The organism is Pseudomonas sp. IPO3778 (genome assembly GCF_013386825.1).
GTDB lineage: Bacteria > Pseudomonadota > Gammaproteobacteria > Pseudomonadales > Pseudomonadaceae > Aquipseudomonas.
Map to the genome: position 1 here is coordinate 66533 of NZ_JACARC010000051.1, position 45804 is coordinate 112336.

Consider the following 45804-nt stretch of genomic DNA (forward strand, 5'->3'; position numbering starts at 1 on the left):
GGCGAGCCCGCTCACCACAGGCGTTTGCCTGTCGGCTTCGTGTACATCGTTTTATCCCAACCGAATATTCAAGCTCTGCGCATCGCCCGTACGTGCGGCGCTGACCAGTTGCTGCCTGGCGGCTGTGGTCAGTGGATTCAACCAACTGACCACCGTATGGCTACGGCCCAGGCGCAAGGCTTCGCAGGTCAGTTGCTGGGCACTTTGAGCGCCACGGGGTTGCAGCAACAGGATGCGCTCGCGATTCAGGCCGGCGTCCCGCAGCCAGGCCTGGGTCAGGCTGGACGGCGGGGCGATCAGCGTCAGCCAGCGTGCGTCCTGATCCTCGCTCAATTCGCGAAGGATCGGTGCCAGCAGGCTCAGGCAGCTCCCGGCAGCACCGCGCAACGACAGTTCACTGAACGCCTCGGGTTCGGCGCTCCAGGGCGCTTCGACCGTTTCCTTGAGGATGGGCGCAAGGGGCTGGGCCATAAAGGCCTCAAACAGCGACAGCTGAGTGTGTTGTGGGGTCTGTAGGAACTGCATGATGCCTCCGTTAGCGGCGAATTACGCCGACGCTCAAGCCTTCAATCACCAGGTCCTGATCCTTCAGGTTCACTTCAATCGGCGCGAACTCAGGGTTCTCGGCCAGGAGCCAGACCTTGCTGCCTTCGCGCTTGAAGCGTTTGACCGTCACTTCATCGCCAATGCGGGCGACAACGATCTGGCCATTGCGGGCTTCACGTGTGGTGTGGACAGCCAGCAGGTCGCCGTCGAAAATGCCCACATCCTTCATGCTCATGCCATGGACCCGCAGCAGATAGTCGGCGCGGGGATGGAAGAAGGTCGGGTTGATGTTGCAGGATTCCTCGACGTGCTGTTGCGCCAGGATCGGCGCACCGGCTGCGACCCGGCCGATGATTGGCAGTGTCGACTCGTCGGCCTTGGCTTCGAAGCCAGGGATGCGAATGCCGCGTGAAGCACCCGGGGTCATCTCGATCGCGCCTTTGCGGGCGAGGGCCTTGAGGTGTTCTTCAGCGGCGTTGGGCGACTTGAATCCCAGCTCCAGCGCAATTTCCGCCCGGGTCGGCGGGTAGCCGTTGTCGTCGAGGCAGCGCTTGATAAAAGCCAGAATCTCAGCTTGGCGTGGCGTCAGTTTTAGCATGTTGATCGCTCTGTCTTTTTATACAGTGACTGGGATTATATACAGTGGACTGCGCTTGGCAATCACCGTTTTCAGTCACTCCGCTGGACGGTCATTTGTCACCTGTCCTACACGCTGAAGACAGCGCTGCCTACAGACCTTGGCGAATGTGATTAAATGGCCATGAAATCGGTGACCGGCCGGCCGCAAACGGACCTGCAGGCTTGACAAGACATAGCTTGAAACGTATGTTTCAAACAAGTGTTTGTCAGGCGGAGTAGCCATGGCCCAGTCGGAAACCGTTGAACGCATTCTCGATGCTGCCGAGCAGTTGTTCGCGGAAAAAGGATTTGCTGAAACTTCATTGCGGCTGATTACCAGCAAGGCCGGGGTCAACCTGGCAGCGGTGAACTACCATTTCGGCTCCAAGAAAGCGTTGATCCAGGCCGTGTTCTCACGTTTCCTGGGGCCTTTCTGCATCAGCCTCGACCGTGAGCTGGAGCGTCGCCAGGCCAAGCCTGAAAACAAGCCCAGCCTGGAAGACCTGCTGGAGATCCTCGTCGAGCAAGCCCTTGTGGTTCAGCCCCGCAGCGGCAACGACCTGTCGATCTTCATGCGCCTGTTGGGCCTGGCCTTCAGTCAGAGCCAGGGCCACCTGCGTCGTTACCTGGAAGACATGTACGGCAAAGTGTTCCGCCGCTATATGTTGCTGGTCAACGAAGCCGCGCCGCGTATCCCGCCGATCGAACTGTTCTGGCGCGTGCACTTCATGCTCGGCGCCGCTGCGTTCAGCATGTCCGGGATCAAGGCCTTGCGTGCGATTGCCGAGACCGATTTTGGCGTCAACACCTCCATCGAGCAGGTGATGCGCCTGATGGTGCCGTTCCTCGCCGCCGGTATGCGTGCCGAAACCGGCGTCACCGACCAGAGCATGGCTGCTGCCCAGTTGCGTCCCCGCAACAAGTCGGCGCAGGCCCCGGCCAAGGTTTAACCCCTTGCGGGTGGGCGCGGCCGCTTGCATCCGCTAAGCTAGCCGCCCATGCCCATTTCAGCTATTTATCCACAGCCCGTTGCTCCCGCTGAGCGTCCGTCGCCAGAATCAATCCTGGCGATGCGATCTCGCGAGGGCTGCGGGCTGCGCGCGTTATTTAAGGAAAGCTTATGACCCACGCCCTGCAAGGCTCTTTGATGGTGGACGTCGCCGGTACCTGGCTGACGGCTGAAGATCGCCACCTGTTGCGTCAGCCCGAGGTGGGCGGCCTGATTATTTTTGCGCGCAACATTGAGCACCCGCGCCAGGTGCGCGAGCTGAGCGCGGCCATTCGCGCCGTACGCCCGGACCTGCTGCTGGCGGTCGATCAGGAAGGCGGCCGGGTGCAACGTTTGCGCCAGGGGTTTGTGCGTCTGCCGGCAATGCGTGCCTTGGCCGACAATCCCAATGCTGAACAACTGGCCGAGCAGTGTGGCTGGATCATGGCCACCGAAGTGCTGGCGGTAGGCCTGGACCTGAGCTTCGCCCCGGTGCTGGACCTCGATTACCAACGCAGCGCCGTCGTGGGCACCCGCGCATTCGAAGGCGACCCCGAGCGCGCCGCCGTGCTCGCCGGAGCCTTTATCCGCGGCATGAATAGCGCAGGCATGGCGGCCACCGGCAAGCACTTCCCCGGCCATGGCTGGGCCGAAGCCGATTCCCACGTCGCGATTCCCAATGATGAACGCAGCCTGGAACAGATTCGCGCCAATGACCTGGTGCCTTTCGCACGGCTGAGCAAGCAGTTGGCGGCCGTTATGCCGGCCCACGTGATTTATCCACAAGTGGACGCGCAACCTGCCGGTTTCTCCCGGCGCTGGCTGCAAGACATCCTGCGCGGTGAGTTGCAGTTCGACGGGGTGATTTTCAGTGACGACCTGTCCATGGCCGGTGCGCATGTGGTCGGTGATGCCGCCAGCCGGATCGAAGCCGCGTTGACTGCGGGCTGCGACATGGGCCTGGTGTGCAACGACCGCGCCGCAGCGGAGTTGGCCCTGAGCGCTGCCCAGCGCATGAAGGTCACCCCGTCGGCGCGTATTGCGCGGATGCGCGGGCAGGCGGTGGCGTCGACCGAGTACAAGCAGGATCCGCGTTGGTTGGCGGCATTGAGTGCGCTGCGGGATGCTCAATTGATTGATTAAGACCGTGTCGCGTCCATCGCAGGCAAGCCAGCTCCCACAGGGAAATGTATTCCAAATGTGGGAGCGGGCTTGCCCGCGATAGCGGTCTTAAAGTCAGCGCTTCTCTTGCTTGTGAGGCAACGGCGCAAACAACGCCTCGATGTCCTCATTCCCCAGCTTCCAATCCCCCGTCGTCCGCCCATCCAGAACGCCCGCCGCCAGATCAGACTTTTCCTTCTGCAAATGCTGGATTTTCTCTTCCACGGTACCCCGGGCAATCATCTTGTAGACGAACACCGGCTTCTCCTGGCCAATGCGATACGCACGGTCGGTCGCCTGGTTTTCCGTCGCCGGGTTCCACCACGGGTCGTAGTGAATCACCGTGTCCGCTTCCGTCAGGTTCAGCCCGACGCCGCCTGCCTTCAGGCTGATCAGAAAGATCTGCAGCTTGCCGCTCTGGAAGTCCTTCACCGGTGTGCGCCGGTCCCGGGTTTGCCCGGTCAGCAGTGCGTAGGCCACGCCACGCTTCTTCAGTTCGGCCTCGATCAGGCTCAGCATCGAGGTGAACTGGGAAAACAGCAGGATCCTGCGCCCTTCGGCAAACAACTCTTCGAGCATCTCCATCAAGCTGTCGAGCTTGCCCGAGCTGCTGCCCTTTGCAGGAAGGGTTGCATCATTGACCAGGCGTAGATCACAGCACACCTGCCGCAACTTGAGCAGCGCTTCCAGGATGATGATCTGGCTGCGGGCCACGCCTTTGCGGGTGATCTCGTCGCGGACTTTCTTGTCCATCGCCAAACGCATGGTTTCGTACACGTCGCGCTGGGCTTCGTTGAGGTCGACCCAATGGATGATCTCGGTCTTGGGCGGCAATTCCGTTGCCACCTGCTCCTTGGTGCGGCGCAGCAGGAACGGTTTGATCCGACCATTGAGGTGCTGCAATCGCACGTCGCTGCCGCGCTTTTCGATCGGTACGCGGTAATCGCGGTTGAAGCTTTTCACATCCCCCAGCCAACCGGGCAGCAGGAAGTGGAACAGCGACCACAGCTCGCCCAGGTGGTTTTCCAGTGGCGTACCGCTGAGGCACAGGCGCTGGCGGGCATTCAGCTCGCGGGCCGCCTGGGCAGCCTTGCTGTTAGGGTTCTTGATGTACTGCGCTTCGTCGAGGATCAGCACATGCAAGGGCAGGGCGGCCAGTGGCTCGATGTCCTTGGGCAGCAGGGCGTAGGTGGTCAGCAGCAGATCGTAGTCCTGCAACTGAGCGAAATGTTTCTTACGCCCCGCGCCATATAACGCCAGCACTTTAAGCTGCGGCGTGAAGTGCGCGGCTTCGTCGAGCCAGTTCGGGATCAGGCTGGTGGGCATCACCACCATGCACGGCCGGTCCAGGCGCCCGGCGATTTTCTCGCTGAGAATATGCGCCAGGGTTTGCAGGGTTTTGCCCAGGCCCATGTCATCCGCAAGAATCCCGCCGACGTCGAGCTGGCGCAGGGACTGCATCCAGCTCAGGCCTTCCAGTTGATAAGGGCGTAACGTCGCGTTCAAGCCTTCGGGCGCTTCGCAGCTGAAATCCTTGATGTCCCGCAGGCGCTGGGCGAAGTTGCGGATCTTTTCGCCGCCCTCCCATTGCAGTGGCAGGTCTTCCAGCGGGTTGAGGCGAATGGCGTCGGCCTTGGCCAGGCGCAACGCGGTGGTGCCGGGCTCTTGCAGGTAGAACTCGCCCAGGGTTGCCAGCACCGGTTTCAGTCGCCCGTAAGGCAGTGCCACTTGCAACGGGCCGTGGCCATTGGGCAGGCCGGGGATGTTCACCAGGATCAGTTCGTCATCACGGCGCCGGGCGAGTTTTTCCGGGTTGAGGATCTCGGTGTGGGAGCGCATCAGGTTCAGCAGGATCGGCAGCAAACTCAGGCGTTCGCCGTTGACGATGATCCCCAGCTCCAGGTCGAACCAGTCGCGCTCCGGCATCTCGTCGACGCTGGCGTACCAGTCGTCGACGGCGCTCAGGTCGAAACCGAAATCCTCATCAATCTGCAATTCCCAGCCCTGGGCACGCAGGGTCGGTGACGCGTTCAGGGTGAAGTTCAGCCAAGCGCTGTCATTGACCATTTCGAACAGTTCGCCGGCACTTTCCGGCAGGGCCTTGCTCTGGCGCGTGGCGATCTTGAAGCCCAGCAGGCGCAGTTGTTCGCGAAACTGTTGCTCCACCTCGGGGTGGCGCTTGATCCGCAGGCTCTGCTGTTCCTGGCGCACGATGATGTCGGCGTTTTTCTGGCCGCTGACGTAGTTGCCCAGATAGTTGAAGGACAACGCCGCGCGATGCTGGATGTAACGCTGCATCTTGCCGTTGCGCGGTTCGAAGGCGCTGAACTCGATACTGGCCAGCCACAAGCGTGGCACCGGCTGTACGTCCTCCATCACCACTTGCGGCAGCACCACGCGGTTATCCAGCACCGCCTGGAGCTTCTCCAGCAACTCGGCATCCTGGGCCGCCGCCGGGTAGGCCAGGGTTTCCTGGACCTTGAGCAGCACCGCGGCGATGTGTTTGCAGTTGGTGTGCACGGGGCAGGTGCAGCGGCTGTCTACCAGGATCAGCGTGCCCTTGGCGGATTCGCGCAGGGAGATGGTCTGGCGATAGACATTGCCGCCCGAGCCTTCACAGCTGGCAATGATGGTGCTGTCGCCGGACTCGACGATGCGCACACGGTTTTCCAGGGCGTAGCGCCGGCCGCGCTCAAGGCTTTGCTCTTTAAAGCGATTGGCCCACGAAGGGGCCAGGGGTTTGGTCAACGACGACGTCAGGGGCATGGTGCTGGATCAGTCCTGGACGTCGGGCGGTGGAGCGCTGGGCGGCTTGGCGGTCAGCGAAGTGATCTTGATCAGCAGGGCGAGGTGGCCGCCGTCCAGGTAGTTGAGCTGGTTATTCTTGGTGCGCACGTCTTGTTGGCTGAGGTGCTCGCTGGCGATGACGCTGCCGTTAGCGTCGAACTGGTTGATCCAGAAGTCTGCGTCGATATCGGTAAAGCGCCCCAATTGCAGGCTCAGTGTGCCCTCGATGGGAAACTGGCCGAACTGTTCCTGACCGTCGCTGATGGCCAGTTTCACGGGTTGGTCACCGAGGTTCTGGTCCCAGGCGCGGTGTAGCAACACGGTGTAATTATTGTCAGCGCTGAGTTTGTCGACGATGTTGCCCAGCCGCGGCGGGCTCATTTTGTCGGCCGGCAGGCGTGGCGCGCCGGCGTCCCAGTTTTCCGGCGCCGCGCGGCTATTGATCACCGGCTCGGCGTTCTGGCGCACCAGGATCATCTCCACCAGGTACGGGCTGTCGGCAAACGCCGAAGGAGCAACGACCACCAACAACAAGCTCAAAATGCGGAACAGGCGCATTGGGGCGTCCTTCAAGCAGATTTCGGGATGAGGCGCTCAAACAGCGCCTCCAGTGTATTAAAGCGTTCTTCGGCGCGTTCCATCGGCACCATGAATTTGAACAGCGTAGCCCCTTCGAACTTGTAGCGATTGGGCTGGCCCTGAATCAGCTTGATCAGCACCAGCGGGTCCACCGGCGTTTGCGCTTCGAACTCGATACGCCCGCCTTGCGGCCCGGCGTCGACTTTCTTGATGCCAAGCTGCTCGGCCTGCAATTTGAGCAGGGTCAGGCGCACCAGGTTCTTGGTCGGTTCCGGCAACAGGCCGAAGCGGTCGATCATCTCTACTTGCAGGTCCTTGAGGCCATCTTCGTCGGTGGCCGAGGCGATGCGTTTGTACAGGATCAGCCGAGCGTGCACGTCCGGTAGGTAATCTTCGGGAATCAACGCCGGCAAGCGCAGGTTGATTTCCGGGCCGCCACCCAGCGGTTGGTCGAGGTTCGGCTGCTCGCCCTTGCGGATGGCTTTCACCGCGCGCTCGAGCATTTCCATATAGAGGGTGAAACCCACCGCCTGGATCTGCCCGCTCTGCCCGTCGCCCAGCAGTTCGCCGGCGCCACGGATCTCCAGGTCGTTGGTGGCCAGCACAAAGCCGGCCCCGAGGTCCTGGGTATTGGCGATGGCTTCCAGGCGCTTCTCGGCGTCGGACGTAATCTGCTGGCGCGGCGGGGTGAGCAAATAGGCATAGGCCTGGTGGTGGCTACGACCGACCCGGCCACGCAGTTGGTGCAGCTGCGCCAGCCCGAACTTGTCGGCCCGCTCGATGATGATGGTGTTGGCGCTCGGCACGTCGATGCCGGTCTCGATGATGGTCGAGGCGATCAGTACGTTGAAGCGCTTGTGGTAGAAGTCGCTCATCACCTGTTCGAGTTCGCGCTCGCGCATCTGCCCGTGGCCGATGGCGATCCGGGCTTCCGGCACCAGTTCGGCGAGGTCGGCGGCGCATTTCTCGATGGTTTTTACATCGTTGTGCAGGTAGTAAACCTGGCCGCCGCGCAGCAACTCGCGGAGCAGCGCTTCCTTGACCGTGCTTTTGTTCTGCTCCATCACGAAGGTGCGCACCGACAAGCGGCGCGCCGGTGGCGTGGCGATGATCGACAGGTCGCGCATGCCCGACACCGCCATGTTCAACGTGCGCGGAATCGGTGTGGCGGTGAGGGTCAGGATATCGACTTCACTGCGCAGCGCCTTGAGCTGTTCCTTCTGACGGACACCGAAGCGGTGTTCTTCGTCGATGATCACCAGGCCAAGGTTTTTGATCTTCACATCGTCCGACAGCAGCTTGTGGGTGCCGATCACGATGTCGATCTTGCCTTCTGCCAGGTCGGCAATCGCCGCGTTCACTTCCTTGGCCGACTTGAAGCGGCTCATCACTTCCACGGTCACCGGCCAGTCGGCAAAGCGGTCGCGGAAGCTGTTGTAGTGCTGTTGGGCGAGCAGGGTGGTGGGTACGAGGATTGCCACCTGGCGGCCGCCGTGCACCGCAATAAAGGCTGCGCGCATGGCGACTTCGGTCTTGCCGAATCCCACGTCGCCGCACACCAGGCGGTCCATTGGCTTGGGCGCCAGCATGTCGGCGCGCACGGCGTCGATGGTGGTTTGCTGGTCCGGGGTTTCTTCGAAGGCAAAGCCGGCGCTGAAGGTCGCGTAGTCGGCCTTTGGGTCGGCGAACGCATAACCTTCCCGGGCGGCGCGGCGGGCATAAATGTCGAGCAATTCGGCGGCCACGTCGCGCACCTGCTCGGCGGCCTTGCGCTTGGCTTTCTGCCAGGTTTCGGAACCCAGGCGGTGCAACGGCGCGAGGGCGTCGTCGCTGCCGGTGTAGCGGGCGATCAGGTGCAGGTTGGCCACGGGCACGTAGAGCTTGGCGCCCTCGGCGTATTCCATGGTGAGGAATTCAGCCACCTGGTTTTCGATCTCCAGGGTCTGCAGGCCCAGGTAGCGGCCCACGCCGTGGTCGATATGCACCACCGGCGCGCCTTCGCGCAGCTCGGTGAGGTTTTTGATCACCGCGTCGTTGTTGGCGTCGGCGCGTTTTTCGCGGCGACGACGCTGCATCACCCGTTGACCGAACAGCGGGCTTTCGGCAATCAGCGCCAGAGCCGGGTCGTCCAGCAGCAGGCCTTCGTCCAGCGGCGCGATGGTGATCGCCAGGCGGTCCTTGCTCGCGACAAAGTCCGGCCAGCTGTCGACGGTTTTCGGTCGCAGCTTCAGGCGTTCCAGCAATTCCAGCAGCACTTCGCGACGCCCGGCGGACTCGGCGGTAAACAGCACGCGACCAGGGAAGCCACCGAGGAAATTCGACAGTGCTTCCAGCGGCTGGTTGGCCTTGGCTTCAATCGCCAGGTTGGGCAGTGCTTGCGCCGGGAAGCGCTCGCGGCCGGCGCCGGCGTCCACGTCCTGTTGGCTGGCGACTACCCGCGGCCAGTTTTTCAGGCGGGCGAAGCAGTCTTCCACCGGCAGGAACAGTTCGGCCGGTGGCAATAAAGGCCGGGATGGGTCGACGCGGCGTTCTTCATAACGGTTGCGCACGTCATTCCAGAAGTTCTCCGCCGCCTGCTCGATGCCTGGCAGGGAGAACACTTGGGTGTCCTGGGGCAGGTAATCGAAGAGGGTGGAGGTTTCGTCGAAGAACAGCGGCAGGTAGTACTCGATACCGGCGGGGGTAATCCCGCTGCTCAAGTCCTGGAAGATCGGGCAGCGACGGAAGTCCACGTCAAAGCGTTCGCGGAAACGTGCCTTGAAGCGCGTGACCGCATCTTTTTGCAGTGGGAATTCCCGGGCCGGCAGCAGTTTGACCGATTCCACCTTGTCGATGGAGCGTTGGTTCTCCGGGTCGAAGGTGCGCAGGGTTTCGATTTCGTCGTCGAACAGGTCGATCCGGTACGGCAGTTTGCTGCCCATCGGGAACAGGTCGATCAAGGCGCCGCGGACTGCAAACTCACCGTGTTCGTACACCGTGTCGACGCAGCGATAGCCACTGGCCTCAAGCCGGGTGCGCATTTGCTCCACGTCGAGCTTCTGGCCGATATCCAGCACCAGGCTGCTGCCCAGCAGGAACTTGGTCGGCGCCAGGCGATGCAAGGCCGTGGTGATCGGCACCACCAGCACACCATGGGCCAGTTCCGGCAAGCGGTACAGGCTGGCGATGCGCTGGGAAATGATGTCCTGGTGCGGCGAGAACAGATCGTAGGGCAGGGTTTCCCAGTCCGGGAAATGCAGCACCGGCAAATCGGGGGCGAAGAAACTCAGCTCCTGTTCCAGCCGCTCGGCACTTTGGCTGTCGGCGGTGAGCAGCAGGGTAAAGCGCTTGGCTGCGCTGGCAGCCTCGGCAATGGCCAGGCTCAGGGCGGCACCGGGCAGATTGCCCCAGTGCTGTTTACCTGCCGCGGCAGGGAGAAGCGGTAGACGCAGAACGGGCACGGAAGGTTGAGCTCCAAGCGTTGCGACAAAGTCGGTAATTGTAACGGCCCAGGGTGCCGCCTGTCAGTTGCTGACTGAGCCTATTACGGTTTGTAGGAAATGTAGTGGCTAAGACAAACAAAGGCGTCTTTTGACTCATTATGTAGTGCCGAAATCGGTGTATGTTTCGGAGGGTTACGGACACTTTGTCACATTGGTCCAACAGGGGGTGCCCTGAAAGCCACGTGTTTACTGGGCTCCAGCGGGGCGATATTTTTTTGCAAGGGGTTTTGTTGCGGAGCGCGCATTGCTCCGAGGGCGGTCGGACGGCATAATGTAGCCCCTTTTTTCTGCCCCTACATGTGGAAGGTTCCCGTGACTCAGAAGCCCGACCAGTGTCTTGGTGAATGGATCGACCGTGAAGCACTCGCTGAAGCGATGATTCCGCTTATCGGTCAGCTCTACCGCAATAACAACGTGGTGAGCTCGATCTATGGCCGCAGCCTGATCAACCAATCAGTCATCGCGATTCTCAAGGCTCATCGCTTTGCTCGCCATCGTTCCGCCGACGATAGCGAACTCTCCGTCCACGAAACATTCCCGCTGCTTAAAGCCATGAGCGAGCTCAAGCTCGGCGCGGCCTCGGTAGACCTGGGCAAGCTGGCCTACAAGTTCCGCAAGGAAGGCGCTGGCCGCACTGCCGAGCAGTTCGTGCGTGAAGAAATGGCCGACGTGGTTGGCCAGCAAAACGCCGCCGCCCGCAAAGGCACCGACGTTGTGCTGTACGGCTTCGGTCGTATCGGCCGCCTGCTGGCGCGCATCCTGATCGAAAAAACCGGTGGTGGCGACGGCCTGCGCCTGCGTGCGATCGTGGTGCGTAAAGGCGCCGAAAACGACCTGACCAAACGCGCCAGCCTGCTGCGTCGCGACTCGGTGCACGGTCCGTTCAACGGCACCATCGTCATCGACGAAGAAAACAACACCATCACCGCCAACGGTAACCTGATCCAGGTGATCTACGCGAAGAACCCGGCCGAAGTGGACTACACCCAGTACGGCATCAAGGACGCACTGCTGGTGGACAACACCGGTGTGTGGCGTGACGCCGAAGGCTTGGGCCAGCACCTGGCGTGCCCGGGTATCGACCGCGTTGTGCTGACTGCGCCTGGCAAGGGCAAGCTGAAGAACATCGTGCACGGCATCAACCACGGTGAAATCACCGCTGACGACAAGATCGTGTCTGCCGCTTCCTGCACCACCAACGCCATCGTGCCGGTGCTGAAAGCTGTAAATGACAAGTTCGGCATCGTGAACGGTCACGTTGAAACGGTTCACTCGTACACCAACGACCAGAACCTGATCGACAACTTCCACAAGGGCGATCGCCGGGGCCGTAGCGCCGCGCTGAACATGGTGATCACCGAGACCGGTGCTGCCACCGCTGCTGCCAAGGCCCTGCCTGAGTTGGCCGGCAAGCTGACCGGTAACGCGATCCGTGTTCCGACGCCGAACGTGTCGATGGCCATTCTCAACTTGAACCTTGAGAAAGCCGCCACCCGTGAAGAGATGAACGAGTACCTGCGCTACATGGCGCTGCACTCCGATCTGCATAAGCAAATCGACTTCGTCAACTCGCAGGAAGTGGTTTCCACCGACTTCGTGGGCTCGCGCCACGCCGGTGTGGTGGACGCTGAGGCGACCATCACGCAAGACAACCGCGTTGTGCTGTACGTTTGGTACGACAACGAATTCGGTTACAGCTGCCAGGTGGTTCGCGTGATGGAAGACATGGCTGGGGTTAACCCGCCAGCATTCCCGCGCTAAGCATCAGCGGTAAATGAAAAAGCCCCGACTGGTTCGGGGCTTTTTTATGTCTGTGGGTTTTGTGTTGTTTGTACCGGCCTCATCGCAGGCAAGCCAGCTCCCACATGTTGATTTGTGAATACATTCAACTGTGGGAGCTGGCTTGCCTGCGATAGCGATCCATCAAGCGCCGCCGACTATCGAAGCCTGCGCGGTACGCAGTTCATGCCGGTTGCCCTTGAACAGAATCAACGTGGCGATCAAGCCCAGCACTGCTGCACCGCTAAGCCAGATGCCCGGTGCCGCCTTGTTGTCCAGCACGTGGATCAGGTAGGTACAGGCTGCCGGCGTAAAGCCACCAAAGGTCGCCGTCGCCAGGCTGTAGGCCAGGGAGAAGCCGGTGGTGCGCACTTCTACCGGCATGATTTCGGTCAGTGCTACAACCATCGCACCGTTGTAGGAACCGTACAGGAACGACAGCCAGAGCAGCACGATCAGCAGATGGCTGAAGCTCGGGTTGGCTACCAGCCAGGACAGTGCGGGATAAGCGGTGAGGATCGCCAGAATGGTCGCCCCCAGCAGCAGGGGTTTGCGGCCGATCTTGTCGGACACCGCACCCATCACCGGCAGCCAGATGAAGTTGGAGATGCCGACGCACACGGTGACCAGCAATGCGTCGAAGTCCGACAGGTGCAGTTCGGCCTTGCCGAAGGTCGGGGTGTAGGCGGTGATCAGGTAGAACGACACGGTGGTCATCACCACCAGCGCCATGCCGGCGATGACGATGCCGAAGTTCTGACCGATCGAACGGACGATTTCCTGCAGGGTAGGGCGGTGTTTACGCGCCTGGAATTCAGGGGTTTCTTCCAGGGAGCGACGAATCACGAAGATCACCGGCACGATCAGGCAACCGATCAGGAACGGCACACGCCAGCCCCAGTCACCCATTTCTTCGGGGCTGAGCCAGTGGTTCAGGCCTACACCCAGCAGGCCGGCGAACACCACGGCTGCTTGCTGGCTGGCGGACTGCCAGCTGACGAAGAAGCCTTTGCGGCCCGGCGTGGCGATTTCCGCCAGGTACACCGACACACCGCCCAGCTCCACACCGGCAGAGAAACCTTGCAGGAGGCGACCGAACAGCACGATCAGTGGCGCAGCGACACCCAGGGTGGCGTACCCCGGCACGCAGGCGATCAGCACGGTACCGGCAGCCATCATCGCCAGGGTGATCACCAGGCCCTTTTTACGGCCGTGACGGTCGATGTAGGCACCGAGGAAAATCGCGCCCAGCGGACGCATCAGGAACCCGGCACCGAAGGTGGCCAGGGACAGCATCAGGGAGGCGAAGGCGCTGTCGGTGGGGAAAAATGTCTTGGCAATGGCCGTGGCGTAGAAGCCGTAGACCATGAAGTCGAACATCTCGAGGAAGTTACCGCTGACAACGCGAAAGATCGCCTTGCCCTTGCCCGTTGTAGTGGACATGTCATGCACTCATTTTGGCTATCTTATTAGTAATCCCTGGTCGCAACCGTCCTTGCTGTTAAAGCCTTGGCACGAGGCTGGCGCTGAACAGTTTTGTAACGATATGTGTATAAGCCACCACAGGCAACAAAAAACCGATAGCAAGCTGGCAAATTGCCGCAGGGCTCGATCGTGATGAAAATCTAATGTGGGAGCGGGCTTGCTCGCGAATACGGTGTGTCAGTCAACTCACGAATCACGGACAAGCCGCATTCGCGAGCAACCCCGCTCCCACATGGGGTTTGCGATCAGTTGAGGAGGGTATTGCGCAGGCTGTCCGACAGGCCTTTCGGTGCCAGCCATATTCCCAGATAAGCCTTGGCCAGCTCGTCATCGCGGCTGCTGAACACCACCGTGCCATTGATTTCCAGGCTTAGCCCGCGCTGTGGGCGCAAGTCCAGTGCGTAACGGTCGCCGCTGCGAATGTCGCGAAAGCTTTTGTGCAATTGGTCCAGTTCGGGTTTCAGGCGGGCGAGGGTGGCGGGCGTTTGCTGGCGTTCAAGGGTGGCGGTGGCGGCCTTGATCACATCGTTGCGGTCGATGTCGCGAAAGTAATACAGCTCCAGGCGCAGGTCTTTTTGCTGCGCCAGGGCCTGTTTGGCGCTCAGGTCCGCCGGGGCGAACAGCGCTGCGGCATACACGTCGGCCCACAGGTAGGTCAGGACCGCCTGGTTTTTCAGCGCCAGCTGATGAGATTGCGTGGGAAAGTCCGCTTGTTTGAGGCGATCGGCCTCATTCGCCAGCACCGGGACCGAGAACATCAGCAATAAACAGATAACGACATGTCGCATAATGGCCAGTCCTGAAAGCGTGCTTGCCTACAGGTTAATTCAATTTCCGACAGCGAAAGGTTTTATGGGCGGCATGCGGCACATTTTGCTTTTCGGCGGGCTTGCGGTGCTGGCGGGCGGGAGCGCGTTTGATCTGGGGGGCGAACGCTGATGAGCCTGTGGGGCTTGGGCCTCAAGGCCCGTGAGATAAAAGCGCTGCACGCGCGACGATCAGCAAGACGCCGAAAAAATCATTGTCGTGGATGGCGTTGGTGTGTCGACATCGGGTGACTATCGCGATGATTTCCAGCAGGATGGTCGGCGTTATTTCCACACCCTGGATGCTCGGACCGGCGCACCGATTACCCATCAACTGACGGCAGTGAAGCCGTAACGAACGCCGTGTAGTAAAGGCAAAACTGGCCTACGACGCGACCAAGGGTTAATGTGCGCGGCGTTGAGCCTTATATAGACTGTGCCCCGGCTCACACACTGAGCCTATTTGATCCTTCATGACCGCTGGCCGCGGCATGATTTAGCCTGGCGCCCAACCGTGCGCCATGGCCTGTTCTGAGGAGTACGCATGGCTGTCTACAACTACGACGTGGTAGTACTGGGTTCCGGCCCTGCTGGAGAAGGTGCGGCGATGAACGCCGCTAAAGCAGGGCGCAAGGTGGCGATGGTCGATAGCCGTCGCCAGGTCGGCGGTAACTGCACCCACCTGGGTACCATCCCGTCCAAGGCCTTGCGTCACTCGGTGCGCCAGATCATGCAGTTCAACACCAACCCGATGTTCCGGGCCATTGGTGAGCCGCGCTGGTTCTCGTTCCCGGACGTGCTCAAGAGCGCTGAAAAAGTCATTTCCAAACAGGTTGCCTCGCGTACCGGCTTCTATGCCCGTAACCGCGTCGACCTGTTCTTCGGCACCGGCAGCTTCGCCGACGAGCAAACCGTCGAAGTGGTCTGCGCCAACGGCGTGGTCGAGAAACTGGTGGCCAAGCACATCATCATCGCCACCGGCTCGCGCCCGTATCGCCCGGCGGATATCGATTTCCACCACCCGCGTATCTACGATAGCGACACCATCCTCAGCCTGGGCCACACCCCGCGCAAACTGATCATCTACGGCGCCGGCGTGATTGGCTGTGAATACGCCTCGATCTTCAGCGGCCTGGGTGTATTGGTCGAACTGGTGGATAACCGTGATCAGTTGCTGAGCTTCCTCGACTCGGAAATTTCCCAGGCGTTGAGTTACCACTTCAGCAACAACAACATCACTGTGCGCCACAACGAAGAGTACGAGCGGGTCGAGGGCCTGGACAACGGTGTGATCCTGCACCTGAAGTCCGGCAAGAAGATCAAGGCTGACGCCTTGCTGTGGTGCAACGGCCGTACCGGCAACACCGACAAGCTGGGCATGGAAAACATCGGGGTCAAGGTCAACAGTCGTGGCCAGATCGAAGTGGACGAGAACTACCGCACCTGCGTCCCGAACATCTACGGTGCCGGTGACGTGATCGGCTGGCCTAGCCTGGCCAGTGCCGCCCACGACCAGGGCCGCTCGGCCGCCGGCAGCATCGTCGACAATGGCAGCTGGCGCTACGTCAATGACGTGCCGACCGGGATCTACACCATTCCCGAGATCAGCTCGATCGGCAAGAACGAGCACGAACTGACCAAGGCCAAAGTGCCTTATGAAGTCGGCAAGGCGTTCTTCAAGAGCATGGCGCGTGCGCAGATCGCCGGTGAGCCGCAAGGCATGCTGAAGATCCTGTTCCACCGCGAGACCCTGGAAGTGCTCGGCGTGCATTGCTTCGGCTACCAGGCGTCGGAGATCGTGCACATCGGCCAGGCGATCATGAACCAGCCGGGTGAACTGAATACCCTCAAGTATTTCGTCAACACCACGTTCAACTACCCGACCATGGCTGAAGCCTATCGGGTAGCGGCCTACGACGGCATCAACCGGCTTTTTTGAGCGGCTCCGGCCGGTGGCCTGAGCCGGCCGGGGAGACCGATTTCAGTAATTCCCGAGGGTGGCAGTGGCCAAACCGGGAAAGTCTGTAATCAGGCTATCTACGCCGAAGTCGGCGAGCCTGCGCATCAGCGCGGGTTCGTTGACGGTCCACACGGACACGTGCAAACCCTGGCGCTGGGCTTTTTCCAGACGTTCAGGGGTGCACAGCGTCCAGTTCAACGCCAGAATCTCACAGCCATAGTTGGCCGCGACCTTCAACGGGTCGAGCCAGGCGTATTCGGCGACCAGTCCACGGGACAGGTCGGGGGTGAGGTCCAGCGCGGCTTTCAACACTTCCCGCGAGCTTGAGGTCACCGTGACCTTGTCCATCAGCCCGAAACGCTGAGCCATTTCGCGAATCGCCAGCACGGTGGTTGCCGCACGGGTGCGCGACGCACTTTTGACTTCCAGTTGCCAGTGATCGAAGTCGCACTGCTCGAAGAGTTCTTCCAGGCGCGGGATGGGGCAGGGCTTGACCCAACCCGGGCCGCCTTTGCGCGCGTCCATCTTGACCAGGTCGGCGGCCGAATACTCGACGACCTTGCCGCGCCGGTCGGTGGTGCGCTTGAGGGTCGGGTCGTGGATGACCATCAGCTCGCCGTCCATGGACAGGTGCAAATCCAGTTCGCAACGGCGTACGCCGTGCTTGAGGCATTCCTGGAAGCTGGTCAGGGTGTTTTCCGGTGCTTCGCCTTTGGCACCGCGGTGGCCGTAAATCAGGGTCACAGTTGCTCCTTTACGCCAGGGATCCTGGCTGGATGGATGACGCGACGCGCCATTCAGTATTCGTATTCAGGTGTCGGACTCTTCGCTTTTTTCCCGCGCCAGGCGCCGTTCCTGAGCTTGTTTTTGCAGGATATAGCGCGCCAGCAACTGGCGTTGGGCATCGGTCATGGCTTCGAATTCCGTGCCGACCTCAAAGCCGCCAGTCTTGGCGTCGCAATGGGTGACCTTGGCCCGCAGTAACAGGCCGAGCGCCTGGGGCATCAGCACCAGCTTGACCGCCAGGTGGCTGTCGGGCTGGATCGGTGTGGGGTTGAGGAACTCGATGCCGCCTTCGGAGATGACCACGGGCTGAGGTGTACCGATCTCGCCCAGCAGGCTTTGCGCCATGATCTGGCTGAGCAAATCCATGCGTTTGTTCTGCACTTTGAGGAAGGCGGCCAAGGTGCGGTCCCGCTCGCCGATCTGGCGCAGCAGGTGCTGGGATTCGAATTCACTCAGGTGCAACTCGCTGAGCAGATTGAACAGCGGCGAATCATCCAGCAATACTTCCTTGCTCAGCGCTTCCGGGCCCGACAGCGGGGTAATTTCCAGTGCGATCATGTCCTCGATACGGTAGTATTCGCGGCGATCTTCTTCATCTAATGTCGACATGGCGAACCCAAGGCAGCGGTGATGGTCTGAGTGTAAAGCTGCTTACCTGACCCCGCCACAAGGACGTCTTCTTTTCCTCCGAACAAGCCCCGACATGTTCAGACCTCTCTTCGTATTTATTGGCACGCGTTATACCCGTGCAAAACGTCGCAATCATTTTGTGTCGTTCATTTCCTTGACCTCGATGATCGGTCTCGCCCTTGGCGTTGTCGTGATGATCGTGGTGCTGTCGGTGATGAACGGCTTCGATCATGAGATGCGCACACGTGTGCTGGGCATGGTGCCCCACGCGACCATCGAGTCTGGTGAGCCCATCAGCGACTGGCAAAGCCTGGCCGCCAAGGTCAAGCAGAACCCCAAAGTGCTGGCGGTTGCGCCGTTCACGCAGATGCAGGGCCTGTTGACCAACGACGGCAAGGTGCAGAAGATCCTGCTCAATGCCATCGATCCGGCGCAGGAACGCAAGGTCTCTATCATCGATAACTTCATGCAACAGGGCAAACTGGACGACTTGTCGCCCGGCAGCTTTGGCATCGTTATCGGCGACAAGGCGGCGGCCAAACTCGGCGCGAGCATCGGCGACAAGCTGACCTTCGTCGCGCCCGAGGTCACCGTGACCCCGGCCGGCATGTTCCCGCGCATGAAGCGTTTCACGGTCGTTGGCATCTTTCATGTCGGCGCCGGTGAGATCGACGGCTACCTGGGGCTGACCAACCTGACTGACCTGGCCCGCCTGCATCGCTGGAAGCCGGACCAGGTCCAGGGCCTGCGCCTCAAATTCAACGACCTGTTCGACGCGCCGCGTACCTCGTGGGAAATCGCCCAGCACCTGGGTGAAAACCAGTACTACGCCCGCGACTGGACCCGTACCCACGGCAACCTGTATCAGGCCATCCGCATGGAAAAAGCCATGATCGGCCTGCTGTTGCTGCTGATCGTCGCCGTGGCGGCCTTCAACATCATCTCCACCCTGGTGATGGTGGTGAACGACAAGAAGGGCGATATCGCGATCCTGCGCACCCTTGGTGCCACGCCGGGGCAGATCATGGCGATCTTCATGGTCCAGGGCACGGTGATCGGCGTCGTCGGTACCTTGATCGGCACCGTGGTGGGGATTCTCGCCGCGTTGAACGTCAGTGCGGCCATCGCCGGGCTGGAAGTGTTGATCGGCCACAAATTCTTGAGCTCCGACGTCTACTTCATCGACTACTTGCCGTCCCAGGTGCAGAGCCAGGACGTGTTGATGGTCGGCGCCGCCGCGTTGGTCCTGAGTTTCCTTGCCACCCTGTATCCAGCCTGGCGCGCGGCACGTACCCAGCCGGCGCAGGCTTTACGTTATGAGTGAATCGGGCATGAGTGAAAAAGCAATCCTGAGCTGCCGCAACCTGGGCAAATCCTACGAGGAAGGCCCGGAATCCGTGGTGGTGCTGTCCAACCTGCAGTTGGAACTGCACCCGGGCGAGCGCGTGGCAATCGTCGGTAGTTCCGGGTCCGGCAAAAGTACCTTGCTCAACCTGTTGGGTGGCCTTGATACGCCGTCCCAGGGTAGCGTCTGGCTGGCGGGCGAAGAATTGTCGGCCCTGGGCGAGAAGGCCCGTGGCCAGCTGCGCAACCGTTCGCTGGGTTTTGTGTACCAGTTCCACCACTTGCTGCCCGAGTTCACCGCCCTGGAAAACGTCTGCATGCCGCTGTTGATCGGCAAGACCGCGATCCCGGAAGCACGCCAGCGTGCCAAGGCGTTGCTGGAGCGGGTTGGCCTGGGCCATCGCCTGGAGCACAAGCCGGCTGAATTGTCCGGCGGCGAGCGCCAGCGTGTGGCGATTGCCCGCGCCCTGGTCAACAACCCGGGCCTGGTGATGCTCGACGAGCCCACCGGCAACCTCGACTCCCACACCGCCCAGGGCATCAAGGACTTGATGCTGGAACTGAGCACCCAGATGCGCACCGCGTTCCTGGTGGTGACCCATGACATGAGCATGGCCCGTCAGATGGACCGTGTGCTGCACTTGCAGGAAGGTCATCTGGTCGCCATCTGACCTGTTTCAAACCCGGTGTCTGACGCCGGGTTTTCTATTTTTTCAACGGTGCCCGCGAATGTTCAGACCGTTATCGATTTTCATCGGCACGCGCTATACCCGCGCCAAGCGCCGCAACCGTTTTGTTTCGTTTATCTCGATGACCTCGATGATCGGCCTCGCCCTGGGCGTGTTGGCGATGATCGTGGTGCTGTCGGTGATGAACGGTTTCCAGCGGGAAATGAGCTCACGCATCCTCGGCATGGTGCCCCACGCGACCATCGTTGGCGTGAAGCCCATCAGCGACTGGCAGCCGGTGGCCGCTGCGGCGATGAAGAATCCTGAAGTGACCGCAGCGGTACCGTTCACACAGATGGATGGCATGCTCTCCTACAAGGGCGCCATGCAGCCGATCGAGATCAGCGGCGTTGATCCGGCCCAGGAGGGCAAGGTGTCGATTGTGGCCCAGCATATTGTCCAGGGCCATCTGGAAGACCTGAAGCCGGGTGAGTTTGGTGTGGTGATCGGTGATATCACCGCCCGGCGCTTCCGCCTGAATGTCGGCGACAAACTGACCCTGATCGTGCCGGAAATCAGCAGCGCACCGGGTGGCATTACCCCGCGCATGCAGCGGCTGAACGTGGTTGGTGTGTTCAAGGTGGGGGCTGAGCTGGACGGCTCCATGGCCTTGATCCACATGGCTGACGCTGCCGAGATACAGCATTGGGAGCCGAACCAGGTGCAAAGCGTGCGCCTGGCGGTGAAAGACTTGTACGCGGCGCCCAAGGTCTCGGCGGACATTGCTGCCAGCCTCGGTGCTGACTATAAGGCGGACGACTGGACCCACACCCAGGGCAGCCTGTTCAGCGCGATGAAGATGGAAAAAACCATGATCGGCCTGCTGCTGCTGATGATCGTTGCGGTGGCGGCGTTCAACATCATCGCGACCTTGATCATGGTGGTGAACGACAAGGGCGCCGACATTGCAATCCTGCGCACCATCGGCGCCACGCCCCGGCAGATCATGGCGATCTTCATGGTGCAAGGCACGGTGATCGGGATCGTCGGTACGTTGATCGGCGGCATCCTGGGCGTGATCGCGGCGCTGAACGTCAGTGAACTGGTGGGTTGGCTGGAGCGGGTGACCGGGCAGCATATCTTCAGTTCGGACGTGTATTTCGTCAGTAACCTGCCTTCCCAATTGCAGGGTGGGGATGTGTTGCTGATCTGCTCGGCAGGGTTTGTGTTGAGCTTTTTGGCGACGATCTACCCGGCGTATCGGGCTGCGAAGATCGAGCCGGCGCATGCCCTCAGGTATTCGTAGTTCTTAAGGCCGCTATCGCAGGCAAGCCAGCTCCCACATTTGACCGAGTTCGCCAGAACAACTCAGCCTAATGTGGGAGCCGGGCTTGCCCGCGATGAGGTCGGAACAGCTTGCATCAATGCCCCTTCGGCAACTCAATCACAAACCTCGTCCAACCCGCCCCCGACTCACAGAAAATCCGCCCACCGTGGGCTCCCATATTTTGACCGAGTTCATTCAGGACGAATGCGATCGAAATGTGGGAGCGGGCTTGCTCGCGAAAGGGCCGGAACACCTTGCATCAATGCCCCTGCGGCAACTCAATCACAAACCTCGTCCAACCCGCCGCCGACTCACAGAAAATCCGCCCGCCGTGGGCTCCCACATTTTGACCGAGTTCATTCAGGACGAATGCGATCGAAATGTGGGAGCGGGCTTGCTCGCGAAAGGGCCGGAACACCTTGCATCAATGCCCCTGCGGCAACTCAATCACAAACCGCGTCCAACCCGCCGCCGACTCACAGAAAATCCGCCCGCCATGGGCTCCCACATGTTGACCGAGTTTATTCAGGACGAATGCGATCGAAATGTGGGAGCGGGCTTGCTCGCGAAAGGGCCGGAACAACTTGCATCAATGCCCCTGCGGCAACTCAATCACAAACCTCGTCCAACCCGCCGCCGACTCACAGAAAATCCGCCCACCGTGGGCTCGCACAATCGACTGGGTAATCGCCAGCCCCAGCCCCGCATGCTCGCTACTCCCTTCATGCCGCGCCGGATCTGCCCGGTAAAACCGGTCAAACAACCTCGGCAACAACGCCTCTGGAATGCCTTCCCCGGTGTTTTCCACGCTCAACCTCACGCCTTGTGCACCCTCGACAACCTGTACACGGACCTCACCACCCGGCGGGGTAAACCGCAGCGCGTTGTCCAGCAGATTGGAAATGGCCCGGCGCAACATGCTGCGGTCACCGGCGGTGCTGGCGCCGCCTTCCCGAACCAGCCGCACCTGGACGTCTTCCGCCAATGGCGCGAAAAACTCCAGCAATGCGTCCACTTCGTCCGCCAGTACCAGGGTTTCGCGCTTGGGCATCAGCAGCCCATGGTCGGCCTTGGCCAGGTACAACATGTCGTTGACCAACTGGGCCATCCATTGCAGCTCCTCGAGGTTGCTGTGCAAGGCCTCGCGGTAGTCTTCCAGTGCCCGGGGTTGCGTGAGGATGACTTGGGTCTGTGTCAGTAAATTCGACAGCGGTGTGCGCAGTTCATGGGCGATGTCGGCCGAGAACGCCGAGAGACGCTGGAAGGCATCGTCCAGGCGCCCGAGCATTGCATTGAAGGATTGGGCCAGTTCCGCCAACTCGGCGGGCATGTGTTCCTGGGGCAAGCGTTGGGTCAGTGAATGGGCGGACACGCTGCCAGCCACTTCGCTCATGCGCCTCAGCGGTCGCAACCCGCTGCGGGCGGCCCAGGCGCCGAGCAGGGCGGTGGCCAGGGCGGAAAGGCCGACGGTCAACCAGATCAGGTGCTGCATGCGTTGCAGGAAGTGTTGATGGTGGGTGATGTCGAGCATCAGTGTCAGTTGTGGCGAATCGACGTTGGCGGGCACCAGGGGCACGTTGTACACCCGGTAATCGGTGCCGGCATTCTGCACGCTGTGCAGGCCAGGCTCCCGGGGCAGGGTGATGCCGGGGGCGCTGTCGAACCAACGGTGGTCGCCGGCGGTGATGCGCAGGGCCAGGTCGGGCTGGCGGTTGAGTTCTTCGCGCAGCTTCACTTCTCGTGACGCAAACAGCTCGGGTGTGTCGGCACCCTGCAATGTGCTGCGCAGCGCCACCAGCTTGCCGTCGAGCAACTGCTGGTCCAGCTCGATAAAGTGCGCCTCGCTGGCATGGTTGAACAGCACGCCGGCCAGCAGCGAGACCACGGCGGTACAGCCGGCGAACAACAGGGCCAGGCGGCTGGCCAGGGAGATCCGCTTGATCAACTGAACCGCTCCTCAAGCACATAGCCCATGCCGCGCACGGTATGGATCAACTTGTTGGGGAAGCCGTCGTCGACCTTCAGGCGCAGGCGGCGAATCGCGACTTCAATGATGTTGGTGTCGCTGTCGAAATTCATATCCCACACCTGGGAGGCAATCAGCGACTTGGGCAGCAGTTCGCCCTGACGCCGCAGCAGCAGTTCCAGCAGGGAAAATTCCTTGGCCGTGAGGTCGATGCGCTGGCCATCGCGCTCCACCCGGCGGCGGATCAGGTCCAGGCGCAGGTCGGCCAGTTGCAGGCTGGTTTCCTGGGGCGTGCTGCTGCCACGGCGCAACAGGCTGCGCACCCGGGCCAGCAATTCGGAAAAGGCGAAGGGCTTGACCAGATAGTCGTCGGCGCCCAGTTCCAGGCCATGCACCCGGTCTTCCACGGCGTCCCGCGCGGTGAGGAACAGCACCGGCATATCGAGCCCGGCGCTGCGCACGGCCTGAAGGATTTGCCAGCCATCACGGCCCGGCAGCATCACATCGAGGATCAACAGGTCGTAATCACCGGTCAGCGCCAGGTGCTGACCGCTGGTGCCATCGGCCACCAGTTCGGTGTTGAACCCGGCCTCGGCCAGGCCCTGGCGCAGGTAGTGGCCGGTTTTCGGTTGGTCTTCGACGATCAGCAGTTTCATGGGCGGCTCGTGGCTTTACGTAAACACAGACTTTATACCGCGCAGGTCCTGCGGCAGGCTCAAGCTGACAAAGTTGTAATCTGGCCGTCAGCTGGCTGGCAGCGGCGCGTTCGTAAAGTGTCCCACAGACTGATTCCGAACCCTTGGAGTGTGACCATGTTTTTGCGTAAACCCTGGCTGTTGGCTGGCTGCCTGATGGCGCTGAGCCTTCCTGTGCTGGCGTCCCCGGCTGAAACCTTCGCCTTCGGTGAGGCTGCGCCCGCTGCCAAGGCCACCCGCACCGTGGAAGTGGTGCTGCAGGACATTTCCTTTTCGCCCAAGGCTATCGATGTGAAAGCCGGTGAGACCGTGCGCTTTGTGCTGGTCAATAAAGGCCAGTTGCTCCATGAGTTCAACCTGGGCGACGCCGCCATGCACGCGGCACATCAGAAAGAAATGCTCCAAATGCAGGCCAGCGGCATGCTGACGGCGACCGGCATGGGCAAAATGGATCACAGTGCGATGGGCCATGGCGACATGGGCGGCATGAAACACGACGACCCCAACAGCGTGCTGGTAGAGCCGGGCAAGACCGCTGAATTGACCTGGACCTTTGCCAAGGCCACCGGTTTGGAGTTCGCCTGCAACATTCCCGGGCACTACCAGGCGGGTATGGTGGGCAAGCTGACGGTCAGCCAGTAAGCCACTGATGGGTAAAGGCGGGTAGAATGGCGGCGTTTATTTAGCCAGGTTTCCGCCATGCATCCCGCAGCCGAACATTCGCCGCTGGGCAAGTCCAGTGAATACATCTCCACCTACACCCCGTCGTTGTTGTTTCCGATTCCCCGCGCCGCCAAGTGGGCCGAGCTGGGCCTGAGCGCCGAGACCCTGCCCTACAAGGGCGTGGATTTCTGGAACTGCTTCGAACTGTCCTGGCTGCTGCCATCCGGCAAGCCGGTGGTGGCCATCGGTGAATTCAGTATTGCGGCCGACTCGCCGAACATCATCGAGTCCAAGTCGTTCAAGCTGTACCTCAATTCGTTGAACCAGACGGCGTTTGCCGATGTGCAGGACCTTGAAGCGACCTTGCGCACCGACCTGAGTGCTGCCGCCGGCAAGCCGGTGGGCGTGCGCATCCGCAGCCTGGGTGAGGTCGAAGCCGAAGGCGTGGTCGCGTTGCCGGGTGTGTGCATTGATGACCTGGACATTACCGTCAGCAACTACGAGCACCCGCGTCCGGAGCTGCTGCGTTGCGACGAATCCCGTGTGGTGGAGGAGAGCGTCCACAGCCATCTGCTCAAGTCCAACTGCCCGGTGACCAGCCAGCCCGACTGGGGCAGCGTGGCGGTGGAGTACCGGGGGGCGGCGCTGGATCACGCCAGCCTGCTGGAATACCTGGTGAGCTTCCGCCAGCACTCGGACTTTCATGAGCAGTGCGTGGAGCGGATCTTTCTCGACCTGCAGCGTCTGCTCAAGCCGGAGAAATTGACGGTGTATGCGCGGTATGTGCGTCGGGGCGGGCTGGATATCAACCCGTACCGCAGTACGGAAACTGTGCAGTTCCAGAACGTGCGTCTGGCGCGTCAGTAGTCTTCACCCAAAACAAATGTGGGAGCGGGCTTGCTCGCGAAAGCGGTGTATCAGCCAGCCTATGTATCAGCTGACGGACCGCCTTCGCGAGCAAGCCCGCTCCCACATTTGAGAGGTGTCCGGCTTTTAGATCCCGATGTTACCCAGGGTCACCACAATGTTGCGCAAGGTTCCGGCGATGCCCGGGTGGTCCAGTTCGAAGCGTTCGACCGCCAGGTTCACACCGTCGGCGATACTCGGGTCCTGAATGGCGCCTTCCAGCGGCTGCTGAACTTCCAGTTCGGCAATCAGTGTTTCCAGCTCTTCGCGTTTTTCGGGAAGCATCAGCGGGTTCTGATCCAATTGCTCGCGCAATGATTTGACCTGTTCTTGCAGTTGTTCGCGGGCAGGCATGGCGTTCTTCCTTTTATCGATAGGCACTGGCATAGACCGCGGCGCGCCGTGAAAGGTCTACGGGCTGACCTGTAGATTAATCCACTGGCGCCGACTGTGCATGATCTCGATCAGGGCTTCTCGCCTTTGAGCTGGCGCAGGCTGATGTCTGCCAGGCAGGTGTGCAATTCGCCGAGGTGATCAATCACCGAGTGCACGCCCAGTCCGTACAGTGCAACCGTCGCCTTGGCGCGTTTGTGCTCGCGCTCCTGTTCGCTGAGGGCTTGCCACTGCGTGGGGGAAAGCCCGCACAGTGAGCCGCAGGAGGCCAGGCCGATGGTCCACAGGCCGGCGTTGAGGCCTGATTGCAGCAGGCGTGGTTCACCGCTGACCAGGACGCAGCCTTCCAGGCGTTCGATATTCAGGTCCATCAACGCCTGCCAGCAGGCGTGGGGCGCGGGCCAGCGGGTGGTGGAGGGCTTGGCGGCCTTGATCCAGCGCGGCAGCCCTTTGGCCAGGGGGGTAGAAACCGAAAGGGGTAACTCGTCCAGCCAGGCGCAAGGTACGCGCTGTTCTTCGAGGCTGCGCAGGATCTTCAGGGCGCCGACGGTGGCATGGGGGTCGGTTGACGGGGCGGAATCGGCGCGGGCCTGGGAACCAAAATCCACCAGGCAGCCACTCAGCCCGAACAGTACGGCCGTCAAGGACGGGGCGCTGGCAATAACAATTTCGGCGTGTGGCATTTCGACGTCCCTGAAATAGCATTGACGCTATAGGGCTCGGATGACAGGCAAGTTACACCGGCTGTAATTGTAGGAATTTTGTGCATTTACCTGAATGACATTTCTGCAAGGCTGCCTAATCCGACACTTCCGTCATATACTGACGGCCTCATTCAGGGCATAGCGCCCATGACAGACCATTCAAGGAGTTCAAGCTATGCGCTGGAGCCAATGTCTAGCTCAGCTATCCGTATGTGCCAGCGTATTGCTGGTTCCTTTCGCGGCCCAGGCGGCCTCGGAAGACGATCCATGGGAAAGCGTCAACCGCCCGATCTTCACCTTCAACGACACCGTTGATACCTACGCCCTTAAGCCTTTGGCCCAAGGCTATCAGTTCGTGACCCCGCAATTTGTGCAAGACGGCGTTCACAACTTCTTCCGCAACATCGGCGACGTCGGCAACTTTGCCAACGACGTGTTGCAACTCAAGCCGCACGCCGCGGGTGTCGACACTGCCCGCCTGCTGTTGAACACCACGTTTGGCGTGTTGGGCTTCATTGATGTCAGCACCAAAATGGGGCTGCAACGCAACGACGAAGACTTCGGCCAGACCCTCGGCCACTGGGGCGTCGGCAGCGGTCCTTACGTGATGTTGCCACTGCTGGGCCCAAGCACCCTGCGTGACGCGCCGTCGAAGTACGTGGACAGCTACACCCAGCCTTACCGCTACATGAACGATATCGGCTGGCGCAACAGCACCTTCGGCCTGAATATCGTCGATACACGTGCCAGTCTGCTGTCTTCCGAGAAGCTGATCAGCGGCGACAAATACACCTTCATCCGCAATGCGTACCTGCAGAACCGCGAGTTCAAGGTCAAGGATGGCAAGGTTGTAGACGATTTTTAAGCCTCGGGCTTGAATGAAGAAGGCGGCCCTCGGGTCGCCTTTTTCGTGGGCGGGATTTGAGGTTTATCCGTGGGTTACGTCCTTACTTTAAGTCGCCGTTTCAGGCGTTCTTATAACCACCGGTGATTTACGGTGTAAAGACGCCCGGCGACCATCGCCATGAGCTTGAAACCCCTGGCGGATGGGAGTACCGTCTGCGCCTTAGAAGGGCACCTCTGCTTTACCTTTGTGCATGGGTAATATCCCAGCGCTTTGTAGGACAGAGAGGCTAGAAAGCGAATCCAGTAGTGAGCCCGGCCATTGTCGAGCTGCCTACGCCAACCTAATTCTGGCGCCGTTTGCCCACATGCAGAAAACCAGTGCCACGCTGCTGATAATCGATGACGACGAAGTAGTGCGCGCGAGTCTCGCGGCCTATTTGGAAGACAGTGGCTTCAGCGTCCTGCAGGCCAGCAACGGCCTCCAGGGTCTCCAGGTGTTCGAGCGCGACAAGCCCGACCTGGTTATCTGCGACCTGCGCATGCCTCAGGTGGGCGGCCTTGAGCTGATCCGCCAGGTGACCGACCTTTCCCCGCAGACGCCGGTGATCGTTGTGTCCGGTGCCGGCGTGATGAACGATGCCGTCGAGGCCTTACGCCTGGGCGCTGCCGATTACCTGATCAAGCCCCTGGAAGACCTGGCGGTGCTGGAGCACTCGGTGCGCCGCGCCCTGGATCGTGCCCGGTTGCTGCTGGAAAACCAGCGTTACCGTGAAAAGCTCGAAACCGCCAACCGCGAACTCGAAGCGAGCCTGAACCTGCTCCAGGAAGACCAGAACGCCGGTCGCCAGGTGCAGATGAACATGTTGCCGGTGAGTCCATGGACCATCGACGAGTTCAAGTTTGCCCACCAGATCATCCCGTCGTTGTACCTCTCGGGCGATTTTGTCGACTACTTCCGCGTTGATGAGCGGCGTGTCGCGTTCTACCTGGCCGACGTTTCCGGCCACGGCGCCTCCTCGGCATTCGTGACCGTGTTGTTGAAGTTCATGACCACACGGCTGCTGTTCGAATCCAAGCGCAATGGTACCTTGCCGGAGTTCACCCCTTCGCAAGTGCTGGGCCACATCAACCGGGGCCTGATCAGCTGTAAGCTGGGCAAGCACGTGACGATGGTCGGCGGCGTGATTGATGAAGAAACAGGTCTTTTGACCTACAGCATTGGCGGTCACCTGCCATTGCCGGTTTTATACACTCCAGACAGTGTGCGCTACCTGGAAGGGCGTGGTTTGCCAGTGGGCTTGTTCAATGAAGCCACCTACGAAGACCACATTCTGGAACTGCCGCCGACATTCAGCCTGACGCTGATGTCCGACGGTATCCTGGACCTTTTGCCAGAGCCTACACTCAAAGAGAAAGAAGCCGCCTTACCCCAACGGGTCAGGTCGGCGGGCGGCAGCCTGGATGGCCTGCGGCAGGTTTTTGGATTGGCCACGCTAGGGGAGATGCCGGATGATATCGCCCTATTGGTGTTGAGCAGGAATCTTTGATGAGTACCGGAAGAATCCAATTCGCCGAGCAAGACGGGACTTTTGTCCTGAAGTTTGTCGGTGAAGTGCGCCTGACCTTGTGTTCGGCGCTGGATGCGACGATTGAGCGGATTTTCACAGCCTTGAATTTCTCGGCGATCGTGATCGATCTGACCGAAACCCGCAGCATCGATAGCACCACCCTTGGGCTGTTGGCCAAGTTGTCCATTCTGTCTCGGCAGAAGGTCGGACTGCTGCCGACCGTCGTCACCACCCACGAAGACATCACCCGTCTGTTGCAGTCCATGGGCTTTGATCAAGTGTTCAACATTGTTGACCGCCCGATCCCGTGCCCGGAATGCCTGACCGACCTGCCGTCCCAGGACCAGTCCGAGGAAGTGGTAAGGATCAAGGTGCTGGAAGCCCACAAGATCCTGATGGGCTTGAACGACTCCAACCGTGAGGCGTTCCACGACCTGGTGAATGCGCTAGAGCGCCACTGATTTCCAGCTGAAACACTGTCAAAGTGTGGGAGGGGGCTTGCTCNNGCAAGCCCCCTCCCACATTTTTGACTGAGTTCGGCTCGAAATCGGCTAATACAAAAAAAGGGCGGCACCCTTACAGGTGCCGCCCTTTTTGTCGCCGCCGTTTTTAGAGCTTGGCGGTCAACAGCGCTTCGAGTTTTTCCTGGTCGCGGGCGAACTGACGAATGCCCTCGGCCAGCTTCTCGGTGGCCATTGCATCTTCGTTGGACTCCCAACGGAACTGCGCTTCGGTCAAGTGCACACGCGCTTCACCTGCATGGCCCGGCGCCAGCTTGCGTTCCAGCTTGCCGTTGTCGGCGGCCAGTTTTTCCAGCAAGTCCGGGCTGATGGTCAGGCGGTCGCAACCGGCCAACTCTTCGATCTGGCTCAGGTTGCGGAAACTCGCACCCATCACCACGGTCTTGTAGCCATTGGCCTTGTAGTAGTTGTAGATGCGCGTCACCGACTGCACGCCCGGATCATCGGAACCGGTGTAGTCGTTGCCGTTGGCCTTCTTGTACCAGTCGTAGATGCGGCCCACGAACGGCGAAATCAGGAACACGCCGGCTTCAGCGCAAGCCACGGCCTGGGCGAAGGAGAACAGCAGGGTCAGGTTGGTCTGGATGCCTTCCTTTTCCAACTGTTCGGCGGCGCGGATGCCTTCCCAGGTGGAGGCGATCTTGATCAGCACGCGGTCGCGGCCAATGCCGGCCTTTTCGTACAGGTCGATCAGACGGTGCGCGCGCTTGAGTACGGCGTCGGTGTCGAACGACAGGCGGGCATCCACTTCAGTGGAAATGCGGCCGGGCACCACTTTCAGGATTTCCTGGCCGACGGCGACCGCGAAACGGTCGCTGGCCAGGCCTACATCGCCGTTGCAGTCGGCAACGCACTCATCCAGCAGCTTGGCATAAGCCGGGATCGATGCGGCCTTGAGCAGCAGCGAAGGGTTCGTGGTGGCGTCCACCGGCTTGACGCGAGCGATAGCTTCAAAGTCGCCGGTATCGGCAACGACCGTGGTGATTTGTTTGAGTTGTTCCAGCTTGGAAGTCATGGGCGTGCTCTGTCCTATGGGTCTGATGACATTACCCGAGCGCTGACAGCCGCTCAAGGGCGCAAATGCATTCGATCGTTTGCGAGGGCAACAACCTGAAAACAGCCGTTTGAAACACCGGCCACTGCTGAATAGGAGGCCAAAACAGCCGGCAGGTTCAACCCGACTGCCCGATGACCACTCCGATCAAACGCTGGGACCTGGCCTGCCTGCGATGACGCCCCAATCCTCCTGACACCCCCCCACCCAAAATGTGGGAGCGGGCTTGCTCGCGAAGGCGTCGTGTCAGCCTCCAAATAAACCCACTGACACCCAACTCACCGCCCCTCCAACAACTCCCCCGCCTTATCCAGCAACGCCAGCGGATCACTGGCCTTATGAATATCCACCGACAACAACTGCCGAAACTTCCGAGCCCCCGGGAAACCCGTCCCCAGCCCCAGAACATGGCGTGTGATGTGGTGCATCGACCCACCTGTTGCCAGATGCTCGGCTATATAAGGACGCAACTGCGCCAGCGCCTCGGCCCGGGTGATCGCCGGCGCAGTGCTGCCAAACAGCTGCTGATCTACCTCGGCCAGCACATACGGATTATGATAAGCCTCACGGCCCAGCATCACACCGTCGAACGTCTGCAAATGCTCCTGGCACTGCTCCAGCGTCTTGATCCCGCCGTTGAGAATGATCTCAAGCTCCGGGAAATCCTGCTTCAACTGCGCCGCCACGTCATAGCGCAGTGGCGGGATGTCCCGATTCTCCTTCGGTGACAGACCTTCCAGGATGGCGATTCGCGCATGCACCGTGAAACTGGTGCAGCCCGCGTCCTTCACCTGTCCGACGAAATCGCACAGCTCGGCGTAACTGTCCCGGCCATTGATACCGATGCGGTGCTTCACCGTCACGGGGATCGACACCGCGTCCTGCATCGCCTTCACGCAATCCGCCACCAAGGCCGGGTGCGCCATGAGGCAGGCGCCGATCATATTGTTCTGCACCCGGTCGCTGGGGCAGCCGACGTTGAGGTTCACCTCGTCGTAGCCGGCGTCCTGGGCCATACGGGCGCAGGCGGCCAGGTCGGCGGGGACGCTGCCACCCAGCTGCAACGCAAGCGGGTGCTCGGCCTCGTTGTGGCGCAGGAAGCGTTCGTGATCGCCGTGGAGGATTGCGCCGGTGGTCACCATCTCGGTGTAGAGGAGGGCGTTTTTGGACAGCAGGCGCAGGAAGAAGCGGCAGTGTCTGTCTGTCCAGTCCATCATGGGTGCAACGCTAAAGCGCCGAGACAGCGCGGGGCTTGATTCTGCTGGGCTAAAGCTCTGTTTATCTAGCATTTTACTCAACGTGTTCTTGGCGTGTTTTAGGGCGTTTTCAGGCGTTTTTGAGGGCTCGGTGGTACGATGTACCACTTCAAAACTGACGCGTACCACTTTCGATATGGCGACTATCAGGGCAAGAAAACTGGCGGATGGGACTGTGAGCTACACGGCTCAAATCCGCATCAAACGCGACGGAGTGCAAGTCTACCAAGAGAGCCAGACATTCGCCCGAAAACAGGCTGCCCAGGCATGGACGCGCAAGCGTGAATCGGAGCTGGATCAGCCTGGAGCGATCGAGCGTGCGAGCCGGCAGGGCGTCACCGTCAAAGAAATGATCGACCAGTACCTGGTGGAAGTGGAAAAGGCTCGGCCCTTGGGCAAAACCAAGAAGGCCACACTTGAGGCCATTGGCAGGATGGATATCGGAAAGCTCAGCGATACCGACGTCACAACCCAATGCCTCGTCGACTTCGCCCTCTGGCGAATGAGCGGAGAAGGTGGCGGGGTTCAGCCACAAACCGCTGGCAACGACCTGGCGCACCTCGGCGCTGTTCTGGCGATCGCCAAAGATGCCTGGGGCTACCAGGTCGACCCGCTAGCCATGGGGGGCGCCCGCCGGGTGCTTCGCAAGTTGGGCTATAACCTCAAAAGCCGTGAGCGGGAGCGCCGGCCGACTTTGGACGAGTTGGGAAAGGTGCTGGCGCACTTCCAGTCCATGCAGGGGCGGCGGCCAACCGTCATTAATATGCTGAAAGTCGTGGGCTTTGCCCTGTTCTCCACGCGCCGATTGGATGAAATAACCCGTATCCAGTGGGCGGACGTCGACGAGCCAGGCCAGCGAGTGCTGGTGCGTGACATGAAAAACCCCGGGCAGAAGATCGGCAACGATGTTTGGTGTTATCTGCCGGACGAAGCGTGGCAGATCCTCCAGTCAATGCCGAAGGCCGGCGACGACATATTCCCCTACAGCCCTGAGTCAATTTCCACGTCCTGGGCGAGAGCCTGTAAGTTCCTGGAAATTGTGGATCTGCACTTTCATGACCTTCGCCATGAGGGCGTCAGCCGACTGTTCGAAATGGATTGGGATATCCCGCGTGTGGCAAGTGTGTCTGGCCACCGGGATTGGAATTCAATGAGGCGCTACACCCACCTACGTGGCAAAGGTGATCGCTACGTGGGCTGGGAATGGCACGAAAAAATACTGAGGGCGCCCGTCCAACTGGGCGCCGCATCAGAGAAGCGGCTCAAACGGCGTGTTTTATCCCGTTGAGCTGGTTGTGCTCTTTAACCGCGGCCGCGCGTTGTAGATCGAGGTAGGCTGCCAGGTCGGTGAGGTGGACACCCTTCGCCGACTTCTGGCTCGGTTCCAGGCGAGTGATCGGCAACTTGATCTGACCACTCATCACCTTACGCTGGAACATGTCTGGCGTCAGGTGCGTGAAGTAATCCCGGCAAACCAGCTCCAGCGAGATAATCGCCTGGCCTTCGTATTGGGCCATCAGGATAAACGCTGTGTTCATGATGTTCCCCTTACATCCGAAACGATTGATGAGTGAACCTTGCCTGGACCGTGAGTTCTGCAGGTTGTGCTCCGTCATCCTGGACCTCGCAAACAAACCGGTGTCTTCCCCGATTCGGCGCGCTCAGGGCGGCGGTGAGGCCCGGTACAACATTGGTGCATCGCTCGTATGCGTGGGGCCCGCTCCAGCTTTCAGCCCTCACCACTTGGCAATCCGTTCGTGTCGCATCCGCGCACAGGTAAAGCAGAAGAAATACGGTCATACGCCAACCTCCTGCTGAGCCATGATCATTGCCCTCCCATGAGTATGCGTGTGAGCGCATTGGGCTGGCCTTCGGGCGTCAGCTTGTCGAGAGGTTGGGTGATGCTGCGACCGTTTGCAGCGCGCAAGGTGGCGACGTTGCCATCTATCCCAATAAGCACGCCTTTAGGAGCGGTGAGACGGTATTCCCGGCCACCGCCGCTCATTTCGACATAGGTGACCATGTCGCCGATTGCCAACGGGGTTGTGGTAGCCTCACCGGTGCCGCCTTTGGGTTGATTCACTTGCATGGTGCTTCTCCTTTGGGTGGTCGGTGTCGAGGGGTTGCAGCCCCTCGGCACCACCTTCTTACTGGCTTTCGCCGGTTGGGTTTTGCTTCCGCACCAGGTGCAGCAGCAGGTTTTCAAACTCTACAAATTCATCCGTTTCCGACTGCCACTCCAGGACTGCCTGGATCTGCTCCCGGCTGCACTCCAGCACGAGGAACTCTCTTTCAGTTGCCGCACGAACCTCCAGGATCGCGACCAGCCCGGCTGGGTCGTAGGCTTCGGCGTGAACAATTTTCCCGGACTCGTTAAACCAGGCGTTCAGCTCTTTCCGGTGCCGAAGGCGGTTGGTTTCGCCCTGTGGACCATCACCAGTGATGACTTGTACGTGCATGGTGCTTCTCCTTTGGGTGGCAGGCGTTGCAGCGTCTGCGGATGGTTCGTCAGGCCTGGAAGTGCCAGCACTTCACGATGGGTTGTTTGGTGATGACCGCGTTGCTGGTCTTTGCCTGGTGGGCACGGACCGCGCTATCCGTCGCTTTGTTGGTGTCGAGTAACTTCCTCGAGCGTGAATCTTTTAGGCGCTCGCGCAGCTCGCTGACGTCGGCAATCTTCTGGCGATGCTCGGCCGCGCACTTCACAAAGTCGTTTAGGTTGATTGCGATGATGTTGTCTTTCTTGCTGTGGTTAACCACCGGGCCATCGGCGTCGAGGCCTTCCAGGTATTCGTATACCTCCCAGAATTCAGCCACCACCGGGTGGTCGGAGCTGATTGAAGACTGGCGCTCGATCGCCATGCGAATGATCTGCGTGCGGGTGTGGCTGATCTGTGGCTCGGTCAGTGGCACGACCATGCATAGACAGTCGAGGAGGGCGAGCAGTTGGGCGTGGTTCTTATTTATCCGCTCGACGCGGATGTATCCGCGCAGCTTGTTGCCGCAGTGCTGACAATCGGTTTGCTCATCCAGAAACGGGGCCTCACAGGCGTAGCAATGCGAATGCAGGTTGCGCAACTTCGCCTCGTAGCCAGGTACGCGCTGGGCGAACAGCTCCAGCACTTCCAGCTCTTTGCGCACGGCCTGCAGCACAAAGTTGCTGAGCGTTGAGCCCTCCAGCGCGTTGAGCCGATCTGCCGCCGTACGGCTCTCGGGAGTTACGTTCGGGCGCACAAAGTGCAGTTTCACAATCCGAGTCATGATCGCTTCAGACGCCACTACGGGGGCGTTCTGGCTGATGGCAATCGTGCCGCGAAAAGGGGGCTCGTAGGTTTCGTTGCCGGCGGTTTTAACGCCCTTGGTCGCGAGCGTTCCGCCCCCGTAGTAATCCTTGAGTTCGTCCCATTCGAAGGTCTTGGCCTGTGCCTTGTCGTCGCCGCTGCGGTCCGACTCCAGAAGCACAATGGGCATGCCGGACACCTGACCCATAAGCCGGCTGCGGCCAGCCTTTGTAGATTTGGATGGGTCGAAGCCTTCGTAACCGTCCCGGCCCGCCAGTTTCCAGAGCAAGGTGAGCAGAGTGGTCTTGCCGGCGCCGGCTTCGCCTGTGGCTTCAAGGAAAGGAAACGATTGGTACCGCCCGCGGATCTGTTCGGCGAACAGTGAACCAAACCAGAAGGTCAGCGCCACGATGCCCTGGGCGCCGAAGCACTGCCACAGCAGGCCCAGCCACTGCTGGTCGTATGTTTTGCTGTCCTTCTCCAGATCGATCTTCACACCTTTTTGCAGGGTTTTGAGCTTGAGCTTGCCCATCTCAAAGAACTCCTCCTCGTTGATGTGGATGACCTGGCCTTCGCGGACTGCGACGTCGTTGAACACGTAGCAGTGGTATTCCTTGCTGTACCCCACGTAGTCGATGGTCTGTACTGTTTTGATGCCGAAAAGCTGGTCTTTCATGAGTTTGTCCAACTGTTGCCCACTGCCGGTGAACACGGCCCCGGCACCCATGCCGAGAAGTCTTTTTTTGAATTCGCTGGCGGCGGCGACCTGGCCACCGGTGAAGGTGTTTTTCACTGAGCCACCGTCGTGGGGAAAGTCGACGCGGAAGAAGTACCAGGACTCGTCAGTAATCTCGTTACGCTGGAAATAGAGGGCTTTTGGATAGCAGTTGGCGATTTCAACGACGCAGCCGGCCACGCTCAACGCTTTCTCCCGAAGCTGTTTTTCGGAGAGCGTTTGGGCTTCCTGGTCATCGCTTTTTTCCAATGCCTGCTTGGCGCTGTTGTACTTCGCGAGGTCCAACTTCCACCAATACAGGCGAGAGTCGAAACAGAAGTGAAACTCCTCCCGCTCCCGCCACTGGTACATGAGCATCGCCTTATCGCTGGCGTTCTCTGCGATCAGCAGGGCGCCATGGTGGCGGGCTTCCTTCAGGTCCTTTTCGATGCGCTCTGCACGGGCTTTCTCATCGTCAATGAATGCCCAGCGCTGATGCAGATCGTTCCAGTCGACCTTGCGTGCATCCGGTTGCGATACCTGGGCGGCGTCGCAGGTAAAGCCGAGTTCGCGGGAACGCTTTACCCAGGTACGGGTGTACTTGTGAGCGCCTGGCTCGTTGTCCAAGGCCCACACCAACTTGGGTGTTTTACCGCCGCGAGCGGTGATGAGCGCCTTTAACGACTCCTCTGGAAATGCGTTGGACGACAGGGCAGCAACTGCCGAGATACCGTTTTGAATGAGCGCGATGGCATCGAAAATGCCTTCAACGATCCACAGCTCATTCACTTCCAGCAGGTCCAGACACGGTGGGCACCACCAGTGCCCCCTGTAGCTCTTGAGGGGTTGGAAGCGGGCTTTCTTCTTGCCGAAGCGGGACGGCTGATCAATCAAACGCTCCCAATACCCGCCGTGTTCCAGGGGAAAGCGGACGGTTGCGGAGCCAATATTCAGGTCTCGATCGAAGTAGCTTTCCTGGGTGTACCAGCCTTCGATCAGCTCTACGCGGAAACCCCGGGCAAACGACAGATACGCTTTGGCGCTGGCGGATGGCTGCTCGCTGGTGGCCGGTGCACGCTTGCTCCAGTCGTCGAAAAGGTCTGGGTATAGCTCTTTGGTCGGAGCCATGTACCGGCATTTTTCCTCGCGGCCACAGCGTATGAACCAAGGCTCATCGTGGCGCGAAAAAAGGCGTTTCTGGTTGCACTGCGGGCAGGTGCCCTTGCGCATGTAGTGCGTGCCGGCCATGTGCTGAAGGCTGTAGTCAGACTCCAAGCGCTGCAGTACGTCAGCGCGGATCTTGTGCTCCATGGGCTGACGATTCACTGCACATGCTCCGCAACAGCCGCAACGAGCTGCTTTTTCAGCTCGGTGCGCGTCTTGCAGATGCCTGCCAGATAGGGCAAGTCCTCAAGCACCTTCGGTGCCCGCTGTCCGCTCGGTACGTTTCGGTAGCGATCGGAGTACCAAATATCAGCCATCGTGACTTCGTACTGTCTGGTCAACCACAGCAGGTATTGCTGCGCCTGCTGTTCGTCCAGCTCCAGTTTTATGGTGATTTTGCTCATTTCGGCCACCAGTAAGTTGCAAATTCCCCCTACCCACGCGGTGCGGGCATCCATCAGGGATTGGTTTCGGGTTAGTGCGGGAGGTTGCGAGTCAGCAGCAGGCGTGTGGGTACGTTTTTGATCGCTTCGGTGATGCTTTTCAGCGCTTCAACGTAGGTCGGCAGGATTGCTTGGCTCATTTCGCGGTAGGCATTGGCCCTTTGGGCAAGTAACTCCAACTCGCTGCCCTGGGCGGTGTTCATGCCTTTGTCGTAGAGCTGGTCGATGCCGTCAGCTCCGGCATTCAACCGGGCATTTTTGTGGATCTGGTCGCGCTGCAGGTACATTTGTGCGAACAAGTTGGACGCGGTGCGGTTGGAGAAGATGCTCCCGATGGAATCCAACACCTGGTTTTTGTCTTTGATCCCTTTGGCGGCAAGCTGTGGCAGTAAGACTTTTTCCATCCACTCAAACTGGTTTTCCCGGAAAAGTTCGCTGCCTTTGATCGCTCCGACATCAAGAAATGCAATCTGTCCGGCCTTGTCATGTTTGACCTTTGACGGGTCAACAAGCCCCAGCTTTTCCATGTTGTTGGCAGCGCGTTTGGTGGTCTTGCCTTGGTAGACGTTGGAGTAGGCGCTCATCATGGCTGTACCTACACGGTGCCCACCCATTTCCTGCACCAGCGGTTCCAACTGGTAATAAAACGCATCGTCCTTGATGCCTTTGGCCGCGACGCCACCGGTCTTGATCACATTCAGCCATTCATTCGGACCAACGCGACCACCGGTGGCGGTAAGGATGCGCTGCACAATGTCGGCTTGATTGATGAATGCCTCTTTGCTGGCCAGGCCGCCGCGCAACTCGATCACCTTGAGCATGTCCATGAACTTGCGCTCGTTCTCGGAGCCTTCTTCCTCGCCGTACATTGCGTGGTTGGCGAATTTCATTTTGGCGAGGGTACCTGCGTCATAAAGCTTCGTGCGTAGCCCTTGCAGTTGTACACCCTGCTGCTGGTGCTCTTGCTTCAGGCGCTGGGCTTCGCGTACTGCTGCGCGAAAGTCCCTGGTCATGGCCTTGGTTGGTACGCCGGTCCCTGCGAACTGTTGGCTGAGGGCCTTAACTCGCTCGCGGGCAGCATCCAGGGATTGCTTGGTTTCGTCGGCCGCGCTGCGTTGCGCACGCCAGGCACTGACGTCCTTTTGCTGGGAATTGAGTTCCTTCAAGCGGTCCCGGGCGGTTTTGAGGGCGCGGGCAGCTTCCGTGCTGCCCCCGGAGATTTTCTTCAACGGGCCGCTGGCTTTGTCGATGGCGTCTAGCAATACGCGCAGTTTTAAGTCATTCGCCATCAACGTTACTCCGAATCCGCGCCCGTTCGCGCCAGTCCATCAGTTCTTGCAAGCCCAACTGGTCCATGTCGACTGGTGCCCAGTGAAAAACCACCGCCAGGTCAGCCATGGCGTCCTCTACATATCGAGGGAGGCTTCCGTTTTCGCCGACTTCTGCAACAAAAAACTAATGACCTTGCTTCCGATCGCGACCAGGTCTGCGGGGTCCATCGCAGCAGCTTCCTGAGCGGTGATCGTGGGCGTGCTGATGCGCGGGAGGACCTTGATCAGGCTTGCGACGTCTAGGTTGAGCAGGTCGGCTACCTGGAAAAGCGCAACAACATCCTCCGCAACACCATGGGGCTGCTGCCTCCACTGGCCAAGTACATGCGCCGGGGTGTGGACATGGAGACCTATTACCAGGTGCGTGGCTGGAAGGATGAGCACGAGTTTGCCCCTGGTTCGATCTGCCACTTGCGCGAGGCCGATATCAACCAGGAGATCTACGGCCTGCCAGAGTGGCTGGGCGGCAAGCGTCGCCTGGCAGATCGTCTTATTCCGCTGTTTCCACCCCATGAATGCTACGTCGAGGTTTTTGCCGGCGGCGCCGCGCTTTACTTCATGCGGCCCCAGGCTGCGCCGGTTGAAGTTCTCAACGACATCAACGGCGACCTGGTGACGTTGTACCGAGTTGTGCAGAACCACCTTGAGGAGTTCGTGCGGCAGTTCAAGTGGGCGCTCAGCTCCCGCCAGGTGTTCGAATGGCAGAAGATGACCAGGCCGGAAACGCTCACCGACATTCAGCGGGCTGCGCGGTTTTTCTACCTGCAGCACCATGCTTTCGCCGGCAAGGTCAGTGGACAGACCTTCGGTACCGCAACAACTGGCCCAGCCATTAACCTGCTGCGGATCGAGGAGAACCTGTCAGCAGCTTGGCAGCGGCTGTCTGGCACCTATGTTGAGAACCTGGGCTGGCTGGAATGTGCTGAGCGCTACGACCGGCCGCACACCTTCCATTACATGGACCCGCCTTACTGGCAGACCGCTGGCTATGGCGTGGACTTCCCCTTTGAAAACTACGAGCGGATTTCCGACTTCATGCGGCGGTGCAAGGGCAAGGTGATGGTCAGTATTAACGATCACCCCGATATCCGACGCGTGTTTGACGGGTTTCACTTTGAAACAGTGGATATTCGGTACAGCACTACCAATCAGCGGCAGGGGAAAGCCGAGGTCAGCGGAGAATTAGTGATAATGAACTGGGAACCCTCGGCGCTGGGAGGGCTTTTTTGATTTGATATATTAGTGTCAGCCAAGGCTTAGTTTTTTTAAAACATATGTCTTGGCTGACTCACTAATTATCATGAATGATAGTGCTAGCCCATTGGTCATTGCATGGTCTTTGATCTTATTCCATGTTGAGTCAGATCTTATACCGTCCAAAAACTCGTGGCCGGCCCAACTCAGCTCAAATGGCAGTACGTAAATTACTCTGTCTGAGGTGCTTGACTTCACAGGTTCAGCAAACAGCAGGCCAGCATCGTACATAAGTGCGCAGTGATATCGAATAAGCAACTCGCTATAGCCGTCTATCTCGATTGTCTTTGCATACTCTGGTTCAGATTTCGACTCGAAGAAAAATAGAAGTTTCCTCACTAACTCCATATCTCTTTTCATTTAAAGCAAGCTCCATTTACTGTTTAAGCGTCTGGATGACACCAAATCCGAATCTATACTACTTCAATCTTATGGATTAGGTTTGGTCCCTTGTTTCGTACGTTGCCAACTGCTATGTCGACCTTGAACCATTCAAAGGCCTCGGCCGGCTCGCCCTGGTGCAACACCATCTGCTCGGCACGCTCTTTTGGCGTTGCCGGATCAAGCCATTCCCGGGCAAGGTCAGGCGCCAGAACCACGGGCCTCCGGTCGTGAATGTCCACCATGCCGCCGGCACTGTCAGCGGTGATGATCACAAAGCCGTCATGCTCGCCTGGGCCTGCAACGGCGTCCGGTAGTTGGCCGATGGCCGCGCACAAGATCGGCGCGCCGTCCCGCCTACGGATCAGATAAGGCTGTTTCTTTGGCCCACCTTCATCTACCCACTCGAACCAGTTGTCGATAGGCGTGATCGCCCGGTGCGGCCAGATCGCCCGGAAGAATGGCCCGTGGGCGACTTTCTCGACGCGTGCATTGATGGGCGCGGCACGGTCTTTCGCCCAGTGCGGCCTCCATCCCCACCGAACCGCATCAGCGTGCAGCAGGTCACCCTGCAGGTGCAGTAATGCCACTTGGGTGGTTGGGGCTACGTTGTATCGCTCGATCGGCTGATCACCCACCGAGTTTGCCAAGGCATTGGGCATGCTCAGTGCCGCAACAAAGTCGTGGATTCCTCTGTACTGCGACAGTCTTCCGCACATGGTCAAGGCCCTCTCTCGATTTGATCTTAGACAATCGTGATCGGTCCAAACCTCATTTCGTTGATGATCTGTTGCAAACCATCTGCTTTTTGCCTGCTCAAGTTGTCTGACGTTGTCAGCTTTGAGATCTGCTGCCGCATCTCAGCCGCTTCACCACCCTTCTGACGAAGGTAGCCAGCAAACTCTGCATTCTTTGCCTGGGCGTCCAACAGCATCTGGCTGATACCGAAAACATCCGCCCGCGCTTTGCGTAGCTGCGCGTTCAGTTCCTGGATCTCGTTCTCCAGTAGGCGGCAGTGCTGTCGGTACATTTCCAATGGAGTAGGAAGGCCAAGCCATCCGAAGGTGTCGTCGTCATTGTTCATGCGTGCGAATCCAGTACTGTATACGCATACAGTAATTGAGGTTTGACCATGACGCGATTTGAGGCGACGAGCTGTAAGAGGGAAAAGGTTTTTTGTCGGAAAACGTCAGATGGGATAGATGAAATTTTGCCGTTCCGCGGTACGAAAAAACCCAATCAATCGTAGCATTGCTGTCTGTCACAGCAAGCGTAAGGGGGCCGCGTGGGCCAATAAATACGGGTCTTTCAGCGGCGCTCGGCCTGCTGAGCGGTCGCAGCCAGGGCGGTACCACGCTCGCAGCTGCCGGAGTGGGGAGTTGGCGTGCCACAAGTGGGGCATTGACGTGCTACATAGGGGCATTGGCGTGCTTCATCACCCGGCGCGCGCCGTCGTCCCCCCACCTCGCCTGCGGGCTAAATGGGTCGTTTTTTCTGCGTCCCTGCGGACCACTCCCGGCGGCTCAGGCTGGTGCTTTGCTCAGCGCTGTAGGGAGATTAAAAGCCTGCAGAACCCTGCGAAGGTGGATGGTTTTTACAAAGCTCACAAGCGCGCATGGACTGCGAATTCAGTTGGTGCCTCGGGAAAAGGGTTAGGTTTTTTTGAGTGGCACGTATTTAGCTGGAAGGCCCGTATTTGCTGGGCTTGAGAGCTAACTTTGATAGGTTAGGTTGGGTTAGGTAAAAAGTTAGGAATGTATAACTATTTGTTTTTAAAGGAATAAAAATAATGAATATTTAACATCAATAGAGGTTAGGTAATTACCATTGCTAACCAGAAGCTAACTTTGCCAATCCTTCGCAAACCTGCACCACACAAGGCTTTCAGAGCATCCAGAAAAAAACTAACCCTCCTAACCTGTTTCCCGTGGGTCAACATGAAAAATCTGAATGCACATAGGCCGAGGCATCTACTGAAGCTGCTTGCAGGATTGCGCACTCCTCAGCCTTCTCCCATTCACTTGCACACTCTCTCACCTGCATAGTCTGAAATGTTGTCGGTTGCAGGGATTGGACGACTGGACTGACGATCAGCATTACAGCCTGACGAGGCGCATAGGTTTAGTTCTAAGCGAGGGTGATCTGAGGAGGCGAGTTGTACAGAAGTGATGCGGAGAGCTGGTTCGGCTCTAAGGCATGAAGCACTGGCAATGAGCAATGAGTAGGGGCAGCGAGAAAATGTAGCCCTGTCGCCAGTTCCTCCAGTCGTTAGTTAATCCAAATAGAAAGACTCGCAAATTCACCTGTTAATCGTTTTATGTTGGCGTGACCAATAGCCATTCCGACGCTTGTTAGCGAGAACGAGTTCATTTGGGATTCTGTCCATAGTTCAAATACAGGCGCCATATATGGTCTGATCGATACACATTTCTCTCGTATTTCATCATGACTCATTTTCCCCATTTGAAATATCTCACGTATTTTTACTTGGTCATCTTCGTTTATACCGTTCGCTTTGAATCTTTCATCGAGCACTTCTAGATTGTTTGCGCGTACTTGTATTTTTTCACTATCATTTAGGCAGATCATGAATAGATTGGTGTCGAGTCCGATTGAAATTTGCTTGTTTTCAATCTCGCTTTTATCAAATCCCTTTAAGAATAGTCCTGAATAGGTTGAGGCAAGTATACCTTCAAGTGTAAGGGCGTTCATCCTTGGCGTGCCACAGCCTGTAAATTGTAAATGTTGATAGCAGGCAGGATTTTTGATTAGTTTTGTCGAGAAAGGTAGTACATATTTGTCGAAGTACTCACCAAGCATTGCATGATTACCTATCCCTTGGTTTTGTGTGTATCCAAATAAAAAGATGATCGCCAGCACGGCTAAATGGGAGTCGGTAAGCTTTGGTGCCGTCGACAAAGATTCATTTAGTACGATTTGAACAATGTCTCTCTGTTCTTCCTTGCTTCTATCTACCAGCAGATCTATCAAGAGGTCTCCAAGATCTTTATCGCCGTTTCTCGCGTATTCGCGTTGCACCGTAAAAAGTGCATGCTGAAAGTCCGGATCCTGGCCCTTGCCGAAACCGTCAGGATTTTCCTGCTGGAGTTTCTTTAGAAAGTCTTCCGTGATTTCTTCCGCACGAGCTTTTGCAGTCTCCATGGCCGGTCCAGCCAATTGAAAGAAATTTGCTCGAAAAACATCGAGCGCTACATCGCGCACTTCAGAATAGGAAAGACCGTTTTGGGTAATATGGACGTCATTTCCCGCTTGGACGGCGACTGCACCGGTTCCTACATTCTGCTCTTGATTGTCGCCAAACATGCCGGGCCTCATTTGCTGATATTCACGTCACGGCCAGCTTGAATGGCTTTCGAATTCGCACCAACCTTTTGCGATTGGTTAGCCTCTGCTTTCTTTTCCGTGATGAACGCTGCTAGCAAGCTACCAAGCGACACAATGACAGCAGTCACTGAGTCAAAGTCAGGCTTCATAATTGCCCAGACTAAACAGGCGACGAAAGCTGCGAAAAGCACGAGTCTGAGAGCTAAGCGCATAGAAGGAGTCCAGTTTTTTATCAATCGAGCCCTGGATTCTAGAGGGGCTTAGGATAATGGCAAGAAAGATCTCCGGATGATGGTACAAAATTGGTACGCGGGAACAAATGGATCTCTACAAGCCTTTATTTATAAAGGCTAGGCCTAAGGTAGGTCCAATCCATCATGGGGGCCACGGAGAAGCGGCGGGGCAGGTCTTGCTGTGGTGCTGTGTCTGAGGGTATTGGGATCTGGCATGGAGAATGCCAAGGGTGATCGGTTTATCAGCAATGGGTTGGGAGTGATCCTTAGAGCTCTATCTTGGAGGTACTTAATAGTGATTAGCCGGTAGGTCAGTTGTTGGTATTGCGTTGACTAGCACAGTGCTATTACATATGTTACTTGACACTTTATCAGGGAGCGATAGCAGTGGCAGACTCAAGGGTTGTCGGGTTTTTCGGATCGTTTGCGATGTGGCTGCTGTTTGCGGTTTTCTTAATTTTTGCCCTGGGAGCTATCTTCACCAGCTTCCAGTCTGGTTTGATCATGCTTCTCGCAGCCGGCATGTTCGTACCTAAGATCAACAGACTGATCAAAGATAAAACCAATATCACCATCACACCAGGTGGCCGTGCTGTCGTTGCCTTGGTTTGCTTTGGTCTTTTCTTCTACACGAGCAACAAGGCTTTGGATGCTGATCGCGCCGAACGATCTGCTCAGCAAGCGTTAGCCAGCCAGAAAAAGGTGGAGCAGGCCTTGAAGGAAAAGCGCGATTACGTTTCCGCTAACAAAGATGCAATCCTAGCGGAGATGAATGTCTTGACCGACAAGCAGGATTACGCCGGGGCCACTGCCTTGGGCTCTAAGTACAGTGATGCTGGCAGCTTTGAGATTGACCAAGCGCTATCGAAGATCGCGGGGCAAAAGGCTGAGCTTGAAAAGCAGCAAAAGAAATCGACTCTCCTCGCGTCCATTGCGAGCATCCAGCAGGGCGATTACAAAAGTCTTGCAGGCACCTACGCCCAACTAGCCGCTATCGACCAGACCTACGAGGCCAATGCTGATAAATTCTCGAGGCTCGCTACTCAGCAGACTAGAGAAGCGGAAGCCCGAGAACGAGCTGCAGCAGAAAAGGCTCTTCGGCGAAGCATGGGGTTAACCTGGAACTACTCTGATGGTGAGGACAATATGTCCGGAAAACCAGTGCGGCGGGCGTACGTTTCGTCGTTGAATACCGTGGATTTCAAATTTCCGTACAGCGGCGTGCAAAGAGCCACACTCACTATCCGTAAGCATCCACGGTGGGGCACGTCGGTGTATGTAGCTATCGAGAAAGGTCAGTTTGTTTGTGGATACGATGACTGCGATGTGCGCGTCAGATTTTCTAAGGGCAATGCTCTGCGCATGTCAGCCAGCGAGCCTGATGACCACAGCTCCAATTTACTTTTCATCAGCAGTGCGTCGTCGTTCGTTGCCCAAGCTCGGAAGTCCGAAAAAATCTACATCGAGGCCGATTTTTACCAAGAAGGCAGCAGGGTCTTCGAATTCGATAGCTCAGACCTTGAGTGGAAATGATTAGGGTCAAATAACCCCGTCCAATTAATTTCTTCCTTGGTGAGAAACTGCTCGGGCAGAGGATCAACCAATCGGTGCACTTGGAGGGTGCAGTATGTAAGCTGCCCTTTGCCCGATAGCAGCGACATTTATGTCACGGCGGATAACTCGCTCGATTTTGCTGCAGTTCTTCGCAATCAGCGGAACAAACTGGAGGATCTGTACGACGTCTTTCATGGTGATGATGCGGGGGCAGACCATGGGACTCTCCAGTATTCCTTGAGAAATTTCCCACGCTTATCTCAGCTTGCCCCTCAGACCTCGCATCGCTAACCTCCTCAAACCGCTGGAAACCCAGCGGCCGGATGTGGAAGTCCGTACCAGCTAAGACGCAATCGCCTATAAACACCTACCGGCGTTTTTTTACGCCTGTATCATGTGTTTTGGCGGCTGTGCGCGGGGCACTTCGGTGCGCCGGGTCCTTAGCCCTGGTCTTCCACACCTGCGTACAGCTGCCACCCTCATGTGGAAGTGAGATTGGCAGTTCCTGAATAGTTAAGGAGCTTCGCCATGTTCAAAGTCACGCCGAATCCGCCTGTCGCCTCAAAGGGACTGTCAGATTTTTTG

At 58.8% G+C, this 45804-nt stretch carries 43 protein-coding genes and 2 pseudogenes; 17 read left to right on the forward strand and 28 right to left on the reverse strand.

Going from position 1 to position 45804, the window contains the following annotated elements; genetic code table 11:
* Positions 1-51 precede the first annotated feature (51 nt).
* Together sulA and lexA are read right to left on the reverse strand one after the other, a co-directional pair.
* Positions 52-525 (reverse strand): SOS-induced cell division inhibitor SulA, encoded by a 474-nt coding sequence (gene sulA / locus HX855_RS25980; RefSeq protein WP_177084675.1) that lies wholly within the window; start codon positions 523-525, stop codon positions 52-54.
* A gap of 10 nt (positions 526-535) precedes the next feature.
* Entirely contained in the window at positions 536-1144 is a 609-nt protein-coding gene (gene lexA / locus HX855_RS25985; RefSeq protein ID WP_003172575.1) for a transcriptional repressor LexA, read from the reverse strand.
* Positions 1145-1406: 262 nt separating this feature from the next.
* Between lexA and HX855_RS25990 the strand changes: the two genes are divergently transcribed.
* Together HX855_RS25990 and nagZ are read left to right on the forward strand one after the other, a co-directional pair.
* Entirely contained in the window at positions 1407-2114 is a 708-nt protein-coding gene (locus HX855_RS25990) for a TetR/AcrR family transcriptional regulator (RefSeq protein WP_177084676.1), read from the forward strand.
* Between the two features lie 170 nt (positions 2115-2284).
* On the forward strand, positions 2285-3295 hold the full coding sequence (nagZ, locus tag HX855_RS25995; RefSeq protein WP_256352970.1) for a beta-N-acetylhexosaminidase: 1011 nt from the start codon (positions 2285-2287) through the stop codon (positions 3293-3295).
* Positions 3296-3388: 93 nt separating this feature from the next.
* Here the strand turns inward: nagZ and HX855_RS26000 are convergent, their stop codons facing one another.
* From HX855_RS26000 to mfd, 3 genes are read right to left on the reverse strand one after another with little or no spacing between them, the layout of a single operon-like run.
* Positions 3389-6079 (reverse strand): DEAD/DEAH box helicase, encoded by a 2691-nt coding sequence (locus HX855_RS26000; RefSeq protein WP_177084677.1) that lies wholly within the window; start codon positions 6077-6079, stop codon positions 3389-3391.
* A 9-nt stretch (positions 6080-6088) separates the two neighbouring features.
* Entirely contained in the window at positions 6089-6658 is a 570-nt protein-coding gene (locus tag HX855_RS26005; RefSeq protein WP_177084678.1) for a CsiV family protein, read from the reverse strand.
* A gap of 11 nt (positions 6659-6669) precedes the next feature.
* Complete coding sequence (gene mfd, locus HX855_RS26010; RefSeq protein ID WP_177084679.1) at positions 6670-10119, reverse strand: transcription-repair coupling factor; 3450 nt, start codon at positions 10117-10119, stop codon at positions 6670-6672.
* A gap of 339 nt (positions 10120-10458) precedes the next feature.
* Here mfd and HX855_RS26015 point away from each other — a divergent pair, with 339 nt between their 5' ends.
* Positions 10459-11922, forward strand: a complete 1464-nt coding sequence (locus tag HX855_RS26015; protein WP_029616136.1) for a glyceraldehyde-3-phosphate dehydrogenase — start codon at positions 10459-10461, stop codon at positions 11920-11922.
* 162 nt (positions 11923-12084) lie between these two features.
* Here HX855_RS26015 and HX855_RS26020 read toward each other — a convergent pair whose 3' ends face one another.
* Positions 12085-13383: an MFS transporter gene (locus HX855_RS26020; protein WP_003218952.1), complete on the reverse strand. Its 1299-nt coding sequence runs from the start codon at positions 13381-13383 to the stop codon at positions 12085-12087.
* 287 nt (positions 13384-13670) lie between these two features.
* A complete protein-coding gene (locus HX855_RS26025; protein ID WP_177084681.1) occupies positions 13671-14213 on the reverse strand; it encodes a chalcone isomerase family protein in 543 nt (180 codons plus the stop codon).
* 1 nt (position 14214) lies between these two features.
* Here HX855_RS26025 and HX855_RS26030 point away from each other — a divergent pair, with 1 nt between their 5' ends.
* The 3 genes and pseudogenes from HX855_RS26030 to sthA all read left to right on the forward strand — a co-directional run bounded on the left by HX855_RS26030 (position 14215) and on the right by sthA (position 16170).
* Positions 14215-14364: a hypothetical protein gene (locus HX855_RS26030; protein ID WP_177084683.1), complete on the forward strand. Its 150-nt coding sequence runs from the start codon at positions 14215-14217 to the stop codon at positions 14362-14364.
* A gap of 51 nt (positions 14365-14415) precedes the next feature.
* Positions 14416-14577: pseudogene (locus HX855_RS26035) on the forward strand (FAD:protein FMN transferase); the annotation flags it as partial.
* Positions 14578-14775: 198 nt separating this feature from the next.
* Positions 14776-16170: a Si-specific NAD(P)(+) transhydrogenase gene (sthA, locus tag HX855_RS26040; RefSeq protein WP_177045641.1), complete on the forward strand. Its 1395-nt coding sequence runs from the start codon at positions 14776-14778 to the stop codon at positions 16168-16170.
* 42 nt (positions 16171-16212) lie between these two features.
* Here the strand turns inward: sthA and HX855_RS26045 are convergent, their stop codons facing one another.
* A complete protein-coding gene (locus HX855_RS26045) occupies positions 16213-16935 on the reverse strand; it encodes a glycerophosphodiester phosphodiesterase (protein WP_088424497.1) in 723 nt (240 codons plus the stop codon).
* A gap of 66 nt (positions 16936-17001) precedes the next feature.
* Positions 17002-17586, reverse strand: a complete 585-nt coding sequence (locus HX855_RS26050) for a PilZ domain-containing protein (protein ID WP_177084685.1) — start codon at positions 17584-17586, stop codon at positions 17002-17004.
* A 94-nt stretch (positions 17587-17680) separates the two neighbouring features.
* Here HX855_RS26050 and HX855_RS26055 point away from each other — a divergent pair, with 94 nt between their 5' ends.
* The 3 genes from HX855_RS26055 to HX855_RS26065 are packed head-to-tail and all read left to right on the forward strand — an operon-like array spanning position 17681 to position 20925.
* On the forward strand, positions 17681-18931 hold the full coding sequence (locus HX855_RS26055; protein WP_177084687.1) for a lipoprotein-releasing ABC transporter permease subunit: 1251 nt from the start codon (positions 17681-17683) through the stop codon (positions 18929-18931).
* Between the two features lie 7 nt (positions 18932-18938).
* A complete protein-coding gene (gene lolD / locus HX855_RS26060) occupies positions 18939-19622 on the forward strand; it encodes a lipoprotein-releasing ABC transporter ATP-binding protein LolD (RefSeq protein WP_017477213.1) in 684 nt (227 codons plus the stop codon).
* Positions 19623-19680: 58 nt separating this feature from the next.
* Positions 19681-20925, forward strand: coding sequence for a lipoprotein-releasing ABC transporter permease subunit (locus HX855_RS26065; RefSeq protein ID WP_177084689.1), 1245 nt, complete (start codon positions 19681-19683; stop codon positions 20923-20925).
* Positions 20926-21535: 610 nt separating this feature from the next.
* Here the strand turns inward: HX855_RS26065 and HX855_RS26070 are convergent.
* Positions 21536-22888: a heavy metal sensor histidine kinase gene (locus HX855_RS26070; RefSeq protein ID WP_178948024.1), complete on the reverse strand. Its 1353-nt coding sequence runs from the start codon at positions 22886-22888 to the stop codon at positions 21536-21538.
* Positions 22888-23568, reverse strand: a complete 681-nt coding sequence (locus tag HX855_RS26075; protein ID WP_177089721.1) for a heavy metal response regulator transcription factor — start codon at positions 23566-23568, stop codon at positions 22888-22890. The genes HX855_RS26070 and HX855_RS26075 overlap by 1 nt, the downstream gene beginning before the upstream one ends.
* Positions 23569-23724: 156 nt before the next feature.
* On the opposite strand from HX855_RS26075, the gene HX855_RS26080 reads away from it, so the two are divergent.
* Positions 23725-24249 carry a plastocyanin/azurin family copper-binding protein gene (locus tag HX855_RS26080; RefSeq protein ID WP_177089720.1) on the forward strand — a complete coding sequence of 175 codons (525 nt, stop codon included), beginning with the start codon at positions 23725-23727 and terminating at the stop codon, positions 24247-24249.
* Positions 24250-24306: 57 nt separating this feature from the next.
* On the forward strand, positions 24307-25137 hold the full coding sequence (queF, locus tag HX855_RS26085) for an NADPH-dependent 7-cyano-7-deazaguanine reductase QueF (protein WP_177089719.1): 831 nt from the start codon (positions 24307-24309) through the stop codon (positions 25135-25137).
* Positions 25138-25263: 126 nt separating this feature from the next.
* Here the strand turns inward: queF and HX855_RS26090 are convergent, their stop codons facing one another.
* Together HX855_RS26090 and HX855_RS26095 are read right to left on the reverse strand one after the other, a co-directional pair.
* Positions 25264-25530: a DUF4404 family protein gene (locus HX855_RS26090; protein ID WP_177089718.1), complete on the reverse strand. Its 267-nt coding sequence runs from the start codon at positions 25528-25530 to the stop codon at positions 25264-25266.
* A 110-nt stretch (positions 25531-25640) separates the two neighbouring features.
* Positions 25641-26252: an HAD family phosphatase gene (locus tag HX855_RS26095; RefSeq protein ID WP_177089717.1), complete on the reverse strand. Its 612-nt coding sequence runs from the start codon at positions 26250-26252 to the stop codon at positions 25641-25643.
* Positions 26253-26448: 196 nt separating this feature from the next.
* Here HX855_RS26095 and HX855_RS26100 point away from each other — a divergent pair, with 196 nt between their 5' ends.
* The 3 genes from HX855_RS26100 (at position 26449) to rssC (ending at position 29148) form a co-directional block, all read left to right on the forward strand.
* On the forward strand, positions 26449-27138 hold the full coding sequence (locus HX855_RS26100) for a VacJ family lipoprotein (protein ID WP_177089716.1): 690 nt from the start codon (positions 26449-26451) through the stop codon (positions 27136-27138).
* A gap of 346 nt (positions 27139-27484) precedes the next feature.
* Positions 27485-28666: a two-component system response regulator RssB gene (gene rssB, locus HX855_RS26105; protein WP_177089715.1), complete on the forward strand. Its 1182-nt coding sequence runs from the start codon at positions 27485-27487 to the stop codon at positions 28664-28666.
* Positions 28666-29148 (forward strand): anti-sigma factor antagonist RssC, encoded by a 483-nt coding sequence (gene rssC, locus HX855_RS26110; protein WP_068587814.1) that lies wholly within the window; start codon positions 28666-28668, stop codon positions 29146-29148. Before rssB ends, rssC begins: the two co-directional genes overlap by 1 nt.
* Before the next feature lie 148 nt (positions 29149-29296).
* On the opposite strand, the gene tal is transcribed toward rssC, so the two are convergent.
* The gene (gene tal, locus HX855_RS26115; protein ID WP_088424487.1) at positions 29297-30223 is read right to left on the reverse strand and encodes a transaldolase; all 927 of its coding nucleotides are present in this window, start codon (positions 30221-30223) and stop codon (positions 29297-29299) included.
* Positions 30224-30540: 317 nt separating this feature from the next.
* Positions 30541-31551, reverse strand: coding sequence for a tRNA dihydrouridine(20/20a) synthase DusA (dusA, locus tag HX855_RS26120; RefSeq protein WP_177089714.1), 1011 nt, complete (start codon positions 31549-31551; stop codon positions 30541-30543).
* 103 nt (positions 31552-31654) lie between these two features.
* Between dusA and HX855_RS26125 the strand changes: the two genes are divergently transcribed.
* Entirely contained in the window at positions 31655-32806 is a 1152-nt protein-coding gene (locus tag HX855_RS26125; RefSeq protein ID WP_177089713.1) for a site-specific integrase, read from the forward strand.
* Here the strand turns inward: HX855_RS26125 and HX855_RS26130 are convergent.
* From HX855_RS26130 to HX855_RS33515, 8 genes and pseudogenes are all read right to left on the reverse strand, one after another.
* Positions 32781-33056 carry a pyocin activator PrtN family protein gene (locus HX855_RS26130; RefSeq protein WP_177089712.1) on the reverse strand — a complete coding sequence of 92 codons (276 nt, stop codon included), beginning with the start codon at positions 33054-33056 and terminating at the stop codon, positions 32781-32783. The genes HX855_RS26125 and HX855_RS26130 overlap by 26 nt on opposite strands.
* 287 nt (positions 33057-33343) lie before the next feature.
* The gene (locus HX855_RS26135; protein WP_177089711.1) at positions 33344-33607 is read right to left on the reverse strand and encodes a hypothetical protein; all 264 of its coding nucleotides are present in this window, start codon (positions 33605-33607) and stop codon (positions 33344-33346) included.
* Between the two features lie 58 nt (positions 33608-33665).
* Complete coding sequence (locus HX855_RS26140; protein WP_177089710.1) at positions 33666-33977, reverse strand: hypothetical protein; 312 nt, start codon at positions 33975-33977, stop codon at positions 33666-33668.
* A gap of 49 nt (positions 33978-34026) precedes the next feature.
* On the reverse strand, positions 34027-36825 hold the full coding sequence (locus tag HX855_RS26145; RefSeq protein WP_218176007.1) for a toprim domain-containing protein: 2799 nt from the start codon (positions 36823-36825) through the stop codon (positions 34027-34029).
* An 11-nt stretch (positions 36826-36836) separates the two neighbouring features.
* Positions 36837-37082 (reverse strand): hypothetical protein, encoded by a 246-nt coding sequence (locus HX855_RS26150; RefSeq protein WP_177089708.1) that lies wholly within the window; start codon positions 37080-37082, stop codon positions 36837-36839.
* Positions 37083-37153: 71 nt separating this feature from the next.
* Entirely contained in the window at positions 37154-38410 is a 1257-nt protein-coding gene (locus HX855_RS33510; RefSeq protein ID WP_256353092.1) for a hypothetical protein, read from the reverse strand.
* Entirely contained in the window at positions 38400-38519 is a 120-nt protein-coding gene (locus HX855_RS26160) for a GpE family phage tail protein (RefSeq protein WP_177089707.1), read from the reverse strand. Before HX855_RS26160 ends, HX855_RS33510 begins: the two co-directional genes overlap by 11 nt.
* An 8-nt stretch (positions 38520-38527) precedes the next feature.
* Positions 38528-38713: pseudogene (locus tag HX855_RS33515) on the reverse strand (phage tail assembly protein); the annotation flags it as partial.
* 81 nt (positions 38714-38794) lie between these two features.
* Here HX855_RS33515 and HX855_RS26165 point away from each other — a divergent pair.
* Positions 38795-39682 carry a DNA adenine methylase gene (locus tag HX855_RS26165; RefSeq protein WP_256353091.1) on the forward strand — a complete coding sequence of 296 codons (888 nt, stop codon included), beginning with the start codon at positions 38795-38797 and terminating at the stop codon, positions 39680-39682.
* Between the two features lie 15 nt (positions 39683-39697).
* Here the strand turns inward: HX855_RS26165 and HX855_RS26170 are convergent, their stop codons facing one another.
* The 5 genes from HX855_RS26170 to HX855_RS26190 form a co-directional block, all read right to left on the reverse strand.
* Positions 39698-40066 (reverse strand): DUF2513 domain-containing protein, encoded by a 369-nt coding sequence (locus tag HX855_RS26170; RefSeq protein ID WP_177089706.1) that lies wholly within the window; start codon positions 40064-40066, stop codon positions 39698-39700.
* Between the two features lie 53 nt (positions 40067-40119).
* Positions 40120-40806, reverse strand: a complete 687-nt coding sequence (locus tag HX855_RS26175) for an SOS response-associated peptidase family protein (RefSeq protein WP_177089705.1) — start codon at positions 40804-40806, stop codon at positions 40120-40122.
* Positions 40807-40832: 26 nt separating this feature from the next.
* A complete protein-coding gene (locus HX855_RS26180) occupies positions 40833-41171 on the reverse strand; it encodes a hypothetical protein (protein WP_177089704.1) in 339 nt (112 codons plus the stop codon).
* A 1184-nt stretch (positions 41172-42355) separates the two neighbouring features.
* Positions 42356-43411, reverse strand: a complete 1056-nt coding sequence (locus HX855_RS26185) for an LPO_1073/Vpar_1526 family protein (protein WP_177089703.1) — start codon at positions 43409-43411, stop codon at positions 42356-42358.
* 8 nt (positions 43412-43419) lie between these two features.
* Positions 43420-43644 carry a hypothetical protein gene (locus HX855_RS26190; protein WP_177089702.1) on the reverse strand — a complete coding sequence of 75 codons (225 nt, stop codon included), beginning with the start codon at positions 43642-43644 and terminating at the stop codon, positions 43420-43422.
* A 450-nt stretch (positions 43645-44094) separates the two neighbouring features.
* Here HX855_RS26190 and HX855_RS26195 point away from each other — a divergent pair, with 450 nt between their 5' ends.
* Positions 44095-45198, forward strand: a complete 1104-nt coding sequence (locus tag HX855_RS26195; RefSeq protein ID WP_177089701.1) for a hypothetical protein — start codon at positions 44095-44097, stop codon at positions 45196-45198.
* Positions 45199-45804 lie beyond the last annotated feature (606 nt).

Bases quoted from the DNA above. Each gene is read 5' to 3' on its own strand.
- HX855_RS26020 (WP_003218952.1), bottom strand. From the start codon at position 13,383: ATGTCCACTACAACGGGCAAGGGCAAGGCGATCTTTCGCGTTGTCAGC.
- HX855_RS26080 (WP_177089720.1), top strand. From the start codon at position 23,725: ATGTTTTTGCGTAAACCCTGGCTGTTGGCTGGCTGCCTGATGGCGCTG.
- dusA (WP_177089714.1), bottom strand. From the start codon at position 31,551: ATGCTAGATAAACAGAGCTTTAGCCCAGCAGAATCAAGCCCCGCGCTG.
- HX855_RS26030 (WP_177084683.1), top strand. From the start codon at position 14,215: ATGGCCAGTCCTGAAAGCGTGCTTGCCTACAGGTTAATTCAATTTCCG.
- rssC (WP_068587814.1), top strand. From the start codon at position 28,666: ATGAGTACCGGAAGAATCCAATTCGCCGAGCAAGACGGGACTTTTGTC.
- rssB (WP_177089715.1), top strand. From the start codon at position 27,485: ATGCAGAAAACCAGTGCCACGCTGCTGATAATCGATGACGACGAAGTA.
- HX855_RS26000 (WP_177084677.1), bottom strand. From the start codon at position 6,079: ATGCCCCTGACGTCGTCGTTGACCAAACCCCTGGCCCCTTCGTGGGCC.
- lolD (WP_017477213.1), top strand. From the start codon at position 18,939: ATGAGTGAAAAAGCAATCCTGAGCTGCCGCAACCTGGGCAAATCCTAC.
- HX855_RS26025 (WP_177084681.1), bottom strand. From the start codon at position 14,213: ATGCGACATGTCGTTATCTGTTTATTGCTGATGTTCTCGGTCCCGGTG.
- queF (WP_177089719.1), top strand. From the start codon at position 24,307: ATGCATCCCGCAGCCGAACATTCGCCGCTGGGCAAGTCCAGTGAATAC.
- HX855_RS26170 (WP_177089706.1), bottom strand. From the start codon at position 40,066: ATGAAAAGAGATATGGAGTTAGTGAGGAAACTTCTATTTTTCTTCGAG.
- HX855_RS26125 (WP_177089713.1), top strand. From the start codon at position 31,655: ATGGCGACTATCAGGGCAAGAAAACTGGCGGATGGGACTGTGAGCTAC.
- HX855_RS33510 (WP_256353092.1), bottom strand. From the start codon at position 38,410: ATGGCGAATGACTTAAAACTGCGCGTATTGCTAGACGCCATCGACAAA.
- HX855_RS26050 (WP_177084685.1), bottom strand. From the start codon at position 17,586: ATGTCGACATTAGATGAAGAAGATCGCCGCGAATACTACCGTATCGAG.
- HX855_RS26065 (WP_177084689.1), top strand. From the start codon at position 19,681: ATGTTCAGACCGTTATCGATTTTCATCGGCACGCGCTATACCCGCGCC.
- HX855_RS26100 (WP_177089716.1), top strand. From the start codon at position 26,449: ATGCGCTGGAGCCAATGTCTAGCTCAGCTATCCGTATGTGCCAGCGTA.
- HX855_RS26095 (WP_177089717.1), bottom strand. From the start codon at position 26,252: ATGCCACACGCCGAAATTGTTATTGCCAGCGCCCCGTCCTTGACGGCC.
- nagZ (WP_256352970.1), top strand. From the start codon at position 2,285: ATGACCCACGCCCTGCAAGGCTCTTTGATGGTGGACGTCGCCGGTACC.
- HX855_RS26160 (WP_177089707.1), bottom strand. From the start codon at position 38,519: ATGGCTGACCTGGCGGTGGTTTTTCACTGGGCACCAGTCGACATGGAC.
- lexA (WP_003172575.1), bottom strand. From the start codon at position 1,144: ATGCTAAAACTGACGCCACGCCAAGCTGAGATTCTGGCTTTTATCAAG.
- HX855_RS26185 (WP_177089703.1), bottom strand. From the start codon at position 43,411: ATGTTTGGCGACAATCAAGAGCAGAATGTAGGAACCGGTGCAGTCGCC.
- HX855_RS26150 (WP_177089708.1), bottom strand. From the start codon at position 37,082: ATGAGCAAAATCACCATAAAACTGGAGCTGGACGAACAGCAGGCGCAG.
- HX855_RS26190 (WP_177089702.1), bottom strand. From the start codon at position 43,644: ATGCGCTTAGCTCTCAGACTCGTGCTTTTCGCAGCTTTCGTCGCCTGT.
- HX855_RS26135 (WP_177089711.1), bottom strand. From the start codon at position 33,607: ATGCAAGTGAATCAACCCAAAGGCGGCACCGGTGAGGCTACCACAACC.
- sulA (WP_177084675.1), bottom strand. From the start codon at position 525: ATGCAGTTCCTACAGACCCCACAACACACTCAGCTGTCGCTGTTTGAG.
- HX855_RS26175 (WP_177089705.1), bottom strand. From the start codon at position 40,806: ATGTGCGGAAGACTGTCGCAGTACAGAGGAATCCACGACTTTGTTGCG.
- HX855_RS26075 (WP_177089721.1), bottom strand. From the start codon at position 23,568: ATGAAACTGCTGATCGTCGAAGACCAACCGAAAACCGGCCACTACCTG.
- HX855_RS26145 (WP_218176007.1), bottom strand. From the start codon at position 36,825: ATGGAGCACAAGATCCGCGCTGACGTACTGCAGCGCTTGGAGTCTGAC.
- sthA (WP_177045641.1), top strand. From the start codon at position 14,776: ATGGCTGTCTACAACTACGACGTGGTAGTACTGGGTTCCGGCCCTGCT.
- HX855_RS26005 (WP_177084678.1), bottom strand. From the start codon at position 6,658: ATGCGCCTGTTCCGCATTTTGAGCTTGTTGTTGGTGGTCGTTGCTCCT.
- HX855_RS26140 (WP_177089710.1), bottom strand. From the start codon at position 33,977: ATGCACGTACAAGTCATCACTGGTGATGGTCCACAGGGCGAAACCAAC.
- HX855_RS26090 (WP_177089718.1), bottom strand. From the start codon at position 25,530: ATGCCTGCCCGCGAACAACTGCAAGAACAGGTCAAATCATTGCGCGAG.
- HX855_RS25990 (WP_177084676.1), top strand. From the start codon at position 1,407: ATGGCCCAGTCGGAAACCGTTGAACGCATTCTCGATGCTGCCGAGCAG.
- HX855_RS26015 (WP_029616136.1), top strand. From the start codon at position 10,459: ATGTGGAAGGTTCCCGTGACTCAGAAGCCCGACCAGTGTCTTGGTGAA.
- HX855_RS26130 (WP_177089712.1), bottom strand. From the start codon at position 33,056: ATGAACACAGCGTTTATCCTGATGGCCCAATACGAAGGCCAGGCGATT.
- HX855_RS26165 (WP_256353091.1), top strand. From the start codon at position 38,795: ATGGAGACCTATTACCAGGTGCGTGGCTGGAAGGATGAGCACGAGTTT.
- HX855_RS26055 (WP_177084687.1), top strand. From the start codon at position 17,681: ATGTTCAGACCTCTCTTCGTATTTATTGGCACGCGTTATACCCGTGCA.
- tal (WP_088424487.1), bottom strand. From the start codon at position 30,223: ATGACTTCCAAGCTGGAACAACTCAAACAAATCACCACGGTCGTTGCC.
- HX855_RS26180 (WP_177089704.1), bottom strand. From the start codon at position 41,171: ATGAACAATGACGACGACACCTTCGGATGGCTTGGCCTTCCTACTCCA.
- HX855_RS26195 (WP_177089701.1), top strand. From the start codon at position 44,095: ATGTGGCTGCTGTTTGCGGTTTTCTTAATTTTTGCCCTGGGAGCTATC.